At 69.2% G+C, this 50,222-nt stretch carries 44 protein-coding genes and 2 pseudogenes; 26 read left to right on the forward strand and 20 right to left on the reverse strand.

The genetic code is table 11. The features are described 5' to 3' along the window. Positions 1–394: 394 nt before the first annotated feature. Positions 395–1,333 (forward strand): MerR family transcriptional regulator, encoded by a 939-nt coding sequence (locus ACWDGI_RS20530; protein ID WP_450760911.1) that lies wholly within the window; start codon positions 395–397, stop codon positions 1,331–1,333. Between the two features lie 689 nt (positions 1,334–2,022). Beyond that, positions 2,023–2,571, forward strand: coding sequence for a GNAT family N-acetyltransferase (locus ACWDGI_RS20535; protein WP_450760913.1), 549 nt, complete (start codon positions 2,023–2,025; stop codon positions 2,569–2,571). Between the two features lie 120 nt (positions 2,572–2,691). Here ACWDGI_RS20535 and ACWDGI_RS20540 read toward each other — a convergent pair whose 3' ends face one another. Next, positions 2,692–6,405, reverse strand: coding sequence for a S8 family serine peptidase (locus tag ACWDGI_RS20540; RefSeq protein ID WP_450760915.1), 3,714 nt, complete (start codon positions 6,403–6,405; stop codon positions 2,692–2,694). A gap of 710 nt (positions 6,406–7,115) precedes the next feature. Between ACWDGI_RS20540 and ACWDGI_RS20545 the strand changes: the two are divergent. The 6 genes and pseudogenes from ACWDGI_RS20545 to ACWDGI_RS20570 all read left to right on the forward strand — a co-directional run. Next, a pseudogene (locus ACWDGI_RS20545) lies at positions 7,116–7,670 on the forward strand (DUF3291 domain-containing protein); the annotation flags it as partial. Positions 7,671–8,424: 754 nt separating this feature from the next. Then, entirely contained in the window at positions 8,425–8,880 is a 456-nt protein-coding gene (gene crcB / locus ACWDGI_RS20550; protein ID WP_450760917.1) for a fluoride efflux transporter CrcB, read from the forward strand. Positions 8,881–8,974: 94 nt separating this feature from the next. Further along, entirely contained in the window at positions 8,975–9,313 is a 339-nt protein-coding gene (locus tag ACWDGI_RS20555) for a DUF190 domain-containing protein (protein WP_450760919.1), read from the forward strand. Beyond that, positions 9,313–9,681: a fluoride efflux transporter CrcB gene (crcB, locus tag ACWDGI_RS20560; RefSeq protein WP_450760921.1), complete on the forward strand. Its 369-nt coding sequence runs from the start codon at positions 9,313–9,315 to the stop codon at positions 9,679–9,681. Before ACWDGI_RS20555 ends, crcB (ACWDGI_RS20560) begins: the two co-directional genes overlap by 1 nt. A 556-nt stretch (positions 9,682–10,237) precedes the next feature. Beyond that, positions 10,238–11,425, forward strand: coding sequence for a histidine kinase (locus ACWDGI_RS20565; protein ID WP_450760923.1), 1,188 nt, complete (start codon positions 10,238–10,240; stop codon positions 11,423–11,425). Beyond that, positions 11,413–12,066 (forward strand): response regulator, encoded by a 654-nt coding sequence (locus ACWDGI_RS20570; RefSeq protein ID WP_450760925.1) that lies wholly within the window; start codon positions 11,413–11,415, stop codon positions 12,064–12,066. The genes ACWDGI_RS20565 and ACWDGI_RS20570 overlap by 13 nt, the downstream gene beginning before the upstream one ends. A gap of 265 nt (positions 12,067–12,331) precedes the next feature. On the opposite strand, the gene ACWDGI_RS20575 is transcribed toward ACWDGI_RS20570, so the two are convergent. Continuing rightward, on the reverse strand, positions 12,332–12,808 hold the full coding sequence (locus ACWDGI_RS20575; protein ID WP_450760927.1) for a hypothetical protein: 477 nt from the start codon (positions 12,806–12,808) through the stop codon (positions 12,332–12,334). A gap of 35 nt (positions 12,809–12,843) precedes the next feature. Between ACWDGI_RS20575 and ACWDGI_RS20580 the strand changes: the two are divergent. The 3 genes and pseudogenes from ACWDGI_RS20580 to ACWDGI_RS20590 form a co-directional block, all read left to right on the forward strand. Continuing rightward, positions 12,844–13,500 (forward strand): annotated as a pseudogene (locus ACWDGI_RS20580) (transposase family protein); the annotation flags it as partial. A 213-nt stretch (positions 13,501–13,713) separates the two neighbouring features. Then, on the forward strand, positions 13,714–14,706 hold the full coding sequence (locus tag ACWDGI_RS20585) for a trypsin-like serine peptidase (RefSeq protein WP_450761367.1): 993 nt from the start codon (positions 13,714–13,716) through the stop codon (positions 14,704–14,706). Then, a complete protein-coding gene (locus tag ACWDGI_RS20590) occupies positions 14,696–19,492 on the forward strand; it encodes a TIR domain-containing protein (protein ID WP_450760929.1) in 4,797 nt (1,598 codons plus the stop codon). Before ACWDGI_RS20585 ends, ACWDGI_RS20590 begins: the two co-directional genes overlap by 11 nt. 243 nt (positions 19,493–19,735) lie before the next feature. Here the strand turns inward: ACWDGI_RS20590 and ACWDGI_RS20595 are convergent, their stop codons facing one another. The 4 genes from ACWDGI_RS20595 to ACWDGI_RS20610 form a co-directional block, all read right to left on the reverse strand. After that, positions 19,736–20,206: an SLATT domain-containing protein gene (locus tag ACWDGI_RS20595; RefSeq protein ID WP_450760931.1), complete on the reverse strand. Its 471-nt coding sequence runs from the start codon at positions 20,204–20,206 to the stop codon at positions 19,736–19,738. A 29-nt stretch (positions 20,207–20,235) separates the two neighbouring features. After that, positions 20,236–20,928, reverse strand: a complete 693-nt coding sequence (locus tag ACWDGI_RS20600) for a hypothetical protein (RefSeq protein ID WP_450760933.1) — start codon at positions 20,926–20,928, stop codon at positions 20,236–20,238. Then, entirely contained in the window at positions 20,925–21,365 is a 441-nt protein-coding gene (locus ACWDGI_RS20605) for a hypothetical protein (protein WP_450760934.1), read from the reverse strand. Before ACWDGI_RS20605 ends, ACWDGI_RS20600 begins: the two co-directional genes overlap by 4 nt. Before the next feature lie 104 nt (positions 21,366–21,469). Continuing rightward, positions 21,470–22,351 (reverse strand): helix-turn-helix transcriptional regulator, encoded by an 882-nt coding sequence (locus tag ACWDGI_RS20610; protein WP_450760936.1) that lies wholly within the window; start codon positions 22,349–22,351, stop codon positions 21,470–21,472. A gap of 166 nt (positions 22,352–22,517) precedes the next feature. Here ACWDGI_RS20610 and ACWDGI_RS20615 point away from each other — a divergent pair, with 166 nt between their 5' ends. Further along, positions 22,518–23,297 carry an SDR family NAD(P)-dependent oxidoreductase gene (locus ACWDGI_RS20615; RefSeq protein WP_450760938.1) on the forward strand — a complete coding sequence of 260 codons (780 nt, stop codon included), beginning with the start codon at positions 22,518–22,520 and terminating at the stop codon, positions 23,295–23,297. A 100-nt stretch (positions 23,298–23,397) separates the two neighbouring features. Continuing rightward, positions 23,398–24,243 (forward strand): SDR family oxidoreductase, encoded by an 846-nt coding sequence (locus ACWDGI_RS20620; protein ID WP_450760940.1) that lies wholly within the window; start codon positions 23,398–23,400, stop codon positions 24,241–24,243. 608 nt (positions 24,244–24,851) lie between these two features. Here ACWDGI_RS20620 and ACWDGI_RS20625 read toward each other — a convergent pair. Then, entirely contained in the window at positions 24,852–25,790 is a 939-nt protein-coding gene (locus ACWDGI_RS20625; RefSeq protein ID WP_450760942.1) for a LysR family transcriptional regulator, read from the reverse strand. A 119-nt stretch (positions 25,791–25,909) separates the two neighbouring features. On the opposite strand from ACWDGI_RS20625, the gene ACWDGI_RS20630 reads away from it, so the two are divergent. Together ACWDGI_RS20630 and ACWDGI_RS20635 are read left to right on the forward strand one after the other, a co-directional pair. Further along, a complete protein-coding gene (locus ACWDGI_RS20630) occupies positions 25,910–26,758 on the forward strand; it encodes an inositol monophosphatase family protein (RefSeq protein ID WP_450760943.1) in 849 nt (282 codons plus the stop codon). A 53-nt stretch (positions 26,759–26,811) separates the two neighbouring features. Next, a complete protein-coding gene (locus tag ACWDGI_RS20635; protein WP_450760945.1) occupies positions 26,812–27,429 on the forward strand; it encodes an NAD(P)-dependent oxidoreductase in 618 nt (205 codons plus the stop codon). A gap of 89 nt (positions 27,430–27,518) precedes the next feature. On the opposite strand, the gene ACWDGI_RS20640 is transcribed toward ACWDGI_RS20635, so the two are convergent. Then, positions 27,519–28,541: an LLM class flavin-dependent oxidoreductase gene (locus ACWDGI_RS20640; protein ID WP_450760947.1), complete on the reverse strand. Its 1,023-nt coding sequence runs from the start codon at positions 28,539–28,541 to the stop codon at positions 27,519–27,521. 283 nt (positions 28,542–28,824) lie between these two features. Next, the gene (locus ACWDGI_RS20645) at positions 28,825–29,613 is read right to left on the reverse strand and encodes an SDR family oxidoreductase (RefSeq protein ID WP_450760949.1); all 789 of its coding nucleotides are present in this window, start codon (positions 29,611–29,613) and stop codon (positions 28,825–28,827) included. A 232-nt stretch (positions 29,614–29,845) separates the two neighbouring features. Between ACWDGI_RS20645 and ACWDGI_RS20650 the strand changes: the two genes are divergently transcribed. Next, on the forward strand, positions 29,846–30,748 hold the full coding sequence (locus ACWDGI_RS20650) for a helix-turn-helix transcriptional regulator (protein ID WP_450760951.1): 903 nt from the start codon (positions 29,846–29,848) through the stop codon (positions 30,746–30,748). A gap of 210 nt (positions 30,749–30,958) precedes the next feature. Here ACWDGI_RS20650 and ACWDGI_RS20655 read toward each other — a convergent pair whose 3' ends face one another. Then, entirely contained in the window at positions 30,959–31,327 is a 369-nt protein-coding gene (locus tag ACWDGI_RS20655; protein ID WP_450760953.1) for a VOC family protein, read from the reverse strand. Between the two features lie 63 nt (positions 31,328–31,390). On the opposite strand from ACWDGI_RS20655, the gene ACWDGI_RS20660 reads away from it, so the two are divergent. From ACWDGI_RS20660 to ACWDGI_RS20670, 3 genes are all read left to right on the forward strand, one after another. Continuing rightward, on the forward strand, positions 31,391–31,849 hold the full coding sequence (locus ACWDGI_RS20660; protein WP_450760955.1) for a MarR family winged helix-turn-helix transcriptional regulator: 459 nt from the start codon (positions 31,391–31,393) through the stop codon (positions 31,847–31,849). A 526-nt stretch (positions 31,850–32,375) separates the two neighbouring features. After that, entirely contained in the window at positions 32,376–32,564 is a 189-nt protein-coding gene (locus ACWDGI_RS20665; protein ID WP_450760957.1) for a hypothetical protein, read from the forward strand. 315 nt (positions 32,565–32,879) lie between these two features. Then, on the forward strand, positions 32,880–33,116 hold the full coding sequence (locus ACWDGI_RS20670) for a hypothetical protein (RefSeq protein ID WP_450760959.1): 237 nt from the start codon (positions 32,880–32,882) through the stop codon (positions 33,114–33,116). On the opposite strand, the gene ACWDGI_RS20675 is transcribed toward ACWDGI_RS20670, so the two are convergent. Beyond that, entirely contained in the window at positions 33,103–33,360 is a 258-nt protein-coding gene (locus ACWDGI_RS20675) for a hypothetical protein (protein ID WP_450760961.1), read from the reverse strand. The genes ACWDGI_RS20670 and ACWDGI_RS20675 overlap by 14 nt on opposite strands. A gap of 311 nt (positions 33,361–33,671) precedes the next feature. Between ACWDGI_RS20675 and ACWDGI_RS20680 the strand changes: the two genes are divergently transcribed. Next, a complete protein-coding gene (locus tag ACWDGI_RS20680) occupies positions 33,672–34,670 on the forward strand; it encodes an L-threonylcarbamoyladenylate synthase (RefSeq protein ID WP_450760963.1) in 999 nt (332 codons plus the stop codon). A gap of 24 nt (positions 34,671–34,694) precedes the next feature. Here ACWDGI_RS20680 and ACWDGI_RS20685 read toward each other — a convergent pair whose 3' ends face one another. Then, entirely contained in the window at positions 34,695–34,940 is a 246-nt protein-coding gene (locus ACWDGI_RS20685) for a hypothetical protein (RefSeq protein WP_450760965.1), read from the reverse strand. A 461-nt stretch (positions 34,941–35,401) separates the two neighbouring features. On the opposite strand from ACWDGI_RS20685, the gene ACWDGI_RS20690 reads away from it, so the two are divergent. Further along, the gene (locus tag ACWDGI_RS20690) at positions 35,402–36,664 is read left to right on the forward strand and encodes a SpoIIE family protein phosphatase (protein WP_450760967.1); all 1,263 of its coding nucleotides are present in this window, start codon (positions 35,402–35,404) and stop codon (positions 36,662–36,664) included. 85 nt (positions 36,665–36,749) lie between these two features. Here the strand turns inward: ACWDGI_RS20690 and ACWDGI_RS20695 are convergent, their stop codons facing one another. Both ACWDGI_RS20695 and ACWDGI_RS20700 read right to left on the reverse strand, forming a co-directional pair. After that, a complete protein-coding gene (locus tag ACWDGI_RS20695; protein ID WP_450760969.1) occupies positions 36,750–36,932 on the reverse strand; it encodes a hypothetical protein in 183 nt (60 codons plus the stop codon). Positions 36,933–37,186: 254 nt separating this feature from the next. Next, positions 37,187–38,491, reverse strand: coding sequence for a cytochrome P450 family protein (locus ACWDGI_RS20700; protein WP_450760971.1), 1,305 nt, complete (start codon positions 38,489–38,491; stop codon positions 37,187–37,189). Positions 38,492–38,776: 285 nt separating this feature from the next. Here ACWDGI_RS20700 and ACWDGI_RS20705 point away from each other — a divergent pair, with 285 nt between their 5' ends. From ACWDGI_RS20705 to ACWDGI_RS20715, 3 genes are all read left to right on the forward strand, one after another. Continuing rightward, on the forward strand, positions 38,777–40,396 hold the full coding sequence (locus tag ACWDGI_RS20705; protein WP_450761369.1) for an FAD-dependent oxidoreductase: 1,620 nt from the start codon (positions 38,777–38,779) through the stop codon (positions 40,394–40,396). Between the two features lie 48 nt (positions 40,397–40,444). After that, positions 40,445–41,473 (forward strand): amidohydrolase family protein, encoded by a 1,029-nt coding sequence (locus tag ACWDGI_RS20710; protein ID WP_450760972.1) that lies wholly within the window; start codon positions 40,445–40,447, stop codon positions 41,471–41,473. Between the two features lie 328 nt (positions 41,474–41,801). After that, on the forward strand, positions 41,802–42,059 hold the full coding sequence (locus ACWDGI_RS20715; protein ID WP_450760973.1) for a hypothetical protein: 258 nt from the start codon (positions 41,802–41,804) through the stop codon (positions 42,057–42,059). Positions 42,060–42,162: 103 nt separating this feature from the next. On the opposite strand, the gene ACWDGI_RS20720 is transcribed toward ACWDGI_RS20715, so the two are convergent. Continuing rightward, positions 42,163–43,665 carry an MFS transporter gene (locus tag ACWDGI_RS20720; protein ID WP_450760975.1) on the reverse strand — a complete coding sequence of 501 codons (1,503 nt, stop codon included), beginning with the start codon at positions 43,663–43,665 and terminating at the stop codon, positions 42,163–42,165. A 559-nt stretch (positions 43,666–44,224) separates the two neighbouring features. Between ACWDGI_RS20720 and ACWDGI_RS20725 the strand changes: the two genes are divergently transcribed. After that, on the forward strand, positions 44,225–44,551 hold the full coding sequence (locus tag ACWDGI_RS20725) for a hypothetical protein (protein WP_450760977.1): 327 nt from the start codon (positions 44,225–44,227) through the stop codon (positions 44,549–44,551). Between the two features lie 371 nt (positions 44,552–44,922). Here ACWDGI_RS20725 and ACWDGI_RS20730 read toward each other — a convergent pair whose 3' ends face one another. The 3 genes from ACWDGI_RS20730 to ACWDGI_RS20740 form a co-directional block, all read right to left on the reverse strand. Further along, complete coding sequence (locus ACWDGI_RS20730) at positions 44,923–45,435, reverse strand: hypothetical protein (protein ID WP_450760979.1); 513 nt, start codon at positions 45,433–45,435, stop codon at positions 44,923–44,925. Between the two features lie 105 nt (positions 45,436–45,540). Further along, entirely contained in the window at positions 45,541–46,197 is a 657-nt protein-coding gene (locus ACWDGI_RS20735; protein ID WP_450760981.1) for a hypothetical protein, read from the reverse strand. Between the two features lie 166 nt (positions 46,198–46,363). After that, entirely contained in the window at positions 46,364–46,753 is a 390-nt protein-coding gene (locus ACWDGI_RS20740; protein ID WP_450760983.1) for a VOC family protein, read from the reverse strand. 195 nt (positions 46,754–46,948) lie between these two features. On the opposite strand from ACWDGI_RS20740, the gene ACWDGI_RS20745 reads away from it, so the two are divergent. Further along, on the forward strand, positions 46,949–47,824 hold the full coding sequence (locus tag ACWDGI_RS20745; RefSeq protein ID WP_450760985.1) for a LysR family transcriptional regulator: 876 nt from the start codon (positions 46,949–46,951) through the stop codon (positions 47,822–47,824). A 383-nt stretch (positions 47,825–48,207) separates the two neighbouring features. On the opposite strand, the gene ACWDGI_RS20750 is transcribed toward ACWDGI_RS20745, so the two are convergent. Both ACWDGI_RS20750 and ACWDGI_RS20755 read right to left on the reverse strand, forming a co-directional pair. Further along, entirely contained in the window at positions 48,208–49,938 is a 1,731-nt protein-coding gene (locus tag ACWDGI_RS20750) for a ricin-type beta-trefoil lectin domain protein (protein WP_450760987.1), read from the reverse strand. Positions 49,939–50,094: 156 nt separating this feature from the next. Next, on the reverse strand, positions 50,095–50,222 hold a 128-nt coding region (locus ACWDGI_RS20755), incomplete at its 5' end, for an RICIN domain-containing protein (RefSeq protein ID WP_450761371.1).

A 50,222-nucleotide genomic window follows, 5' to 3' on the forward strand; every position in this document is an offset into this window, starting at 1 on the left:
GACAATCCTGACGTAATAGATCGGTATGCAGATCGTGAGATCATCAGAAGCAGACCAGAGCCGGGTTTGCTTCCGACCATCTGCCATACCAGAATGTGGACAGAATTATTTCCCGGAACTTACCGAGGTCGTCGTTGGCAGCAGCCACTGCGTGGCCGACGGGTCCGCCGATACCGTCCCGAGCGCGGCAGTGGCCTGGATACGAGCGACCGCCACGGGCCCGATGACTGCGTGGTTGACCACGGCTTCGAATTCCAGGGGGACGGGATCACTCACCCGCAACGGAGCGAACAGAGGAATTGTCAAGACTTGTGGCTGAGGAGTGGTTGCGGGTTGTCTGCTCGCAGGCGGAGGGACTTGAGTCTCCAGTAGGGGGAGACTCAAAGGTGGGGGCATGGACGGCGACACGCTTTACTCGATCGGCGAGCTCGCTCGGCGGACCGGTCTCACGGTCAAGACCATTCGGTTCTACTCCGATCGCGGAATCGTGGCGCCGACGGACCGCAGCCCGGCCGGCTACCGCCTCTACAACATCGACGCCGTCGCACGCCTGGACCTCGTGCGGACCCTGCGCGAGTTGGGACTGGACCTTCCCACGATCCGCAAGGTCGTGGACCGCGAGCTCTCGCTTCCCGAGGTTGCCGCGGCGCACGCCGAAGCACTGGCAGTGCAGATCCGCGTCCTGCTCCTGCGGCGCGCGGTGCTGACGGCGGTGGCCGAGCGCGGGTCCACACCTGAGGAGACGGAACTCATGCACCGGCTGGCCCAGCTCTCCGAGGACGAACGCCGACGTCTGATCGGCGATTTCCTCGACGCCGTCTTCGGCGGTCTTGACGCCGCCCCCGCGTTCGCGGGGGTCATGCGCTCGATGACCCCCGAGCTGCCCGACAATCCGGAGGCGGAGCAGGTCCAGGCGTGGGTGGAGTTGGCCGAAATGTCCCTGGACCCGGATTTCCGCGCCGCCGTGCGGCGGATGGCCGAGGACCAGGCAGCCGAGCAGGCCCGAAGCGACACGATGAGCCCGCGCCGCGACATTGCCGCAGCCGTCCGTGACCAGGTCGGCCCGGCCCTGACCGCCGGCATCGACCCGGCCTCGCCCCAGGCCGATCCGATCGTCGTGGCGTTCACGGCGCACTACGCGCACCTCCTCGGCCGCCCCGACGACGTCGAGCTTCGCCGCCGGCTGGCGACTCGGCTGGAGAGCGTGAACGACCCCCGCAGGGAGCGATACCTGCAGCTGCTCGCAGTGGTCAACGGCTGGCCGGCCCCGGAGAGTCTGGCTCCAGTGTTCGACTGGTCCGTCCAGGCTCTGCGCGTCCGGACACAGCAATGACGGGACGGTCGCAAGGCAGCGTGGACCGCAAGCGGCTGGCGTCGGGTGAAAACGCCGCCGCACCTGATCGGTTCATGAATGCCCCCGTCGTACTTCAGGTGGCCGCGACATCGGCCTCTCCCGCTCTCGTTCTTCGCCCGTGGCGCATGGAGGACGTTGCCGAGTTGGCCGAGGCCTGGCATCCTGCCGGGCTGCGCAGAAGAGCCGGTACGACGTCGACAGCATCCTGCCCGCGGCGCCGCCCTCCTTCCCCCGCGATGGCCACCTGCACGGCGCACGAGTGCCTGAGATCCTCCCGGCTTCTACGGATCGGCTGAGGCTGCTCACCGCGCCGTTCACCCCGCGGCCGAGTACCACGAATGGTCCTACAAGACCGACTGGATCGGCCGCGACGCCATCGTCGAAGGCTGACAGAGCCGCGCACCCTGGCAGGACGGCGGCTGGGCATTCGACTGGGCCATCCTCACCGCTCCCATGCCGACTGGGCCATCCTCACCGCTCCGATGCCAAAGAGGGATGACTCCTCGGTCAACTCTGGCAGAGGCGTCCTGCGCGGCTTCCTACTGCACCAGATGGTCAATTCCAAGAGGGCGGTGCGAACGCCTGGGCCGGTTGATGCAGACGTGCCGAGGGCATCCGAGCGTGGATCGCCCGCCTTGAGCGGTTCTGCGATCGCATAGGGTTGCGCAATGTTCGAAGGAAGTTTGGTAAGGCTGCGTGCGCTGCGCTCCGAGGACGCGGAGCATCATCTTCGGTGGCGCAACGACCCGGAAGTGGTGCGCTTGGCCGCGGCCGGCGATCCGTGTTTCGGACCGGTCTCAGCAGAGGCGATCGGGCTCGGCTTCGACACCATGCTGCGCCTGGTCCCGAGAGAGTCGGCCGTGTTCACGGTCGAGGATCTCGCAGGCGGAAGGGTCATAGGCATGGCCGACTATCGGGACCTGGACCCGTACGCCGGAGTGGCCACGCTCGGAGTCACCATCGGCGAGCGAGAGTTCTGGGGTCGCGGCCATGGTAGTGACGCGTTGCGGCTGCTCGTGGACCACCTGTTCGGCGCGTACTTCCTGAGCCGGCTGGAGCTGGACACCTGGAGTGGCAACGAGCGCGCCATGCGCGCCTTCGCCAGGCTGGGCTTCCGTGAGGAAGGCCGCCGCCGGTCGGCGGTGCTGGTGGAGGGGAAGCGCTACGACCGCGTGCTCTTCGGAATGCTTCGCGAGGAGTGGGCAACCCCCGCGTGACGCCGTAGCAGATCTTCTCCTCATGGATACCCTGACAGCCGGGAACGCCGCGTGGGCGGGGCCGCCGGCTGCGGTCCCGCCCACGCGGTGCTGTCCCGGGTGACCTCCCAGGATGTGACGTCAGCGCAGGCCGAAGGCCCGGGTGATCGTCTGTGAGACGGTGTTGCCCGCGCTGTCCCGGGCGCCGACCCGGAGGGTGACGAAGTCCGCGGACCGCGGCGCGCGCAGGTTCGTCCGCCATCCGTCGTCGCGCCGGGTCAGGTCGGTCCGCTGCCAGGTCACACCGTCGTCGTACGACACCTCGACGGTCGGCTTCCCGATGGTGGCGGTGGTGCCCGGCAGGTGCGAGGCGGCCACCGTCAGGCCGGCGTGCCGGTCGGCACGGCCGGACTTGTCGGTGTCCACGCCGTAGTCGAGCTGGATGAGCGGCAGGGACACCGCCGCGTCGCCGCCGGTGACCGCGGAGGTGAAGTCCCACTCGGTCAGCGTGTGCGTCGAGTACGGGTCGGACCAGGTGCCGCGGTCGTTGTCGAGAACCAGCCGGTAGGGCAGGCGCTCGGCGCCGAGGCCGGGAACCTGAAGGTACTCGGCGTTGCCCCAGTCGAGCTGCTGATCGCCCTGGTAGAGCGACATCCAGTCCTTGACGTCGAAGTTCGCGCCGGCCTCGCCGACGTGGCCGGACCCCGAGTCACCCCAGCCGGGCGCGGTGATGTACATCGTGTCGAGGTAGCGCACCGGCTGGTAGTTGATCGGGCCCATGCGGGGCCGCTGGATCGGGCCGAACCAGGTGACCTTGCCGGTCTTGCGCGCCGGGTAGGTCAGCGGGTCGATCGAGTGCTGCCCGGTCTCGCCCTGGATGAAGGCGTCGTCGAGCCACGTGGTGTCGGCGGTGACCCAGTCGGTGCGGTCGCCCTGCGCGGGCGCGGTGAGCTGGTTGCCGACGGCCCAGCCGCGCCAGACGTCCGGACGGAACTCCATCGCCTTGCCCTGCCGGTAGTTACGGAAGGAGACGTTCACCCGGCCGAGGTCCTTGGACTCCTCACGCCAGGTCGGGTCCGCCGGAACGGCGCCCGTCCAGTGGTGCACGACGTCGTAGACGTAGTCGGTCGTGGGGTGCGAGGTGACCTTCAGGGAGACCGCGCCGTGCCGGAGTTGGCCGAGCAGGTCGGCGCCCTGGTCGGCGTTGAGCGTCGCCACCGTCACCGGGGCCGGGCTGTCCGGGCTCCAGGGGTTCTCGTCCCAGGGCTGCAGGCGGCCGACGCCGTCGTTGACGACCAGCAGCAGCCGGGCTCCGGCGGCCGCGGCGGCCTCCGCCTGGGCCTTGATCCCTTCCGTGCCGGCGCCGCGCACCACGACGGCCTTGCCGCGCACGTTCTGCCGCGCGAGCTCCTGGGCCGTGCCGTCACCGGCGAAGACCGCCGTCAGGTTCCGGGTACCGGCGGGCAGCGGCGTGGCCGCGCGCTTGACCAGCGGGTCGTTGAAGGTCGTCGACTTCGTGCTCACGGTCAGCGCCGGCTGCTCGAGCCGGAAGCGGGCGCCGGTCTCGAACTCGCCGTCGGTGACCTTCTTGCCGGTCGGCAGCGCCCAGATGCTGTCGTACGACGGGTCCGGCAGCATCGACGTCTCCACCAGGCTGTCGGTGAAGGACCGGTGGGCGTCCAGGCGCGGCGCGACGGCGGTGGTCTGCTGCGGCACGCGCGCCAGGATCCGGCGTGCCTTGCGGCCGTCCAGGGTGACGGTGCGGTCCTGGTCGAGCTTCACGTCGTTGAAGGCGAGCAGCACCATGCCGCGCGAGTGCGGGCCTTCGGCGCCCTGCACGTCACCGGTGAGCCAGCCGCTGTAGCTGCCGACGGGCAGCCGCGCCGTGCCGGTGCCGGACGCGTCGAGGTCCATCACCGTGAAGAGGTGCTCGGCACTCAGGACGACCCGGCCCTCCAGCGGCTTGCCGGAACGGTCCTTGGCGACCACGGTCAGATTCTGCCGCTGGCCCTCGCGGGCCGCGCCGATCAGGGTCCGGGCGCGAACCGCTCCGCTGCCGTCCGTACCGGTGATCATGGCGCTGACCGACTGGTCGCCGCCCAGCTTGTCCAGATCCGCCGTCAGGGTGACCGTGGCGGTGCTGTGGGCGGGCACGGTGACATGGTCGGCGGAGAGGCTGAACAACCCTGCCGGGACGGTGCCGTTGACCGCCAGGGCGAGGTTGGCCGGTGCGTCGCCGACGTTGGTGTACGTCACCGTCTGGACGTCGGTCTGCCCCGGCTTCGGCGGCCACGTGTGGAAGCCGGAGTAGGCGCTCGTGGTGGCGAAGACCGTGGTGTGCACGGCCGCCAGCGCGTCGAGCCGGCCGGCGCCCGCCTGGTACGGGGTGTACGCCGGGGTGGCCTTGGCGCTGCTGACCAGCGCCTCCTTGAGCTGGGTGCCCGTCCAGTCGGGGTGCTCCGAGGCGAGGAGGGCGGCGGCACCGGCGACGTGCGGTGTCGCCATCGACGTGCCGCTCATCGTGGTGTAGTAGCCGGAGCCGCGCTTGTAGTGCGAGCGCGCCGCGACGATGTCGACGCCGGGCGCGGTGATCTCCGGCTTCAGCCCGCCGTCGCCGTCGCGCGGGCCCTGGCTGGAGAAGTCGGCGAGCGTGTCGGTGGAGTCGACGGCGCCGACGGTCAGCGCGGAGTCCGCGGCACCGGGGCTGCTGATGGAGTGCGGGCCGCCGTTGCCCGCCGCGATCACGAACAACGCGCCTGTTTCGTGGCTGAGTTGATCGACGGCCTGGCTCATCGGGTCGGTCCTGTCACCGCCGCCGCCCAGGCTCATGCTGATGATCCTGGCCTTCTGGTCGCGGGCGGCCCACTCCATGCCCGCGATGATCCAGGATTCCTGGCCGCTGCCCTCGGAGTTGAGCACCTTGCCGACGGCCAGCCGGGCGCCGGAGGCGACACCCCGCTCCTTGCCGTCGGAGGCACTGCCCGTGCCGACGATGGTCGAGGCGACATGCGTGCCGTGGCCGTTGTAGTCGGCGATGTCGTCCTCGCCGGGGACGAAGCTGGCGCTGTCGGATATCTGCCCGACCAGGTCCGGGTGTTCGGTGTCCGCGCCGCTGTCGAGCATCGCGACCTTCACGCCCTGGCCGGTGTCGCCCTCCGCCCAGACCTTGTTCGCGCCGATCTGGGCGGTGGAGTCGGCCAGGTCGGCCCTCACCTGGCCGTCGAGCCACACGTGGGCGACGCCGCCCGCGAAGGACGGCTTCGCGGACCGGGCCGCCGCGCCGGAACCCCCGGTGAGCGAGGACCAGAACTCCGGTGCCTGCCGGTGGTTCTGCGCGAGGGCCGCGCCCTGGATGCTGTCCAGGCGGCGGACGTTGGTCGAGCCGGCCATCTTCGTCCGGGTGCGTGCCTTGGCGGCGGCATCGGTGTAGCGCACGATCAGCGGCAGCCGGGAGCTGTGCGCGTCGTCGTAACCCTCGGCGATCAGCCGCGTCACGTTGAAGAGCTGCTTGTCGAGCTTCCCGGCGCTCACGTACGGCAGGGCGGCGTCGGGGTAGACGTAGGTGGCGCCGTCCAGGACAGCGCGGTGGAAGCCGGTGGTGGCTCCGCTCGCGGCCTGGAAGGAGCGCACGACGGTGCCGTCGGCGGCGGTCCCGATGGTGACCTTGTCACCCGTGATCAGGGTGACGGTGTGCGTGCCGGCATCGCCGGGGGTGTGGTGTCCGGCGTCGTTGTGCGACGCCTCACCGGCGGAGTACGCGGACACTGCGGCAGTCGCCGGTAGGACGCCGATTGTCAGCGCGGCCGCCACGGCGAGGGCGATCGGCCCGGGCCGGGGGATGGGAACCTTGGGCAAGGAAGACTCCTGAGACGCGGCGGAGAGCGAAAGATCACTGGATCCTCCGGCCTCCCCCGACGTCGTTCAAGGGGTCACACATGTCGCTCTTGCGCCATGGCGCAGTTACGCCGCGAGGAGACGGTGCCGTCGGCCGAGCCGGCTTGCCGCGGACAGGGTGTCGGTCAGCTCGAACAACGCATCCGCCCGTCGGGACGGACAGTCGTGGCAGCCCCTTCGGCAGGCAGCCGGCAGGCCGACGCCTTGACCTCGACGGCCTGCAGCGGTGTGAACGAGGCGGTACGGCCGCGGCGTTGAGGGTCTCACCCGCAGCCAGTGCCGGGTCTTGTGGCCGTAGGGCATCCTCTTCAACCGCACGCGTTCGGCGGCACTCGGGGCTATCGGACCGGGGGTGCGGACGGGCATGGCGGGCGAATCGATCGGCCGGAGTGGATCACCGGTATCCCGCAGCCTGCCCCGCCCCGTCACCGCCCCAGCCCCCGTAACCACCGGTGCAGGAGGCCACTTGGACGGGGAAAACGCAACTTCGACATGGCCCGCGGAGGCGGCTACCTTCACCTGGTCTTCGGCGATCGCCCACGGTCGCACGGGAGTTCCTTCAGGCTGAGCCACCCGCGACCGGATGAGTCGGGCACGCCCCACGAATCCTGGCCTCATGCGTAAGCCACCGACCGCGACCGCATCAGGCACCCCTACCAGGGAGAAAACGCATGCCCCATCTTGCTCTGTACACATTCGGCGTCCTGAAGTCACCGCTCGCCGATCCCGCACCTCTCACGCGCGAGTTCTACGAGATTGGTGAGTCCGTCTACCGGGAGATCAGCCAGCGCCCCGGGTACCTCGCTCGTGCTGAAGCGGCAGACGGCGACCGGGGCATGCTCTTCGAGGCGGACTGGGGTGCATGGGGAGAGTTCGCCGTACCGGCCTGGTACGGCAAGGGCCATACGGTGGAAACCACCGCCCTGGCCGCGACCCTCTCGCTCTGGACCGATCTGCGCCCCGCCTTCGACGCCGTCTACATCGGTCTGCACCGTGCGGCGCTGAACAGGCGCTACGACTGGTTCGAGAGGTCAGGGCACCCGAGTTACGTGTGCTGGTGGGTCTCCGAAGGCGTGACACCCACCTGGCGGGACGGGGTCTCCAGGCTGGAGCACCTGCACGACCACGGCTCCGCGCCGCACGCCTTCACCTTCCACCACTCGTTCACCCCGGACGGAACTGCGATCAGGACCAAAGGCACCGGGCCGAAAAGGGAACAGGTTCAATTACGGGGCCGACCGCATCCCGGATCTTGTTCTCGCCGACCGCGGCGTACTGGATCGACCGCGCCGGGCGGTGAGCCCGCTCCCCCGCCGCCCGGGGAGCCTCACCGTCGATGTCGCGGTGGGCAGCGGCATGGCGGAGCTCGGCACGGCCTGGGAGCCGGCCCCGCGTCGGCGCGAGATGACCGCGCACCTGCGACGTCGGAGCCGGTCGCGGTCGCGCCCACCGCAATCAGCCGCGAGGACTGATATCGACGTCTCGTGGCTCACCACGGCTGTCCTGCGGGTTTTGACGCGGCAGCCCCTCGTCTTCGCCGGGGGGACGGCGTAGCCTGACAGTGATGGCGGTGGGGCTCGCCGAAACCGCGACCGTGTACCTGGGTCGACAACAGTCCCTACCTGGTACCTGCTCACGCAGGCACGCCCACAGGTAGGAGGACATCATGCCCCGCTCGTCCCGGACAGCGTCTCAGCCGACCTGCAGCCGCGGCCCTACGGTCACCCCACGTCGCATCCGACGGACAGCGCGAGACCGGCAGGTCCAGGCACGCGGTCCACCGTCGGACCGCACAGGCTCAACCCGGTGGGAAGGACGATGTCCCGCGGAGAACCCCGACCCCGGCCCCGCGACGACGCACCGCCGCCGCAAGAGGTTCTGCCGGTCGACCCCGACGTCGCGGACGGCGCCCGACCACAGGCACCTCCCCAGCAGCGATCAGCCGAGGCCAGACGCTCCCGCCAAACGGACATCCTGGCGGTGATCGCCGTGGGCGGCGGGCTGGGCAGCCTCGCCCGCTACGGCCTCGCCCTCGCCTGGCCCACCCCGGCCGGCGGGTTCCCCTGGGCCACCTTCATCACCAACATCTCCGGAAGTTTCGCCCTGGGACTGCTCATGGTCTGCGTCCTGGAGGTGTGGCCGCCCAGCCGCTACGTCCGGCCCTTCCTGGGCGTCGGCTTCCTCGGTGGTTACACCACCTTCTCCACCTACACCGTGGAGATACACCACCTGCTCTCACTGGGCGACTGGTCCAAAGCCGACGCCTACGCCCTGACGAGCCTCGTCGCCGGACTCGTCGCGGTCGGGCTCGGCATCGCGGCCGCCCGCCGGGCCGCCGGACTGCCAGTGCGCCGCGGCCCCAGCCGCCGCAGCCAAGTACCCGCCTCGCCGACCGCCGGACCGGCCACCCCGCCTCCCAAGCGGTCTCTCCCGTAAAGAGGCAGCGATGAACCCGCACCTTCGCCGGCACAACGGAGTGAACCCGCCCCCGCGGCCGCCGCGCCCGTCGTTGAACGGACCGGTCCTGCGGATGACCATCTACCTGGGTGAGTGGGACCAATACCACCGCAGGCCGGCCTTCACCGAGATCGTCCACCGCGCCCACCGGGCGGGGCTTGCGGGCGCCAGTGTGTTCCGCGGCTTCGAGGGCTTCGGCACCTCGTCGATCGTGCACACCACTCGCCTGCTCGATCTCGCCGAAGACCTCCCCCTGACCATCGTCATCATCGACGAGGAGGACCGCATCCGCGTCTTCATGCCCCAGGCCCGCGAGGTCGCGCCCGAGGCACTGATCACGCTGGAACCGGTCCAGGTCATCGCGGAGAACGGAAAGGGACTCAGCCCCGTCATCGAGGAGCAGCTCCATTGATGCCCGTCCTCCTGGTCTTCCTCGGTGGCATGCTCGGCGCGCCGCTGCGCTATCTCACCGACAAGGCCATCCAGGCCCGCCACGACAGCGTCTTCCCGCTCGGCACGTTCACCGTCAACATGGCCGGGTCGTTCATTCTCGGCGCCCTGGCGGCGGCCGTAGCCGCGCACGGCCTGCCCAGCAACGTCATGCTGCTGCTGGGCACCGGCGTGTGCGGTGCCCTGACCACCTTCAGCACCTTCAGTTTCGAGACCGTCCGGCTCCTCGAAGACGGTTCCCTCACCGAGGCCGGACTCAACGCCATCGGCAGCCTCCTGGTCGGCCTCGCCGCCGCAACCGCCGGCTACGCCCTGCTGATCTGGCTGTGACTGCCCCTGCCGAGCATCCGGCACCATGGCCACCCGAGGACATCGATCTCCATGTCGGCTCGGCAGAGTCAGTCGTGACGGGCCGACTCGACCGCGGAAACGAGCAGGACGGCGGCATCCGCGATCCCCCTCCTGCTCCACGACCACTGCCGACGGCGAGCGGCCTGCGACCCGCGCCGTCAGCCGACATCCTCGCGTCAGCCAAGTGGGCGGCAGCAGGAGTGCGCCGGTATGGCTCCGGCGTCGTCCACGAGAGTATGCGGTTGCTCCCGCCCCCGAACCGCTCGCGTCGTGGTCGCACCGTCCTCGCCGATCGGTGGAGACGCCGGTGTACCGATCCGACCCGGCCCGGCCCGGCCTCAACCAGCCCCGTACATGGACGGGACGGGAGCACGCGGCCCCAACTGCTACAACTGCCTCGCGGACCGCTACGGATTCGGTGTCGCGGCAGCCACCGTCCAGGACCTCCGTCCATAGGGCCGCCAGGAAGCGTGGTGGCACGATGATCCATCCCCAGAAACTTGCGTGAGTCAAGCAAAACGTCTAGCTTCCTCGCATGTGGAAAACGCTGCGGCGCGCCGCGCGGGCCACGGCCCATCTCTTCTTGGCCGCCGCCATGGCTTTCGGCATGTGGATCTTCATCACCGTCCTGCTGATCACTGCGATCGGCACGCTGGCGGTCGTCGGTGCCTGGCTGCTGCCCGAGACGCTGCTGCTGACCCGGCGGATCGCGGCGGCCAAACGCGGCCTGACCGCCGCCTGGACCGGGGTGCGGATCCCCGAGGCATACCAGCCCCTGACCGGGACGATGCGCCGGCGGATCATCAGGTCCGTACGGGATCCGGGCACGCGCACCGACGCGCGCTGGCTGGTCGCGTACTGGTTCTACGGCGCCCTGCTCGTCCTCGCCGTGCCCCTGTGGCCCGTCGGCCTGGTCGTCGACGGCGTGTGGTGCGGCCTGCTGCGCCGCGAGGCCGTCGTCCTGCCGCTCATCGTGCGGCTCGCGGATCTGGAGGCCGACTGGTCGACCGCGCTGCTCAAACCGTCCCCGCAGGCGCAACTGGCGGCCCGGGTCGAGCGGCTGGCCGAGACCCGCGCCGACGCGATCGCCGCGCACGAGGCCGAACTGCGCCGGATCGAGCGGGATCTGCACGACGGCGCGCAGGCGCACCTGGTGGCGCTGTCCATGCGCATCGGGCTCGCCAGGCGCGCCTACGGCGGGGATCCCGAGACAGGCCGCAGGCTGCTCGACGAGGCCCAGGAGCAGGCCGAGAAGGCGCTGACGGAGCTGCGGCAGGTGGTGCGCGGCATCCACCCACCTATCCTGAGCGACCGCGGCCTGGCCGGCGCGGTGCGGGCGCTGGCGGCGGGCTGGGGGTCCCCGCGTGCGAGCGAGACCGAGAGCAGGGAGGGGCTGGAGGTGGCGGTGGACGACGGCGGCTTCGGCGACGGGGCGCGGGCGCCCGCGGCGGTGGAGGCGGCCGCCTACTTCGCGGTGGCCGAGTCGCTGACCAACGTCGCCAGGTACAGCGGCGTGTCCCGTGCCGAGGTCCAGCTGGTCCGGGCCCGGCGTGGCCTGCGCGTGCGGATCCGGGACGAGGGCTGCGGCGGCGCCGACGAGAGCGCAGGCTCGGGGCTGCTGGGCATGCGGCGACGGGTCGCGGCGCTCGACGGAACCGTGGAAGTGTCCAGCCCGGCCGGCGGGCCGACCGTGATCGACGTGGAGTTGCCGTGCGTGTGGTGATCGCCGAGGACAACGCCCTCCTGCGAGAAGGCCTCGTCCTGCTGCTGACCTCGTCCGGACACGACGTGGTGGCCGTCGCCGGGAGTGGGCCCGAGATCATGCCCGCGCTCCTGGAGCACCGGCCGGACGTGGCCGTGCTCGACGTAAGGATGCCCCCGGGCTTTCGCGACGAGGGACTGCGGGCGGCCCTGGAGGCTCGTGAGCGGCTGCCCGGACTGCCGGTGCTGGTGCTCTCGCAGTACGTCGAGGAGTCGTACGCCGGCGAGTTGCTGGGCAGCGGAACCAACGGGATCGGATATCTCCTCAAGGACCGGGTCGGCCGGGTCGACGAGTTCCTCGACGCCCTGGAGCGGGTCGCCGCCGGCGGTACCGCGCTGGACCCCGAGGTCGTGACCGAACTCCTCACCCGCCGCAGGGACTCGCCCCTCGACTCACTCACCCCGCGCGAGCGCGAGGTGCTGGCGCTGATGGCCGAGGGCCACGACAACGCCACCATCGCGAAGACCCTCGTCGTCACCGAACGCGCGGTCCACAAACACATCGGCAACGTGTTCCTCAAGCTCGGCCTACCGCCGAACGACAGCGGCCACCGCCGAGTCCTGGCAGTCCTCGCGTATCTGGCCCACGCGCCACAGGCATGAGTGCTCTGCCTGTCCCCTGCCCCTGCTCCGACGCATGCGAAGGGGCCGTCCGGCCGGACGGCCCCTCCCCCATTCCGAGCGGGCCGCGGCGGGCTCCGCGGTGTGCTGCCGTTCCTCGGCGGCCAGTTTCCTTCGGTGTCGGCGCGTGTTCCGGCGGGCACCGCGCGACAGCATCCCGTTCGGCCAGAAACCGAGGACCGCCGGGACCAGGGTCAGGCAGATCTGCACGGAGACCGGCACCGGATCTTCAGGGCTCGGTGGTGGGCTATCCCATGACCGCTCGAGCCGTGTCGAGGAACGCCAGCCTGTTGTCCTCCAGGTAGTCCCGTACGCTCTCGCCGTCGGGCAGCCCTTCCCATACCGTCCGATTCAGGTCGAGGAAGTAAGCACGTGCCGCGTCATGCACGGGCAGGGGGAACTGGATACGGATGAGCCGTTCCGCGACCCACAGCCTGTTCATGACGTCCTGGGTCGTGAGGTACCAGGGATGTGTGTCGCCGAACTCGGAAGGCCGGCTGAACGCGGAGCGTTCGGCCTCGGCCGCCACCTCGATGAAGCGCTCCAGCAGGGCCAGCCGTTCCGCGCGCCGGGCCTCGGCCAGGGCGTTCTGCTGTCGTTGCTGTTCAGCGCGTTCCGCTGACAGTTGAGTCCTGTGCTGGACGAGGTAGGACAGCATGCCGCCGAGGACAACGCCGCCCAGCGATATGAGTGACACCAAGACCTGACCCGCCATGGTGGTCATCGTGCCATGTGGTCGATCTTTGGGACGATCACGCTGTGACTGGTGTGATCACGGCGTCCGCGCCGTCCTGGATAGCTCCGGCGCCCATGGACCCTGCTGCTGAAGGACCGAGTTCCGCTCGTCGCGGCCTACTGACGCAGGAACTTGACGATGCGCCAGCTGGCTCCGCTATTCGGCGTCTCCAAGTCCGCGGACGACCGCATGACCCACCACCTAGGGCCGTCGCTCGCGCTCCAGCCGCGCAAACGGTTCCGGGGCGAGGACTTGGAGTGAGTGGACAACGTCGACGTCTTCGTGAACCTCAATGATGGCTCCCGGTGGAGCGCGAGCATCATCACCCTCGCCCAGGTCGAGATCCTCATGAAGCGATGGGCTGCCAGTGGGGAGGCCCTCGCAGGCCGCTACTTCTGGTGCTCGGACGGGCTCATCGTCCGCGATGCCGGCATCAGCAACATGACCCAGGTCCTCGCCCAAGTCGTCATCGACGCAGACACCCGGCTCGTCGTCGCTGCCGGTCGGCCGCTGCTCGGCAACCGCAACGACTGCAAGTCATGGGAACTGTCAGGCAGAAGGACGCCGTCGGCCACACCACGGTGATTGCCGATGGCGGCTACCGCGGAACCGGTCTGGTGATCCCACATCGCCGCGAACGTGGTCAGGCCGAACTTCCGGTCTGGGATGCGGAACGCAATTGGCATGCGCGACGGCCTCTGCCACCTCTTCAACAAGGGCGTCCTGCCGAGCTCGTCGCAATCCGACGGTTGGCGAAGCTGGCGGGACCAGGTCAGCCAGGACGAGGCTGTAGCGCTGAGCGAAGTTCACAAACCGCCCCTTCGGCGCCAGGGGATTCCGTACGATCTCGGCAGGGATGGACTCAATCTCGTACCACCAGCAAGAGGCACCTCTTGGACTATCGTTATCTTTTCGCCGACGACGAGGTCAGGCAGGAGTTCCTGGACAGGTTCGACGAGATCGCTGCCGGCGCGGCCGGGTTGAGCGGGTCGGAGAGCATGGACGGCGGCCTGACCGTCGACGTCGCCGCCGATGCGGTGCGTCGTATGACCGAGGGTATCTGGGTGCCCGGTGGCTCCGGGGTCGAGGCGATCATCGAGCGATATCTACGGCCCGTACATCTCGTTCAGGACTCCACGGTCGTGCTCCCCCCTGACGGCTTCGTCACCAACCAGAAGGTCTCCGAGCGTGTCGAGCACTCCCGTCAAGCTCTGGAGAATGCGATCCCCAGCGTTGGCCGGGTCGATTTGTGCAACCATTGGCTTGAGTATGCAGGTACCGGCTGGATGGTGAGTTCTCAACTGGTTGTGACGAATCGCCATGTGGCGAGCGAGTTCGCCTACGCCCACGGCAAGGGCTTCGCTTTCGACATGTCGGCCCCGGGTAAGCCCGTAAAGGCCACTATGGACTGGTACCAGGAGTATCAGCGACCGTCCAAGTCACGCTTTCGCGTGACGGAAGTCGTGTGGATCGAGCCGCGCAGCGGCCCAGACGTAGGTCTCTTGCGGATTGCCGACATCGGCGAGGATGGCGAGGCCGAACCCGGTGTCGTCAGTCTCGACACCACCCCCGTGCAAGTAGGCCGGTGGATCGCCGTGATCGGTTACCCCGCGCTCGACAGCCGGGCCAATCCACTCGATCAACAGCGCATTTTTGACGGCGTGTACGACTGCAAGCGGCTGGCCGCAGGGCTGGTAACGGCGATCGACGGCGATGGCGTTGTGCATCATGACGCCACGACATTGGGCGGCAACTCAGGATCCGCGCTGATCGATCTGGACACCGGCAAGGCGGTGGCCCTGCACTCTCGTGGCCGTGAGCGCCTCAGCAATGAGGCCGTGCCAGCCAGTGCGGTCGCCCGTATCATCAGAGCCCATGGCCGCTGAGGACGCCCGGGCTTGGGACAAGTACACCGCCGAGACCCTCATCGAGGCGCTGAACGAGCCCGGCCTGCAGGCGATCACAAGGGCGTCGGCAGGCATGTTGGACATCGAGGACCTTCACCAGGCCCTCGCCGACCTCAAGCGACGAGTCGCACTGGTAGAAATCGATGGCCAGCCGCAGGGCACCGGTGTTCTGGTCCGGCCAGACGTGCTTCTGACCGCCGGCCATGTGATGGGCAATGCCCAAAAGCCACGTAGGCTGAGCGGCAACACGTGGGCGCGTTTCGATTTCCACAGAAACCCGCCAACGGGTCCGAACGGGGCGGGCACCCTGGTGCAGTTGACTGAGCTACTGGACCACAGCCCCACGAGCCAGGAGGAAAGCGAGCGCTCCCCACTGGCATGGGATGCTCCACCGGACCGCCTCGACTATGCGTTGCTCCGCACATCCACACCGGTGCCGCCCTGTAGCGACGATCCCGAGTCCCTCCCCCGCGGTCACTACACACTCGATTCGAGCCCCTACGACTTTCGCCGGGCGCCACTGCTCCTGCTCGCGCACCACCCTCTGGGCAAACACCTGCAGTTGGCAATTCCTCAGAAGGCGTTACTCAGCCCGCGTGGTACACGCTTCCGCTACGAAAACGCCAACACGCTGCTGGGTTCGTCCGGCGGTCCGGTCGTCGACGTGCGCGGCCGTCTCGTCGGTATGCACACCTACACGTCAGCTGTCCAGAACCAGGGTGTTCCGGTGACCGTGATCGCAAAAGCGGTGCGGCAAGGCCCGCACCCGTGGATCGCGGAGCCGACGACCACTGACAACAGTCAGGCGCAGCCCCCTGTGATCATGCTCAGCTGGGTGGCGGAGGACCGGACCTGGGCATCGCGGGTTTACGACGCCCTGGCCGCGGCAGGACACCGGGTGCTCATGGGACCCGCCACAGACCGCCCTGGGCCTCGCACCGTGCGGGAGCACGTGGAGGCAAACGGAAAAACGGTCGCCATCGTCAGCCCTGCCTACCTGGCCAGTACGGAGAAGACTGCCGAACGCGACTTCATCGTGTACGGCTTGGACATCGCGACCGCCCGCCACCGCCTGCTTCCCCTGCTCGTGGCTGGCGAAGCCAGCGGCAGCCTTGCTCTGCTGTCGCCGGTGGACTTGCGTGACACCGGCGATGCGGACCTCAAGGAAATCCTCGCGGCAGCGGTGTCCGGCTCCGGGCTGGCAGGAACCGCGACGCCGGCCTCCACCACCGAGACCGTCCTGACATTCAGCCCCGGCGACCCGTTGCCTCGCCTCCAGCGCTACAGCGAGCGCGCCCGCCGCTCGGCGGGAAACGTCTCCGGCACGAATTTCGTCGACGGTTTGGAGACCCAGTTCGAGGCAGGGCTCTACATCACCCGGGATCAGGAGCAGAAGATCCTTGCGAGCCTTGCCACCGACCGCGGCACCCCTGTCGTCGTCACCGGCGAAGCCGGCTGCGGCAAGACAAGCCTGCTCTGGGGCCTCGCGCGGCGGTATTGCGAGGCGCCGGCCTCAGAGGTTTTCTTCCTCAAGGCGACATGGCTGGCGGCCGACGAAGACGGCGCGACGCGGGTCGATCAGAAAATGCTGCTGGCCGCCATTGCTCAGGCGCATGAGAGCGGACGGAAGGTAACCGTCCTGATCGACACTGTGGACGTCCTCGTCAACAACACAGCTTCTTGGGAGTCCCTGGTCACCATCGTGGAGTCGGCGGTGAGCGCGGACGCGGCCGTCGTCGTGTCGTCGAGAGTGCAGGAGGCCAGCGAGCTGCCCTCGCGGTGGCAGCGACACAAGCTGTCCGACTACGCTCACACACCCGACCCGGATGCCACGTACCCAGGCCGATCCAGCGAGTTCGAACGTGCCGTGCTGGCTCATAGCAGGTTCTTCACCACCACTCCCCGGATCCGGGAAGACGTGATCACCAGGATGCTGGAGATCGCCGCGCGGGACATCTCCGTCGAAGCGCTGTGTCTGCGCCCGTTGACCTTGCGCATGCTCTTCGAGATCTACACTCCCGGCGACGTACCGGATATCGTCGACACCACCGGCTTGTACGAGGCCTACTGGGATCACCGGATTGTCAGCGACCGCCGGTACTGGGACGGCGGCGGGGAACGCCCCTCCCCCGGCCGCGATCTTGCTGACACCGCCATGGCCTTGGCGCTCGAGATGCTGCGGACCGGGAAACCTGAGGCGCACCTCGCCCGAGTGCGGTTGCCCTCAACTCTTCCGCCAGGCCGGTTTTCCCGGGATGTGAAACTCCTGGTGGCACGGGGCGTGGGCCAGTGTTCGGGCGGCGTGTTCCAATTCTTTCACCAAACATTCTTCGAGTACGCGGCCAGCCGTGCCTTGGTCCATGAACCCGGAGGTTCCGGACTGCGCGCGCTCGTCAGGTATGTGCGCGGCCAGGAGAGCGACGACTACTTTCTATTGGCGGTCCTCGAGCAGGCCTGGCTGTGTGCGGACCGCAGATCGGACTGCGCACTTGCCGCAGAGGAGACCGTCGGTGACCTGCTGCGGACCTTTGCGTCCACGCCTGCGCACGAACGCGCCACGCCCCGCTACGGTCTGCGCAGGGCGGTGCTCTCCGTGTGTGCTCAGAGTTCGCTGCTGACCGCAGGCATGCTGCCCGACCTGCTGCACCTGCTGCGGAGCGACGAACGGCTCCCGTTGCCCGCCCTGAACCAGTTCCTCACCCTCCTGCCCGCGCCTGCGCGGCCCTACGGGGAGAATGACATCGCTGTTCTCCAGGCCGCGTTGGAGCGCCGCGACCACGCCTGGATCACCGTGCTCGAGGTCTTGGGCCGGCTGCTGCCTCGCGACACCGAACAGGTCTTTATGACCATCGAAACGCTGCAGTTCATCCCCCGTGCCACCGCGGGTAAGGATTCTCTGGCGACACGCGGCGAACTGGCCGAATTCCTCGTCACGCTACTGCTCTGGGCCCCGGAACAGGCTTCCAATCTGCTGACCAAAGTCTCCGAAGCCGCGCTGAAACGCTCCGGATTCGACTACGTGGCCGGCCTGATGACCAGAATGGCGGCCTTGGCCGCCGACCACGAGGACCCTGAACGATGGGCTCGCTGCGCCGACCGGATGTTGGCGGAGAGCACCGTCACATCCGCTGTCCTCATCAGAGCGCACACCGCCGTTTTGATGCCGTATCTGCGCGGCCTGAACCAGACTGAACTGATCGACCTGCTCACCGCAGTCGTCTCGCGGCTTCTGTCCGCGTCCCAGGCCACAACCGTCGACCGATCGCGACTCGGCGCGCTGCTCATGGCATTGGCGCATGTGGATCAGTGTCCCGACACCGATCCTTCTGCCGTTGTGCGTCTGCTGGCTCAAGTCACTCGCCATGAATACGTGACCGACCTCTCGCAAGGTGGGCTGGTCCACCTGCTGAACTGCGACACGCCGGTCGGTGAAACCGTCCGCGAGCTGGCTGTGCACTGGCTTGTCGAGGGGATGCCCGTCAGCATGACGGAGAGCCTGGCGGACATTCGCTTCAAGGTCGTCAAGCAGGCACTGGAGCAACTCGATCTTCCCCTGCACCGGGTAGCCGACGTGGCGGGGCGGGCGGCACTCGCCTGGAGTAAGCACTCCGACAGTCCGACGCAGGTATGGCAGGACCGGAGGTGCCTTCGGGACCTTGTGGTGCGCGCCGCCGCCGCGGACATTCCGCAGGCCAGGGCTGTCATCTCGGCACCGCCCGCCGAGTTCGCGGTGATCGGCAAGGACGTGGCGGCCTGGCTCGGTCCCTTCCTCAAGCAGGTCCCCGCCGAACGCGAAGCGGGCCTGCTCGCGGACCTGCTGCTGCGCATCGGCAGACAACAGAAACTGGAAGAACTCCTCAAATACAAAGTGGGGCTCGATGCGGCCACGCGTGCCCGTCTGGTGCAGACGACGCTTGCCGCCGTTCGTCAGACGGTGCCGGAGGTCCGCCCGCGGACCATGAGTCAGGAGACACGGGGCCGGCTGCGCTCTCTGACGTCTCTCCTTGTCCTTCTCGAACAGGCGGGCACTTCTGTGCCCCTGGCTTGGGACGAGTTGGAAGGCTGGATCGAGCGCGTTCCCGACTCCACCACGGTCGGCTGGCTCGTCGAACTCGTCGGCGGCGGGCTGCAACGCCAGGTGTATCCGCCGGCCGAGGCGCTGCGTGTACTGCGTCGGCTGTGCGGCGCCGATGAGGCTGGGGCCATCGACTGCACCAGCGAGCAAGGGCGCCGGGCGCGGCACTGGTGCCTGTGGTGGTACAGCATTCACGGCACGGCAGCTGACATCGAGGAGACCTACCGGCTCGGCTTCGTAGCTCCGGTCGACGCGAGCGCCATCGCGAGAACCTCCGCCTATGTCATCGCCGAGGACCGAACGAACCCTCTCACCGGCGAGAATGCCGTCGACCTGCTACTGGGCGTGGGACACCGGCTGAAGGAAAGCGGTCTGGGCGATGCCCGCCGCAAGAACATTGCCAAAGCCTGGCAGGCGGCCATGCGGATCGTCGTGCCAGGCAACGATGCTTCCACCCACCTGCGCATCATCCGCCAACTGCCCGAAATGGAAGACTACTTCGCTGCTCAGATGCTGCAGTACGTGCCGCTGAGGCGCGCGACCGACCTGCGGTCCGCGGTCGAAGCCATCACCGACCAGCACAGGCTCGGCGACCGTCTCCAAAGCGCCGTCGACAGGATCCTGGACAGGTACAAGCGGGGAGCCTCGGACGGCGGCTGGCCCCAACTCCTCCAAGATGTCCGTCACTGACGCCCGGCAACGTCCCCAATAGAGTGCAGGTTCCACTGAGGTCCAAGAGCTGGACGGCAGGCGTTGCGCTCGTTGTCGCGGCGGCTCTTGCCCTCACCGCATCGGCAGCCACCCAGCCCGAAAGCCCATGCCATCACGCCAAGGCCCAAGGCATCGCCCGGGCGAAGGCGTACTCGACGCGGGCGCGGACCTTGCGGTGGTAAGCGCCAAGGCACTCACGCATGCTTGTCGCCGGGCTTTGGGTCACTGGGTCTGGCTGCGGCGGTTCTGTTCCCACTGGCCATTGGCATCGTTGAGGATCTGTTGGTATTCGGCGTAGTACCGGGATGCTCTGTCTGCCTCGGGTGCACGGTCCGCGAGCGTCGACTCGAACGTAATGCGTGACCGGAGTTCGTAGAGGCTGTTGAGCGTCCTCTGGTTGGTCACCCACCCGTCTCGTGCGCCGTACCAGCCGGTCCATGCGGCGGAGATCGTTGCCAGCGAGGAGGATGTCAAAGACAGAGCGTTCAGCCAGTCACGCCCGTACACCTGCGCCAGGCCGATAAGTAGCGTCGTCAGTGCGCCAAGCGTCGCGGTACTCACCGTCTGGATGAGGGACATGCGACGAAAGAATCGCTTCGCTGAGGAAAACGCCCTGATGTGCCGGGCGACCTGGCCTTCGACAAGTTCCAGAGCCGTGTCGGCTTCCGTCCGCGCTGACTGCTCGTCACTCATCTCCACCCCTCCTTCTCCACCCCCCGCCATCATGAGCGGCGGAGGGTTACGAGGTAAGTGCCCACAGTTCCGGTCAGATCGATGTCGCGGCGAATGGAGACGTCGCGCTGATCGATGGCGCGGATCCACTCGAGCACCAAGGCCCGGCTCGGCGGGCTGTCATAACGTCCTGCAATGCTGGTTTCGGTCATGGCGTCGAGGAAACGGGCGATGGTGAATTGCCGGTCGAGCGGGCCACGCAACATGAGGAGGCCTAGCCAGGGAAGGCAGACGGGGTCCGCCAGGAACGACATCAGAAAACAGTTGAGCATGAGTCGGTAGGCGGCGGCGTCCACCCGGGCATCCAGGTACTCGCCATCGGAGCCGAAGTACAGTCGCGGAACACTCAGGGACAGGCCGGGACCATCGACCACGTCTGCGTACCGCGTAGGCGTGCGGAAACCGAAGGGGTACTCACCGGAGCCGCCGGAAGACCAGTACGTCTGCTCCTCCTCCAGGTCTCTCCCCGTGGGAGTCTCCAGGTCCCCCAGGTCTCTCCCGGTAGTGGTCTCCAGGCGGAAGGCGTTCTTGGCGGCGAAGCGAACCTGGCCGGCGACGTCGTCGGGCGTAACCGCTCTCCTGCTCTGTACACCGTCAGCGATGTCCGCCAGGGCCGGAAGGTTCTCGAAGGCCCAGGCAAAATAGCCTGTGCGTTCATCCCGTACGGCACTGGAAGCCCTCACGGATACACCACCTCCGTGGGCAGCCCGAAGGGTTGCACCCGGTGCACCTCGACCACTGCGAAGTCCGCGCCCAGCGCCTGTGGAACACCGAACTCGAAGAGGTAGTCGACCGCGTCTCCGAACATACGATGCCGCTCACGGACGGCAGCGATGTCGAGGCCCGGCCCTTCCCCCTCGACGGTCAGCACGTATCCCGGCGTGTCCCCGAACAGGGCGAAGCTCTGCGCAACCGACCACCTGCGGCTGCACGAGACGAAGGGGTTGGTATGCCTGGTGCTCTGGAGATGCAGGAGCTCCGACTCCAGAGCGTCGCGTGCCCTCGCATCGCCTTTGTCCGCCTTCGACAACATCCGCATCAGACGGTCGACTTGCTGCTCGGCGAAGGTTGCCGCATCACGGTCATACCCCGACCGTAGCGACGGTGCAGTGACCGACATGTCCCTCCACCAGTCTTTCTGACCTCGGTACAGCCGCACAACGCCTGTTATACCCGGCCTCGATACGCGGCGTCCCGAAGATTCGGTGTCGGGAACATTCTCGCTCAGGCTTTCCGGCTGATCCCGTCGCTCAGCTGCCCGCCGGACGAGTGGGTCCAGCTGGCGAGAATGCCGAGGGCGTCTGCGGAGGGTGAGGCGGGTTCGGGGGTAAGGATGGTGAGGTTCTGGTCGGGGTCGCCCTCGACGGCCAACACGACGTAGTCGAGGGTCAGGTCACCGACCAGCGGGTGGTGGAGGCGCTTGGTGCCGGTGGTGTGGGCGAGGACGTCATGGTCGGCCCACATCCGGCGGAACACGTCGCTCCGCACGGACAACTCCCCTACCAGCTCGGTTAGTTGAGGGTCGTCGGGGTGACGTCCTGCGTACAGCTGCAGGGTGGCCACGCAGTCTCCGGCTGCCGTTTCCCAGTAGTCGGCGTACAGGGCGTGGGCGGTCTCGTCGAGGAAGACGTAGCGGGCGAAGTTGCGCTCGCGGTGGGGGCGGTCCTGGAAGTCGGTGAAGAGGGCGTGGCCGAGCCGGTTGGCGGCCAGGACGTCCATACGGCGTCCCAGGACGATCGCGGGAGTACCGAGTGAGTCCAGCGCCCGGTACAGGACGGGGCGCACCCGTTGCGGGCTGAGCGGTCGCCTGCGGCGTCCCCGGGTCTCGGTGGGACGGGCGAGATCGAAGAGGTGGGCGCGTTCGGTGTCGTCCAGTTGCAGGGCGCGGGCCACGGCCTCCAGGACGGTGTGGGAGACGCCCTGGACGCGGCCTCGCTCCAGACGGACGTAGTAGTCGACGCTGACCCCGGCGAGCTGGGCGACTTCCTCGCGCCGCAGCCCCGGGACCCGGCGGGCGCCCGGCTGCGGGGCGAGGCCGGCCTGTTCGGGGGTGACCCGGGCCCTGCGGGTGCGCAGGAACTCGCGGATCCCGGTGCTGCGGTCCATGAATCCACCGTACGGCCGCTTCCGGGCCGCCGGCTGCCCGGAAAGGGGTACTGCGGGACCCCCGGTGGAGGGGTGCCTTTTTCGGCGGCCCAGGCGGGCTCGGCGGGTGGTTGCCTGGTTTACGGGCCCACCGCACCACGAACCCCGGCCAGCGAACAGGACACCCATGACTCCCCCGACCGCATCGAATCTGACCGGTACCGTCGCTCTCGTCACCGGCGCGAGCAGCGGTATCGGCGCCGCCACCGCCCGCCGGCTGGCCGAGCACGGCGCCGCCGTAACGCTCGTGGCCCGCCGCAAGAACCGTCTCGACGACCTCGTCGCCGAGATCGAGAAGGCGGGCGGCACGGCCCTGGCGGTGGAAGCGGACATCACCGACCGCGCCCAGGCCGAAGCCTCCGTACGGCAGTCCGTCGAGCAATTCGGACGACTGGACACCCTCATCAACAACGCCGGCCTGATGCTCCTGGGCCCGGTCGTCGGCGCGGACGCCGAGGAGTGGGAGCGGATGATCGCGGTCAACGTACAGGGCCTGCTCTACACCACCCGCGCGGCCCTCCCGCATCTGCTCAAGGCCGCCGACGAGGGACCGCGCGGGGTCGCCGACATCGTCAACATCAGCTCGATCGCCGGCCGCGTGGCGTGGAACGGATACGGCGTCTACAACCTCACCAAGTTCGGCGTGAACGGCTTCACCGAATCCCTGCGCCAGGAGGTCACCCAGCGGCACGTCCGCGTAGGTGTCCTCGAACCGGGCGGTGTGGACACCGAGCTCGGCTCGCACAACGACCACAAACCCGGGGTCCGCGAAGCGATCGGCACCTTCTACGAGCAGACCGAGGTCCTCGCTCCCGACGACATCGCCGACGGCGTCGCCTACATGGTCACCCGGCCCCGCCACGCCTCCATCGGCGAACTGTGGATCATGCCCACCGATCAAGCCTGAACAGTCTCCCCTCACTCACGGCTCGCCCGGCCGCCGGGACGCCACGCAGCAGCACCGCACAACACCGGGTGCCCGATCACGGCACCTGAAAGGAAGCCCCATGAGCAAGGTCATTCTCGTCACCGGCGCCGGACGCGGCCTGGGTACGGACATCGTCCGCGCGGCCCTCGCCGACGGCCATCAGGTCGTCGCCACCGGCCGCCGCCCCGATCAGGTCGAGAAGACCCTCGGCGGACCCCGGGACAACCTGCTGGTCACCAGGCTGGACGTCACCAGCCCGGAGGACGCCGAGGCCGCCGCGCAGGCCGCCGTCGACCGCTTCGGCCGCATCGACGTCCTGGTCAACAACGCCGGGAACTTCTTCGCCGGCTACTTCGAGGAGATCACGCCCGCGCAGATGCGCCTGCAGATCGAGACCAACCTCTTCGGACCCATGAACGTCACCCGCGCCGTGCTGCCCGTCCTGCGCAAGCAGCGCGCCGGCCATATCGTCACGCTCTCCTCCTCCGCCGGTCTGATCGGTCAGGAGTTCTGCGTCGCGTACGCGGCCTCCAAGTTCGGTGTTGAAGGGTGGATGGAGTCGCTGCGCTACGACGTCGAGCCGTACAACATCCACACCACGGTCGTGGAACCCGGCTTCTTCCGCACCGAACTCCTCGTCGACGGCTCCACCATCTGGCCCGAGCCGACCATCGACGACTACGCCGAGCGCACCACGGCCACCGTCGCGGCCTGGAAGAGCATGAACGGCCGGCAGTCCGGCGACCCAGCCAAGCTCGCCCGCGCCCTGTTGGCCATCGCCGACCAGGAGAAGCCGCCGCTGCGGTTCGTCGCCGGTGCCGACGCCATCCGAGGCGTCGAAGCCAAAGCCAGGGAGCTCCTGGCACAGGCCCAGGCATCCCGCGTACTGGGCGACGATCTGGCATACGACGACGCCAACGCCTGAGTGCCAGCCACTGGCAGAGCCACGCATCGGGCGTGCCCGGCCCGCCCGATGACCGCTCAAAGCGAACGCCCCCCGATGCGCGAAGTGGGGCTACTCGGGACCATGCCCTGTGGCAGCGCGCCCTGAGCCCTGCCATCGATATCTGGGCGGATGTGGTCGAGCGCCTGCGCACCGCTCCTCTCCAGTTGCCGTCGGGGTGCGCTCGGCGCTTTCTGGAAGGGCGGGTGGATCGGCCCGCCCTTCCAGGAGGAGCGCACCATGGCGCAACCGGTAAGTCGGCCAACGGTCAGCGCTGAGCAGTTCGGCCGCGTGTGTGACGAGATCAGGAGCACGGCGGCGCCCGAGACGGACGCTCAGTCCATCCGGGACTGCGCGCTGCGCATCCTGCAGACCCTGGGCCTGGCGCTCTCCACGGATGACCCGAGCAGGCTCCTCGCCGGACTCATGGCCCCTATGGTGGCCCCACACCCAGAGAGCCCTCGGTACACGCGAGAGACCATCCTGGACATGCCTGACGAACTGCCAGGAGAAGATGAGGGCCCGGTCCGGTAGACCGCGCCGTCACGCCTGACTCGCACATGTGTCGCTCGGGCCCGGGGACAGATGGTTCAGGTGGCGTTCACCGATGGGATCGGATCGGTGTCCGGGGCGGGTGCGGTGAGGACGGTTCGCAGGGCGGTCCGGACTTCGGTGCGGAGCCAGGTGTGGGCGGGATCGGTGTCGTAACGGTGGTGCCAGGCGACGATGACCGGTACGGGGGGAAGGTCGAGGGGCAGCGCTCGAGCGCATAGTCGCAGGCTGGTCCAGACCGGTCGGCACACCTGTTCGGCGACCGCGGTGACCATGGTGGTGCGGGCGGCGAGTTCGAGTGCTGCCGCGGTGGTGGGCAGCGCGGCGCGGACGCGTCGGTGCAGGCCGAGGTCGGCGAGGGCGTCGTCGATGGGGCCGGTGAGTCGTCCGCGGCGGGAGACGGTGACGTGTTCGGCTTCGGCGAAGCGCCGGGGTGTGAGCGGGCCGGTGGCCAGCGGGTGGTCCGCGCGCATCACGGTCACCATCCGGTCGGTGCCGATGTGCCAGGCGGCGATCTCGGGCCGTTGGGGCGCCGTGGCCCCGACCTCCAGATCGGTCTGTCCGCGTGCGAGGTCGGTGACGTCGGCGGAGGGTTCGGACAGGAATGTGAGCGAGACGTTCGGCGCGGTGTCGGCGACGGCGGCGATCAGGAGCGGCGCCAGTGCCGAGACGAGCGCGTCGTGGCACCGCAGGGTGAAGCCGCGTTCGAGTGTGTCGAGGTCGAGTGTGGTCACCGGGGTGAGCACCGCGGTGGCGCGCCTGACCAGGTCCCGGGTCTCTTCACGCAGGGCGAGTGCGTGCGGGGTCGGGGTCATGGTGCGTCCGGTGCGCACGAGGATGTCGTCGCCGGTGGCCTTGCGGATGCGGGCCAGCGTGCGGCTCATGGCCGGCGGCGACAGGTGCAGCCGTTCGGCGGCGGCCGCGACGCTGTTCTCCTCCAGCAGGGCGTCCAGGGCTACCAGCAGGTTCAGATCCACATGCACCACGGTAACGGATGACCTTACAAGAGTGCACTGGCAATCATGTGGAGGCGCTCGTAGCGTTGGCGGCGTCCGGGACCGACGAGTCCCGAATCCCCCTCTGAAAGGGCTGCATCATGACCGTTCCCACCGCCGCCGACAACGCCTCCGCGACTCCGGTCGCCTCGTCCCCCTCGGCCGAGGACCGCGCGCTGCTCGCCGCCGTGGTCGAGATCGCGGCCGAGGCGGGCCGTGCCCTGGAGGCGAGATACTCGACCACGGCCCGCCCCGCCGGACGTGACGACATGTTCAAGGCCGGCACGGCCGACGGACAGGTCTCGCTCGGCATCCTGCGCCCGGCCCTGACCGCGCTGCGCCCCGGGGCGCGCTGGCTGACCGACGAGTACGAGACCACCGAACTGCCGCCGGGCGAATGGTGGGTGGTCGACGAGGTCGAAGGGAACGTCAACCACGTGCACGGGCTGCCCGAGTGGGCGGTCACCGTGGCGCTGGTGCGCGACGGACAGACGGTGCTGGCCGTGGTGCGCCAGCCCGTCGGCGACCTGACCTACACCGCGCTGCGTGGCGCGGGTGCCCAACTCAACGGCACCGCGCTGAAGGTCTCGGCGAAGACCGGCCTGGATGCCGCGATCGTGGTGACCGGGCAGGCCGAAGCCGACCAGGAGGGCACCTACCGCCGCATCGGGCAGTCGATCACGGCGATGCTCGACAACGCTCTGCTGGTGCGCGCCGCCGTGCCCTCCACCTTCCCGATGCTGCTGGTGGCCGCCGGGCACAACGACGTGTTCTGGCAGTACGAGCCGGTCCTGCCCGGCGTGGCGGCCGGCGCACTGATGATCACCGAAGCCGGCGGTGTCGTCACCCGGATCGACGGCACGCCGTGGAGCCCGGGCGCCGACACCGTCGTAGCCACCGCTCCGGCGCTGCACGCCGCGGCCGTCCAGGTCCTGACGACGGTCGCCTGACCGGGCGCGCGGCCACCGGACACCACCGAGAACCCGAACGTGAGGAACCCGTCATGAATGTGACCATCCTGGCTGCCTCCGGCGCCGTCGGGCTCGCGCTGACCCGCCAGGCGCTGGAGCGCGGGTATACCGTCACCGCCGTCGCTCGCACCCCGGCGCGGATCGCCGTGCCCGACTCGCCGCGGCTGACCCGTGTGGCCGCCGACGTGCGCGATCCGGCCGGCATCGCGGAGGCGCTGGACGGCAGCGAGATCGTGCTCTCGGGCCTGGGCGTGGCCAAGGGGGACAAGCCCGGCGTGCTCACGGCCGGTTCCCGCGCGGTGCTGGCGGCGCACCCGGCCCGGATCGTCTGGCTCGGCGCCTACGGCACGGGTCCGTCCGCGCAGGCCGCCGGCTTCGCCACCCGCACCCTGCTCAAGGCGATGGGCGCGGAACTGGCCGACAAGGTCGGCGCCGACGCCGCCGTGCTGGAGGGCGGAGGCACCGTCTTCCACTCCGGTCCGTTCGCGAACGGACCGGTGAGCACGAGTCGCCGTACGGTCGGACTGGACGAGACCCCCAAGCGGTTCTTCCCGGCCCGCATCAGCCGGGAGACGGTCGCCGCCGCCATGCTCGACGAGGCCCAGACCCCGCGCTTTCCCGGACGGATCGCCGTCCCCCTCGGGGACTGATCCCCGCCCCGACGACGGACGCCGGTCCGAGCCGCCATTACGGCGCGGGCCGGCGTCCGCACACCCCCGAGACACCGCTCCAGAACAGGTCAGCGCCAGCCGAGTTCGGGCGCGACGTGGGTGAGGATGCTCTCCAGCACGTGGACGTTGTAGTCGACCCCGAGCAGGTTCGGGACGGTCAGCAGCAGGGTGTCGGCGGCCTGGATCGCCTCGTCGTCCTGCAACAGTTTCACCAGCTTGTCGGGCTCCGCGGCGTAGGAGCGCCCGAAGACCGACCAGGTCGTGTCGTCGAGCATGCCAACGTGGTCCTCGGAGTCGCGGTCGCGGCCGAAGTAGGCCCGGTCGAGGTCGTCGGTCAGAGCGAAGATGCTGCGGGCGACCGACACCCGCGGCTGCCTGCGATGTCCTGCCTTCCCATAGGCCTCCCGGTACGCGTCGATCTGCTTACGCTGCTGCACGTGCAGCGGCTCGCCCGTCTCGTCTTCCTTCAGCGTCGAACTCTGCAGGTTCATGCCCAGCTCGGCGGCCCAGACAGCGGTCGCGTTCGACGCGGAACCCCACCAGATCCGGTCCCGCAGCCCTTCGGAGTGCGGTTCGATCCGCAGCAGCCCGGGTGGGTTGGAGAACATCGGCCGCGGGTTGGGCCGGGCAAAGCCCTCGCCGCCGAGGACCTTGAGGAACGCTTCGGTATGGCGGCGGGCCATGTCGGCGTCCGTCTCGCCCGGCGTGGGGCTGTGGCCGAACAGGCGCCAGCCGTCGATCACCTGTTCCGGTGAGCCGCGGCTGATGCCCAGTTGCAGCCGGCCGGCCGAGATCAGGTCGGCGGCGCCCGCGTCCTCGGCCATGTACAGCGGGTTCTCGTAACGCATGTCGATCACGCCGGTGCCGATCTCGATCGTCGAGGTCCGCGCGCCGATCGCTGCGAGCAGGGGGAACGGACTGGCCGCCTGCCGGGCGAAATGGTGCACGCGGAAGTACGCGCCGTCCACGCCGAGCTCCTCGGCGGCGACCGCCAGGTCGATCGACTGGAGCAGGACGTCCGCGGCCGACCGCGCCTGGGAATGTTCGCTGGGTGACCAGTGCCCGAAGGAGAGAAATCCGATTTTCTTCACAGTGTGTCCAGGGTTGGAAGCCGTGTCTGATACCCGGGGTCGGGAGAACCCTCAGGCACTTGCCGTCGGCCATGGCTGATGGCCGGCCGGGACGCCTTGGAGGTCCGCGGTGGTGTCCGAGACCTTCCCTAACTCGATCGTGCCGTTGAGGATGGCGGCATCAGTTCCTCGATGTCGGGGTGGGCCGGAGAGGGACTACCGAGCAGGCGGATGTTGTGGCGAAAGGCTGCCCACGCGGATCGGTGCCTCCTCGGTGGCCGTGCCGGGCGGGCTCGTGGGGGTGTCAGCTGGCCTGGGCCGTCGGCATGATGAAGACCTGCGGAAGGTTGACCCGCAGCGGCCGGGAGGCGATGAAGCCGACTATCTGCGCGATGTCGTCGGACTGGAGCCAGTCGACGGTCTCCTTCGATCCCTCCAGCCACGCGTTGGCGCCGGCGTCCGTGACGTGGTCCTGCAGCTCCGTGCCCACGATCCCGGGCTCGATCGCGGAGACCCGCACCTTCTTCGCACCCAGCTCGGCCCGGAGGTGCTTGGAGAGGTGCGAGACGAACGCCTTGGTGCCGGCGTAGACGGCGAAGGTCGGGTACAGGTTGTGCGCGGCGCTCGACGAAGTGTTGATCAGATCGGCGACACCACGCTCGCCGGCGGCCCGTACCAGCTGCGGGGTGAAGGCGCCGATGACGTTCATCAGACCGGAGATGTTCAGGTCGATCTGGCGCTGCCACTGGTCCATGCGCAGTTCTTCGACGGGCGCGGGCAACATGACTCCGGCGTTGTTGAGAAGCAGGTCCGCGGCGCCCAGCTCCGCCTGCACACGGTCGGCCGCGGCCTGCACCGCGACGGCGTCGGTCACGTCGACGGCGATCGCCACAGCGGTGCCGCCGTTCTTGCCGATGCGGGCAACCAGGTCGTCCAGCCGGTCCGCGCGCCGCGCCAGCACGGCGACCTTCGCGCCCAGCGACGCCAGGTGCTCGGCCGACGCCTCGCCGATGCCGCTGGACGCGCCGGTGATCACGGCCACCCGACCGTCCAAGGGCGTGGCGGATTTCGTGGCAGAGGTCTCGGTGGTCATGAGATGACACCTTCCGGAAGATCAGTGAATGCGTGAGCGGGAATGTTGGAGCGGGAACGTGGGAGCGGGCCGGCCGGGAGCGGCCCAGTGACGTGCGCCGTCTTGGCCCGATGCATCCAGAAGACCACCCTGAGACCGGCCCGCACCGCCCGGAGATGGCCCTGGGCAGACAGGTACCGGCAGGGCCACCCAGCGCAGAGCGCCCAGCATGCGCGCACGTCAGACTGGGTGTATGGACCGCAGCAGCGAGATCGCCGACTTCCTGCGCACCCGTCGCGCGCGGATCAGCCCCGAGTCGGCCGGGCTGCCCGCCGACGGGCGCTCCCGACGCGTCCCCGGTCTTCGCCGAGAGGAAGCCGCCCGCCTCGCAGGCGTGAGCACCGAGTACTACACCCGGCTGGAACAGGGCAGGGCCACAAACCCCTCCCCCGAGGTCGTGGACGCCCTGGCCCGTGCCCTGCGCCTGGACGCCGCCGAGCACCAGCACCTCACCGACCTCTTCGCCCGCCAGGGCGGACGCCGGGCGCCGGTGGCCCCGCAGCGGGTCCGCCAGGGCCTGCACCTGATGCTGCAGACCCTGGACCACGTGCCCGCCTACATCCTCGGCCGGCGCACGGATGTCCTGGCCTCCAACCACCTGGCCCGCGCCATCCTCACCGACTTCGAAGCACTGCCCGTCCCCCGCCGCAACCTCGCCCGTTACTACCTCCTCGACCCCCAGGCCCGCGAGCGCACCGTCGACTGGGAGCGGATCGCCTGCGAGACCGTGGCCATGCTGCGCCTGGAAGCAGGCCATTGCCCCCAAGACCGCCGGCTCGCCGACCTGATCGGCGAACTGACCCTCAACTCCCCTGAGTTCAGCACGTGGTGGAACGACCACCGCGTACTGCGCCGTACCCACGGGGCCATGCACTACTGGCACCCGCTCGTCGGCGACCTGCACTTCTCCTACGAGTCACTGCTGCTCCCCGGCGACGAGAACCAGACACTGTGCGTGTACATACCCGACCCGGGCTCCCCCACCGCCGAGTCTCTGGGCATCCTCAACAGCTGGAACGCACCACCCACTCCCGACACCGCCCTGCACCCCCGCCCGGCCGGCCCCAGCGAAGCGGCAGCCCCTCCGGGAGCCTGAGCAGATCGGACTGCCGCAGGCACGGCACCAGTCGTCAGGAGCGACCACTCGACGGAACAACACGGCGTGTCGGGATGCAGCTGCCGGCCGACCACTTCCAAGCCGAGGTCATCCAGCGGCAGAACGTCGTCAGGTCAGCAGGGCAGAAGGTGGCGTCACGCACGAGCCTGGGGCGCAACCGCTGAGGATCGGCCGGTGACGTTCGGCCGATCAGACGCGGTCGTGGAGCGTGACCTGGTAGCCGTCGGGGTCGGCGAAGGTGAAGGTCCGACCGAAGGGGCCGTCGATCGGGGCGGAGACGATGGTGTGACCGTCGGCGGCGAGCGCGTCGTGGATGGCCTGGACGTCGGTGGCGTGGAGCCAGATCGCGGCACCGATGCCGGGCTGAGCGACGGATGCGAGGTCGGTGCCGGGGATGACGTCGCGGAGTGCGAACGCGATCGGCTTCGTCTCGAAGACGACGGCGTGCGGAGGTCCGGCCGGCGAGCGGACAAGGCCCAGGTACTGCTCGTAGAACGCCTGCGAGGCGTCGCGGTCGCGCACTTGGAGCGAGATGAAGTCGGGGCCGGTGGCGGGCATGATGACACTCCTTGCTTTCATGTCAGTTTTCTGACATGCAGGAACCTATGTCAGAATGCTGACATGAGTCAAGAAGGTGTCGGCGTCGACCTGAAGACGTCACTGGGCTACCTGCTCAAAGAAACCTCGAGCGCCCTCCGCACGGCCATGGAGGAAGTGCTGCGGCCACTCGGGATGAGCGTGACGCACTACTCCTGCCTCGAACTGCTGGCGCAACGACCGGGCTTGTCGAACTCCGAGCTCGCACGGGGCGCATTCGTGACACGGCAGACGATGAACGTGCTGCTCCAGGCCCTGGAACGAGACGGCTACGTGACCAGGCCCGCGGAGGCACCCGTCGGGAAGGCGCTTCCCACGCGGCTCACGCCCAGCGGCCGACGAAGCCTCGAGAAGGCGAGCGCAGCCGTCAGGTCCGTCGAGGCCAGAATGCTGGCCGGCCTGAACGAGACCGAGCAGTCAGACGCGTTCCGGATCCTGCAGAGCATGATCCATTCCCTGCGCGGTGGCAACGAGGGTGCATAGCTTGTTCCGAGTGCGGCCAAGCCTGAAATCCGGGTCGGCAACCTCGAAAAGCAACAGACCCCGACAAGAAGAGTTTATGAGCCAATTGGCGCAGGATCGGCGGACCTCACGCCGGGGGCTGTGACGACAGCGAAGGGTCGGGAAGCCGACCGCTCGAAAGACGCCGGGCGGTCGGAATGCGGGTGGGGTATCGAATACGACGAGGACTTCGCGGTGGGCGGTGTTGAGGGACCCCACTGAAGCTTGCCTGCAGTGATGTGAAAATGGAGCTGCTCCCTGACCCGGATGCGCAGCGAGTCATTGCTGCGCCTGGGGACAAAGTTCGTTGGCAGTGGTCCGTGACGGCCAGTAGGCCAGGTGAGCACGAACTGACGCTAGCCCTAGGGCCTGCCCGACGGGTCGCGTCACCGACCCCGCACCCGACAGCAATGCAACTCGAACCGGCCCAACATGCCATGTCGCCCATATGGATGAACAATAAGCTGAGAAGTGTCCCAACCGAGGCAATCCGTGAAAGGCGAACCAAATGCGCATTCGACGAATCCTCGCCGCCGTCATCGCCACGGCAGCCCTCGCCGGACTCGGCCTCACAGGCGCCGCCACCGCCTCCGCCGCCAGCCTCACCCCGGGTGAGTGCCAGCAGGGCGGCGGAACGGTCAATTGGGCGAACAACACCTGCAAGGGCGGTATGTACGACGGGCAGATGGTCGACTAACCCCCACTGGGCGCCCCGCAGCCACCCTCTGCGGGGCGCTCCCGCGCGAGAGTAGCCGGGAGAGTCGCAGAGGCCGTGCCGACCCGTGGGGCACGCTGGGTCCGAGTCGACCCGGAAGCACGTGGCGCGTGGGAACTTGACTGAGGCGTGCCCGCGCTGGCCGAGCCACCGCACAGGTGTTGTCCGTGGAGCGTCCGCGCGGCGGTTGGGGTCTTCGCCATAACGCAGCTGTTCGATGTTCGCGAAGGCCTGGAGCAGGCACGCGTGGACCGCGAGGGCGCGTGGCGGTTCGTCCGCGACTTCACATACACGTGAGTGGAACCGCTCACCGACGGCGACGACTTCACCGAGAAGGACCTCGCAGCAACGGAGGAACATCTCGGCATTGGCCTGCCGGCCGCCCTCGGCGCGATGCACCGATTGCTCGGGCGGCGCCAGGATCTGACGAGCAATCACGATCGGCTGCTGCAGCCGGACCAGCTCTACATCGATGCGCGCGGCGAGTGCCCGGCTACCGAATTCGCTTGGGTGATGGCGGTCACTCGTCCATGATCAGCTCGGTCTCGGCACGGCAGTCGTTGTCCAGTTCGGGGTGATAGTGGATTTGCAAGAGCCTGCGCCTGACGGGCCGGATGATCTGACCGAGCTCGGCTGCGGCGAGGTTGCCGAGGTCGCACTTGATCAGTTTTCGGATCGCCGTCGGCGCGAACACGTGGTTCTCAGGTCCGACGGCGCGCTGGAACAGCAGCGGCATCGGCGGGTTCCAGACCTTCTCGCGGACGTCGTATGAGGCCACCTGCGGCATCGTCCCGTCGGGGCCGCGCAAACGGCTGGTGATGGCGCTGAGGACTTCGGCGAGTTCCGGGCCGACGTGCCCGGCTCCAGGGCCCGTCAGCTGACCAGCACGTTCGAAACCTCCGTGCCTGGCCTGTACGACATCGGTGCACTGGCCGCCCCGATGTTCGACCCGATGATGCGCTTCGTCGCCGGAACGGAGTACGCCGCCGCTCGCGTCGCCCGCGATGCCGTCCGATGGGCCGTCGCTCCATGAGCGTGGACCGGTCTCCTGGAAATGAGGGGAGGCGGAACAGTGGGAGGATTGCCGGCGTGACGGCAAGAAACAGTGACATCGAGAAGGCGGCCGGTGTGCTGCGCGCCGGCGGCCTCGTGGCCCTCCCGACCGAGACTGTCTACGGTCTGGGCGCCAACGCCGAGGATCCCGCCGCTGTCGCGCGCATCTTCCAGGTCAAGGGGCGTCCGCCCTCCCACCCGCTGATCGTCCACATCGGCGGCGCGGAGCAGCTGGACGACTGGGTCGAGGACGTGCCCGCGACGGCGCGCCTGTTGGCCGCACGTTTCTGGCCGGGTCCGCTCACGCTGGTGTTGCGGCGCGGTCGCCGGGTGCCCCTCGAAGCGACGGGTGGTTTGGAGACGGTGGCTGTGCGTGTGCCCGACCACCCCGTGGCGCTCGCGCTGCTGTCGGCCTTCGGTGGTGGCGTCACGGCCCCGTCCGCCAATCGCTTCGGTTCGGTCAGCCCCACCACGGCGGACCACGTCCGTGCGGAGCTCGGCGACGCCGTCGACTTCGTCCTGGACGGCGGCTCCTGCGAAGTCGGCGTCGAGTCCACCATCGTCGACGCCACGGCCGAGATCCCGAGCATCCTGCGGCCCGGCGGGGTGACGCGCGAGGACCTCCAGGCGGTGCTGGGGTTCCCCCTCGCGGTCCCCACGACCAGTCGCGTCCGGGTGCCGGGCCAGCATCCGTCCCACTACGCGCCGCGTGCACAGGTCGTCCTCGTCGAGCCCGACAAGGTCGTCGCCGAGGCGGAGCTCGCGCAGAAGCTGGGGCACCGGGTGGGCGTCTTCCTTCCTCCCTCCTTTGCCGGCGCTCCGGTGAGGGTGCACGCCGTGGTGGCGGTGCCCGGTTCGTTGGCCGCCTACGCGCGCGGGCTCTACGGGTTCCTGCGCGAGCTCGACCAGCAAGGATGCGACCTCATCATCGCGTCCCTGCCGGCGGAGGAGGAGCTGGGACTGGCGATCGCCAACCGGCTCCGCCGCGCCGCGGGGCCCCGGCCCTCCGCGGTCCCCGGCCTCCAGCAGCACTGAACGCCGGGCGGCCAGCAGCGGGTTTCACCGTGTGGGGGCAGCAGCCCTGCTCAGGCCATGGGAAGCGACCGGTTGCGCACTGCCGTCGGCCAGGCGGTAGGACAGACCCACCGGGGCAAGTCGGCCGGCGGACGCTCGCTCGGCCGGCACGCGGGAGCGTTCCAGCAGAAGCTCGACGGTGTGCCTTCTGTGCTCGGCCAGGATCTCCTCGGGCCGCTCGCGCCCGGCGCCGCGGGCCGCCAGCACACTCGGGGTCAGACGCCCGACCACGTCACGGACGATACCGGCGGGCACCTGGCCGCCGTCGGCAGCGGCGCGGGACGGATGGCGGCCTGCGCACCCTCCCGGCCGGCACGCCCGGACGCCGGGCGGTGTCGTTCTCGGTGGGCCTCCTCGGTGCGCTGCGCAGCCGCTCGGCCCACCACGGCCCGCCCGCACCGCCTGGCCCCGCGTCAAGCCTCTTCCCGTGACATGGTCACTCGCCGACCGCGAGGATCCGCAGAGCAGGGGGCGCCTACGCCACGGGAGTGGATCTGCCGGGGCGGCGGGTGGCCTCCCACGCGGCGCCGGGACCACCGGGCCGGGACATCACGCAGTGAGAGAGGTCAAGGCCGGGGGACACGCCGGATGGGGTAAGCAGCCGCCACCCGAGCTGCCCATGCGGAGCTCGGCGGGCGCGTCGGCAGGGCAGTTCGTAGATTGAAGAGGAAGCCACTCGCAGGGACATACATGTGACGGCACCGGAGATCGACTACACGGCGGTGTTCGCCGTCCTTCCGAGCCCGTGCCTGATGCTGGGCACGGACCTGGTGATCGCCGCTGCCAACCCGGCCTTCTGCGAGGTGACCGGACGGGCCCAGGCCGAGCTGGTCGGGCACTACCTCTTCGATGTCTTCCCGGACAACCCCGCCGACCCGGAGGCGGACGGGATGGAGACGCTGAAAGCCTCGCTGCACCGTGTCCTGTCCTCCGGCCAGACCGATCACATGGCGCTGCAGAGGTACGACATCCCTGTCGTCGGCAACCCGGAGGTGTTCAAGGAGCAGTGGTGGACCGCGATCAACGTGCCCGTCCTCGGCCCGGACGGCAAGGTCGCCTGGATCCTCCACCGGTCCGAGGACATGACCGACGTCGTCCGCGCCCGCCGCGCGGCGCAGCTGCCGTCGGTCAGGCCTGGCCGGGAAGCGGCCATGGAAGCCGAGCTGTACGCCCGGGCGCGGCAGCTGCAGGTGCTGAACGAGGAACTGCGCCAGGCGCACGCCCGTGAACGGCGCATCGCCGTCGCCCTGCAGGAAACCATGCTCCACACTCCTGACCTGGCCCGGCACCCAGACGTCGCCGTGCGCTACCTGCCTGCGACCGGGGCGCTGAACGTGTGCGGCGACTGGTACGACGCGGTCGACCTGCCCGCAGGCCGCTTCGCCGTCGCGGTCGGCGACGTGGTCGGCCACGGGCTGATGGCCGCCACCGTCATGGGCAGGCTCCGCAGTGCGCTGAGCGCCGCCATCCGCACCGTCCACGGCCCCGCCCAAGCGCTGGAGGTCCTGGGGGTGTACGCCCGCTCGGTCGAGGGAGCACTGGCCGCCACCGCCGTCCAGGTCCTCGTCGACTGCCACAGCCATCTGCTCATCTACAGCAGCGCCGGTCACCTCCCGCCCGTCCTGCTGCACCCTGACGGCACGTGCGAGTTGCTCGACCAGGCCACCGACCCACCGCTGGGTGCCCGCCCCGAACACGTCCCCCGCCCCCAGGCCACCACCACCTACGCCCCGGGCGACACCCTCATCCTCTACACCGACGGCCTGATCGAACGCCGCGGTGAGGACATCGACACCGGCCTGACCCGCCTGACCGACACGCTCGCCACCTGCACCGGGTTCGGCGCGGAACGCCTCGCCGACGCCCTCCTGGCCGGCCTGGACCTCACCAGCGGCGCAGGCGACGACATCGCCATGGTCGTCGTCCGCCTGGGCGCAATCACCGAACCGCCCTGACCGGGACGGTGCCGGCAGTCGCGACGGCGCCTGCGAGCCCAAACCGACCGAGGGGCGGACGGGGTCGTCGTCCTCGGTCAGGCGATCATGCCTCCGCGATGATCCGGGCCTTCAGCCGGTCGTATTCGGCCACCGCGCCCGGCTCGTGATCGAAGTAGTCCTCCCAGAAACCCGGTCGCTGCCACTCCCGGGGCGCCAGGGTCAGCCGACCGTCCTCCAGTCCGGTGAGCCAACAGGTCGGCACCCGATCGGACACGATCTCGAACATGTCGGCGTCCCACAGTCCGGGCGAGTCGATCTCGTCCCTCCGCGCGCTGCGGTCAGGAAGCCGAAACAGGGTCCGCAAGGACTGCTACGACCTGGTGAAGTGCGGGTCATCCAGAAGCACCACACGCGCCGGCGGACCGTGCGCGCAGGAGCGCCGTGCTCGTGGTCGGGCATGCGGTCGCGCCGCGACCCCGGTGTCGCGCGCGGCCGTACCGGTAGCGCGCTGCGCCGGGGTCGCGGGCTACGCCCGTGATGTCACGCGATGTCGACCATTCCGGACGCCCAGTCGTCCAGGAGCCTGGAGGGGTCCAGGACGACGGGCAGTTCGGTCAGGCCCCGGAAGGCGGGGAAGGGCACGGTGAGCCACTTGGCCTCGTCCGCCGGCAGGGCCAGGGAGAGTTGCGGGAAGCGGCGGAAGAGCGAGGCCAGGGCGATCTGCATCTCCATCCTCGCCAACGGTGCGCCGAGGCAGAAGTGCGGCCCCGTACCGAAGGCCAGGTGTTTGCTCTGTACGCCCGGCCGGGTGATGTCGAAGGTGTCGGGGTCCTCGAACGCGGCGGCGTCCCGGTTGGCCGAGGTGACCGCGATCTGTACCAGCGAACCCTTGGGAATGAGCGTCCCCGCGATGGTGATGTCCTCGAGGGCGTGGCGGAAGGTCGCGTTCTCGACCGACCCCTCGAAGCGGATGATCTCCTCGATCGCGTTCGGGAGGAGGTCGGGCGAGTCGATCACCTGCCTGAGCTGCTCCGGATGGGTGAGCAGGGTGTAGACGGCGTTGCCGATGAGGTAGGCGGTCGTCTTGTGGCCCGCGAACAGCAGCACCCACAGCGTGGACAGCAACTCACCGTCCGTCAGCGACTCCTGCTCGTCCTGCGTCTGGATGAGGACGCTGAGCAAGTCGTCCTCGGGGGCCTTGCGTTTACGGGCGATCAGGACCTCGAAGTACTCCCGGAGCGTGTTCTCCGCCTCGGCCAGGCGATCCTTGTCCTTCTTGCTGAAGCCGGTCCGCGCGACGACACTGCACCACTGCTGGACCTCCTGCCGCTCCTCCTCGGGGACGCCGATGAGCTCGCAGATCACCTGCAGGGGCAGCGGGAAGGCGAAGGCCGACAGCAGATCGACGGGCTGCAGAGTGGAGCAGTTGTCGAGCAGCGTGTCGGTGAGCTCCTGGATCCGTGGGCGCAGCGCCTCGATACGGCGGGGCACGAAGGCACGGCTGATGATCCGGCGCAGCCGCGTGTGCTTCGGCGGGTCGGCGAACAGCATGTTGTCGTCCAGGGCGATGGAGGAGTCGCCGAAGATGGACCGGTAGGCGTCGATGGCCGCGTACATGTCCTTGCTGATCCTGGGGTCGGCAAGGGCGGCCTTCGCGTCCTCGAACCGGGTGATCAGGTACGAGTGCACACCATGGGGCGGGGTGATGCGGCAGACCGGCGCGTTCTCCCGCAGGTGCCGGTAGAGGGGGTGCGGGTTGGCCCGGTACTCCGGGCAACCACGGGATGCCGCGTCCACCGCCCGGGCTGTCTCGTCCGCGATCTCCTGCTCCTGCATCTGAGTCATCGACGGCCCTTCTTCTCTTCCCACGGTGGCACAGGTCGGCTGCAAGCGTGGAATGCATTGACGCCACTCGCAAAGGGAAAACGCGATTCACCCTGACGCGGACCCACATCGTCCGCACGGTACGGAAACGGAAAAGCAGAGTGTGCCGTCCGGGGGAAGGCTCGATTGCCGACCCCGGGTGCCTGTGACAGGTTCGAATCCAGGGCCGCCATGAATGCGAATCGCTGCCCGAACTGCCGCTGGGTCACTGGAGGAGGACGGGCCGTGGACACGCACGACAAAGAAATGGTGCCGGTATTGATCGTGGGCGGTTCGCTTGTCGGACTGTCCGCGTCGGTGTTTCTGGGAAGACTGGGCGTCACCCATATGGTCGCCGAGCGCCGCGCCGCCACATCCGAACATCCCCGGGGCCGGGGGAACAACATGCGGACGATGGAGGTGTTCCGTACCGCCGGGCTGGAACCGGACATCAGAAAGGCCGCGGCCGTCCTGTCCGGCAATCACGGCATCATGCAGACGGACAAGCTCTCGGGCGGTGAGAGCAGATGGCTCTCGGCCCGTCTCACCGGCCCGGCCCCCGAGACGAACGTGTGCTCCACCCGGCGGTGCGCGTGCAGCCAGAACGACCTGGAGCCGGTCCTGCTGGCACACGCCCGTGCACTGGGCGGGGATGTGCGCTTCGGTACGGAGCTGATCTCCTTCACCGAGGACCGGGACGGCGTGACGTGCGAACTGCGCGAGCGGGAGAGCGGCCGGACGTACTCGATGCGCACCGCCTACCTCCTGGCGGCCGACGGGCCGCGCAGCCCCGTGCGCGAGCGGCTGGGCATCGGGCAGAGCGGCGGGGGCGACCTGTTCCACAACGTCAGCGTCACCTTCCGCAGCAAGCTCCTCCGTCAGGTGGTCGGGGACAAGCGGTTCCTCGTGTGCTACCTGAACGGAACCGAGGGCGAAGGGGTCCTCCTGCCCGTCGACAACGAGGAGAAGTGGGTCTTCCACGTCCCGTGGTTCCCCGAGCGCGGCCAGACGCTCGAGTCCTTCACCGACACGCGCATCGCCGACCACATCAGGGCCGCCGCGGGCGTCCGGGACCTGGACGTCGAGGTCACGGGACGCGCCCCGTGGCACGCGGCGGACCGGGTCGCCGACCGCTATCGGCAGGGACGCGTCTTCCTCATCGGTGACTCGGCCCACGAGATGCCCCCCACCGGCGCCTTCGGATCCAACACGGGCATCCAGGACGCGCACAACCTCGCCTGGAAGATCTCGGCCGTGCTGGGCGGATGGGCCGGAGCGGGCCTGCTGGACACCTATGAGAACGAACGGCGCCCGGTCGCCCTGGCCACGAGTGCCCGGGCCATCGAGCAGGCCGCACGCGAGCAGCACCCCGGTTACAGCGCCGCGCAGGGTGCGGGCCAGAGCACGGACCTGATGACCGTGTCCCTCGGTTACCGCTATGTCTCCACGGCCGTGTGCGGCGCCGACACCGACGCGCCGACCATCCCGCAGGAGCTTCGCCTGCAGGCGGACCCCGGCACCCGGGCCCCGCACATGACCGTCGTGCACAACGGGGACACCAAGTCGACCATCGACCTGTACGAGCGGTCCTTCGTCCTCCTCTGCGGCCTTGCGGACGGGCCGTGGCCGTCGGCCGCCCACGCCGCGGCGGCCAAGCTCGGCGTCCCCCTGGTGTCCTACCGCGCCGGAGCCGGCCCGGACTTCGACGTCGACACCTCGCCCGCCCTGGCCGCCGGTGCCGAGGACTGGGCCGCCACGCACGGCGTCACCCCGCAGGGCGCGGTGCTCGTGCGCCCCGACGGAATGGTCGCCTGGCGCTCCGGCGACCTCCCCGCGAACCCCGAGGACGAGCTGACGCACGTTCTGCAGGGCCTCCTCAGCCGCTGATCCCGCTCTCCGACGCCCCCGAACCGTTCCAGCACAGGGAGCCCTTCCATGCCTCAAGCCGCCGAGACCACCGCCGCGCAGGCTCCGGGCGACATAGGCCTGCGCACCGCGCTGAGCGCCGACGACACCCGGCACGAACGAGTAGATGTCCACCACCACTACACCGCCCCCGAATGGGTGCAGTGGGCCGAGAAGAACGGAATCGCGGACCGTGACGGGCTGCCGCCGTGGACCCGGTGGGACGAGACCGCCGCCCTGGACCTGATGGATCTGACCGGCACGCGCACCAGCATCCTCACCGTCGCCATGCTGGGACGCTTCCAGGACGCGGCGACACGCAAGGAGAGCACGCGTGTCGCCCTCGAGGCCGCGGGCGACCTGACCGCCCGGCACTCCGACCGCTTCGCCTTCTTCACACCCGTCTTCCTCGACGACGCCGAACTCTCCCGCTGGTCCGTCACCCATGGGATGGACCAGCTCGGCGCGGTGGGCGTCAGCGCGCGCACCAGCACGGGTAGCACCTATCTGGGCGACCCCGGGCTGGACCCGATCATGGCGGAACTCGACGAACGCGCCGCTGTGATCAGCACGCACCCCATGCAGGTGAACACCTCCGGCGCCCCCGAGGGCGTACCGCCGTTCGTGTGCGACTTCCTCATGGACACGACCCGCGCCGCACTGAGCCTGATCATGAACGGCACTCTGGACCGTTTCCCGCGGCTCACGTTCATCCTCCCGCACGGCGGCGGGTACCTCCCCTACATCGCGAGCCGGATCGAGGTCTTCGGGCGCCAGCTCGTCCCCGCCGTCGATCCCGGCCGCGTCCGCGACTACCTGCACCGCTTCTACTACGACACGGCCGCGCCCATGTCGCCGTCGGCCACCCCCACTCTGCTGGCCGTGGCGGGCTCCTCCCGCATCCTCTACGGAAGCGACTGGCCGCCGACCCCCACCCGGGTGGTCGCCGATGTGACAACTCCCGCCCTGGACAGGGATCCCGCCCTCGGCGACCAGGAGCGCGCTCACATCAACCGCGGGAACGCGCTGCGTCTGCTGCCCGCCCTCGCACCGGCCTGAGCACGCCCGGTGGGCCGTCCTCCCACCGCGTGTGTGAGTGCCACGGAGAATCGCTGTCAGGCTCCCTCCGCGTTCGGATGGACGTCGGCCGTGCGGCTCGTCTCACCGAGCCGCACGGCCGACGCGCGAACGGCCGGCAGGTTGCCCGAGCCAGCGCCCACACCGAGGAAGACGGCGACGAAAGCGTCGTATCGGAAATCCCTCCGGCAGGGCGTGCGGGTTCACACCACCGGCAGCGTGCCGGCGGTCTCGGAGTAGCAGCGGTGGCAGCCCGATCCGGCCATACCTAGGCTCGCTAGCGGAAACGAGTTCGCGGGAAGGACACAGAATGCCTCAGGTAGACGAGGAAGACATCCGAGTCAGCGCAATCGATACGGCGGATCAGCCCCGAACGCTCCGGAGTTCTCTGCGTTCCGCGGTCAAGGAAACCATGCTGCTGCCGGTGTTCCTGGTCCTCACCACCATGATGATGGCACTGTGGCTCATGGGTATGCCCTTCATGCAGGCCTTGACCATTTCGACCGCGGTGAAGATTTCGATGGTCCTGTTCGAAGCGCGTCGGCGGCCTCGCACGTCGAAGGTCTGACGCCCGGCGCCCTCTCCGTTCCGTCGTCCTGCGACCAGGACGCCTCTTCGGGATCAGGGCGCCTGCCCCTCGGGGGGCGCACTTCTCCGGTCCCCGCCCGGTGTCAGGCCGCGGGCCCCACCTTCTCGCCGGCCCCGCTCTCCCCGAGGCCCGGCGGCATCGCCGCCGCGAGGTCGTCGCGTCCGGGATGCGCCCGGCGCTCCCGCAGGTCGGCCATCGCCAGGACCAGGGCGACGAGGATGATCGCCGTGGCGGTGAGCAGCCCGAGCTGAAGGGCTGTCGTGGAGTGGCCATGGTCGGCGACATGGGCGAAGTAGACAGAGCCGACCACCGCGATACCGGTGGCCGAGCCGATGCGCTGGCCGGTCTGCAGCACGCCACCCGCCGCACCGGCACGTCGCACCGGCACGAGCGTGAGCGTGAGGGTCGTGTTGGGTGAGACCGTGAGTCCGGACCCGATTCCGCCAATGACCAGCGGCAGCGCCATGGCCCAGCCCACACCGTCCCCGGGGACCAGCTGAACGGCGACGACGACACCGAGCAGCCCGAGAGCCACTCCGCTCAGGCCGATGACAACCAGGGCGCGGCCGTAGCGCATCACCAGTCGGCCCCCTACGGCCGCGCCGACCGCCGAGGCGGCCGCGAACGGCAGAATCGTCACACCCGCGGCGAGCGCGCTGTATCCCGCGGCGTTCTGCAGGAACAGCGACAGGACGAAGAAGATGGTGGTCAGTCCGGCGAAGAACATGAGGCTGATGAGAGCGCCGAGCGTGAAGGAGCGCAGGGAGAAAAGCCCGAGGTCGACCAACGGTGCCTTCCCCAGGCGCCCCTGGGTCTTCTCCCACACCCAGAAGGCCCCGAGCAGCAGTGCGGCCACCGGAATCAGCAGCCATTTGGCCCGGCCCGGCCACTGCTGCTCCTGCACGAGGGGCAGCAGAAGGGCGAGTACGCCCGCGCCGAGCAGCAGTACGCCGAACGGGTCGAACTTCTCCCGTCTGTCGTTCGGCACCGGGAGTCGGGGCAGCAGCCGGTTCCCCGCGACGAGGGCCGCCACCCCGATCGGCACGTTGACGAAGAACACCCAGCGCCACCCGTCGGCCGTGCCGAACGCGTGGATCAGCAGTCCGCCCGCCAGTGGGCCCACCGCGGTGGACACGGCGACGACGCTGCCGTGGAAGCCGAACGCCCGGGCCCGCTCGGCGCCCTGGAACATCTGCTGGATCAGCCCCGAGGTCTGCGGTGCGACCACACCGGCGGCCGCCCCCTGGATCAGCCGGCACACCACCAGCCAGGTGGGGCCGGTGGCGAGGCCGCACGCCACCGATGCGGCCGTGAACACGGCGAGGCCGAACAACAGCGCCTGGCGGCGGCCCCGCACGTCACCCAGTCGTCCCGCCGGTGCCAGCGCGAGCCCGAAGGCGAGTGCGTACCCGGACACCACCCAGGACTGGGTGGCTGCGGAGGCACCGAGCCCGCGCTCCATGGAAGGCAGCGCCACGTTCACGATCGAGACGTCGAGCAGCGAGATGAATCCCGCGGTCAGACAGACCGCGAGCGCTTTCCACCGCCGGTCGTCGAGACCGGGCCGAGCCGTTTCTGTGGTCATGTGATCACGCTATGCAGCCGAGACCGGTCGCACCAGCCGGGGAAAGGGCGCAGGGACAGCCCGGCGGGGGTCGTGACCTTTGACTCGGCGCGGAGCCGGAAGGTGAACAGGGGTGTGCGGGTGCAGTCCTCCGGGGCGACCTTGCCGCCGGGGGTGCTCCAGCCACCGGGGCGCTCAGGGCCGCGCACGGCAAGCCCCCGGAGTCAGTCAACGCGGCCAGAGAGCTCGTCAGCGCCCCGGCCACACCGACGGCGGGGGCTACCACCCCCGACCGGTACCGCGGAGCGGCACGCCATCTCCCCCATCACTGAGTGATCGCGCTGGGGGAACCGGCGGCTTGAGTGAGTGTCAGGTCCATCATGCCTGCTCGGACGTGGTTTGCGGTAGGACGGAGCGCACGTCCGTTCAGGCTTGTCCGGGGTGGTGGCCTGCCCGCAGACTCGTCGTCATCCACTCTCCGACGTCCGTGTCGGCATCCGTTCTCGGGTGTCGACGCGTTCGTCGTGCTGTCTCGTCGCGGGGCGGGTGCAGGTGGGGGTGGGGGAACGGAGGGGAATCGATGGATCAGGACATGGTCATGCGGGCGAGGGTGCTGCTGCTCAGTGCCAACCGGCGGGTGGTGCGCGGCACCGAGGGGTTGCGGATCTACCGCCTGCTGACGCAGGTCGAGCCGGAGGTGTACGGATCGAAGCTGGCGTACGTTCTGGTGGAGGCCAGCGCGTCGTCGCAGGTTCGGGAACTGCCCGAACAGCGGCTGGCACTGTTGGACGAGGCGGTGGCGGTGGCCTCCGCCCTGGGCGCCGCGAATCCCTACCGGGCCATGGTGCTGGCGAAGGCGCTTGCCGCCAGGCGGGAACTCGAGGGGCGGCAGACACAGGGGATGTGAGACAGGTGCCGATGCGCCGCAGGCACCTCTGGGGCTCCATCAAGGGCTCGACCGCCTGCGACCGGGCAGACAGGGCCCACGCGGTACGGGAGGCGCACGATGACTGGTCGTCCCTTTCGACCGTGACTTCGAATCCGTCGGTGACGACGTCCGCCAGGACCTCGATGTAGATGCCGCAACCGGGCCCACGGCGGCCGGAGGCAAGTGGTGGGGACGTTCCCAGCACTGGCCTCCGGCCACAGGCCCTCAGATCAGACCAGTGCCGCCGAAACATCGCGACGGGCGCCGATCGGAGCCGTTCGCAGCCCGGTCCGGTGTGGCGGGCAGCGCGGGCCCGGGCGGTTTTCGGAGGGGATGGGTCCTTCAGCCTGTCACCAGTCGGCGGTGGCCGTCGGATCCACCTCGCAGTGATCGATGTCGTTCAAGGACCCTCCCGCGCCGGCGGCGGCCACCCGGAGGGTCTTTGTGCCCTTCGCGGGGACTGCCACCTGGTGGGTGGTGTCGATGAGGGTGAAGCCGCTCCTGTCCTTGAAGCTGGTCTTCGCGGTGAAAACAACTTCGCGTGCGTTCGGGTTGCTGACCTCGACGACGGCGAAGGGGTCGGTCACGCTTGCACAGCGCACGAGGACCGCGGTGCCGTTCTTCAGCGGCCGGGCGGACGCGGAGGGAGACGCCGTAGGGGTGGAACGGCGGGTGGGTTGCGAACGGTACGTACCGCCGGACGGCTTGTCGCTGTGCGCATCGGCGCCGCTCGACGCCGATGCCGGCGTGGAACTGTCGTGGTCCTGACGGGAACTGCTGCAACCGCCGCCGTCACTGCCGTGATGATTGCGGCTTTTGTGGCTCTGGCCCGACGAGAACCCGGTCAGGGCCAGGACGACCATGGCCGACACCGCTGCGAATCTGAGTCTGCGCCCCCGTGTGAACATGCCGTCACTCTAACCATGGGCGTGACACCCGCCCCCGCCAGGGCAGACCGGCCCGCTCGGTCAGCGGCACGACGCCTTGTGCCGGAGGGCTCCGCCGAACAGCTCCACGTGTTCCGTGGCCGTCGTGGCACGACCGCGGACGACGGTGACGGTGACCCGTCCGGCCGTCGGTTCCGAGAGGTCGAAGGCGTAGAGCGCACGCCGACCGTCCAGGACGGGTGGCAGTCGGCGGACCGCGAGAGGTCTGCCGTTGCACGTCACCGACCGGACGGTCTCACGGTCCGCGCCGAACACATGGACCTCAGCGAACGTGTACGTACTGAGCAGGGGAACGAGCGCGGGACGGACGGAGAAGGGAGTGTCGCGGCGGTCGGAGACGCACAACGTCGTGGTGAACCCGCCGGTCGTGGCGGCCGAACCCGAGCAGAAGCGCCCGTCGGCGGACTCCCAGACGAACGTGGCAGCGCTCCGGCCGACGGCGGCGGTGAACATCCCGTGCGGTCCCGGAAGGTCCTTGACGGCCAGTTGTGCCGTGAGGTTGGCTCTGGACGCGTCGACCACCTGGCCCGGCCGAGGCGTAGCGGCCCGCGGCGACGCCGTGCGCGTCGTGGAGGCCCCCGGTGACGGCTTCACCCTGGACGGGCCGCCCCCAGCCGTACAGGCCACCGCCGAGAGCAGTGCCGCACCGGCCACGACACGTACGAGAAGCCTGTTCATGTTCCCCCCGCCGGCCCATGTCAGTGCCCGGAGGGTAGCGCCCGCGGCCAGTGCCTGTCAGCGGTCCGCGGCCGCAAGGGCACGATGCCTCGCACGGAGGGGACTTCGGGGGGGCCGCCAGGACCGTCATCCCCAGGAGGTGTCCGGTGGGGCGTGGTGGGGGTTCTCAGGCGTCCGGCGGATACCAGCGCAGTTCCACGGTGTTGCCGTCCGGGTCCCGCACGTAGAGAGACTCGGCGGTGCCCTGGGCTCCGAAGCGCTTGGCGGGGCCGTCGAGCACCGTGAAGACGCCGGAATCGACGACCTGTTGCCAGTCGAGCGGCTCGACCACCAGGCAGATGTGATCGACGTTGGAGCCCTTTGGCCCCTCGGCGGGCGCCTTGATGAGGTCGATGATGGTGGTGGGGCTCACCCGCACGGAGGGGAAGGGGACCTTGCCCTCCCGCCACTCCTCCACCCGCACCGGCTGCAGCCCCAGAGGGCCGAGGTAGAAGGCGAGCGAGCGCTCGATGTCGGAGACGTTGAGGACGAGGTGGTCGAAGGCGATCACGCGCATGGGTATCTCCGTGGGGTGGCGGCGTGCGAGACGCCGGCGGCGGTATGACGGGGCCGGCAGCTGCGGGCCACGCCGGGTACGGGCTGTGGCTGCTTGCTGGCAGCGCGGCCTGTCCCTCTTTGAGCATCGCCGGACAGGCATCCATTGGTCCAACGCATGCTTGTCATGTGATCAATCGAGGTTCACGATTGATCAATGGATCTCCAGCAGATGCGTTATGTCCTCGCAGTGGCGGAGACCGCCAACTTCACCCGCGCCGCCGAGCAATGCCATATCGTCCAGTCCGCGCTCAGTCACCAGGTAGCCCGGCTGGAGAAGGAACTGGGCGCCCGACTGTTCGAACGAACCAGCCGCCGGGTGCGGCTGACCCCCGCCGGAGAGGCGTTCCTGCCCGCCGCCCGCCAGGCTCTGGAAGCGGCCGAACGGGCCCGGGCGGAGGTGGCGGCGGCCACCGGCGAGATACGCGGCAAACTGACCGTCGGGTCGATCCCCACCGTGGCGGCCGTCGATCTCCCGTCGGTGATCCGGGACTACCGCCGGCGCTATCCTCAGGTACGGTTCAGTCTCCGAGCGGGCTCCAGCGAGGCGCTCGTCGAGCAGGTGCGCGAAGGCGCACTGGATGCGGCGTTCCTCGGTGTACCGCCCGGATTCCGGCCGCAAGGCGTCCGTGACAGGGAACTTGGCCACGGGCAGCATGTCGCGGTGGTCGCCCCGGGCCACCCGCTGGCCACGCACCATGAGGTGGACCTGCGCCGCCTCGCCGACGAGGTGTTCGTGGACTTCGCCGACGGCAGCGCCGCCCGCGCCCAGTCGGACCAGGCGTTCGCGGCGGTCGGCCTGCGGCGCGAGGTCGCGTTCGAGGTGTCCGGCGTCGAGCTCATGGTGCGGATGGTCCGCCATGGATTGGGCATCGCCCTGCTACCCGCGAGCTTCACTGCCGAACTGCACGGACTGCGGTGTGTGCCGATCACGGACGGGCCGATACGGGTGGAGCGCCTCGTCTGGAGCCGGTTCACCCCGTCACCCGCAGCCTCCGCCTTCCTCGCCCTGCCAGGCGTCTGCACGCCTTGAGATCGTGAACCGTCCGAACGACCCGCTGGCAAGACCGTCACTCGACGTCGTCGGCTGGGCCCGCAGGTCACAGACCCTGCAACGAGCTGCCACGCCCCACTCCAACCACGCCACCCCACAGCGACGCGGCCTGTGGTTCGGGCATGTCTGGACCGCATGGTCAACACGCTTCCCTCGTCGGCGACATGGGGCTGCCCCAGGACAGGGCAGCGAACCGCCCACAGGACGGGTGGCTTTCGGTGGGCCGAGGGCCCTCACCGGCTGAGGTGAAGCCCCTCGACACACCTGGCCTCAGTTCATGCGGAGACCGGAGCCATTCGTGTGCGGGACACCGGCGATCCGCTCACCCGCCGACGATCGCGGCGGCAGCAGGGGCAAACCGCTCACGCCAGGGCGAACTTCTGGGCCCCGGAGCCGTTGCAGTCCCAGATCTGCAGCCGGGTGCCGTTCGCCGTGGCGCCCGAGGGTGAGTCGATGCACCGGCCGCTGGTCGGGTTGTACATCGAGCCGTCGGCGTTGGCGACCCAGTTCTGGTAGCCCCCGCCGTTGCATGTGGCCAGTTGAAGCTTTGTGCCGGCCGCGCTGACACCGCCCGCGATGTCCAGGCACTTGCCCAGCGTGCGGAGGGTCTGGCCGCTCCAGGTCCACTTCTGGTCGAGCGAGGTCGCCTGCTGGCAGTCCCACAGCTGGACCGCGGTGCCGTCGCCGCCGGTGTCGTCACCGGCCACGTCCACGCACTTGCCGCCCGGACCGTAGATCGGGGTACCGATGGCGAACTTCTGGGCACCGGAGCCGTTGCAGTCCCAGATCTGCAGCCGGGTGCCGTTCGCGGTGCCGCCCGACGGCGAGTCGATGCACCGGCCGCTTGCCGGGTTGCGCAGTGAGCCGTCGGTCTGCCGCACCCACGCCTGGTAGCCGCCGCTGTTGCAGGTGGCGAGCTGCAACTGCGTACCGGCGGCACTGTTGCCACCACTGATGTCCAGGCACTTGCCGAGGGTCTGCAGGGTCTGGCCGCTCCAGGTCCAGTGCTGGTCCTTCGCCGCCGACTGGCAGTCCCACAACTGGACCGCGGTGCCGTCGCCGCCGGTGTCGTCACCGGCCACGTCCACGCACTTGCCACCCGGACCGGTGATCGTCTGGCCGGTCACCGAACCGCCGCCACCGCCCCCGGAGCCGGGACCCTTGTTGTACACGGCAACCGAGTCGATGACCAGCTTGCCGCCGGAGACCGTGGCCGCGTTCGGGCCGCCGCCGAAAGCGTCGGGGAACCCGCCCCCGATCGCCAGGTCGTAGATGATGAAGAAGGGGTGGTCGATCGCGTCGGACCAGGTCGTCGCGTCCACCTGGTTGGCGTTGACGGTGAAGAAGTTGTTCCCGTCGAGGTAGAACCGGATCTGCTCCGGCGACACCGAGCGGTCGATCTCCACCGCGTAGTCGTGGAAGCCGGTCTGGCAGCCCGCACAGGCGCGCTCTCCCGAACCGATACCGGTCGACTCGTTGCACGGGCCGCCCGGGTTCACGCCGCAGTGGATCGTGCTGAAGTCGGAGCTGCGGCCGTTGATGTCCTCCATGATGTCGATCTCGCCGGACTTCGGCCACACCACGCCGTCGCGCAGTGGGGCGCCGAGCATCCAGAACGCCGGCCAGTAGCCCGCGCCGTTGGCGGTGGTGACGTTGGGCTGTTGCAGGACGGACTCGATGCGTACGACTCCGCCGGCCGGTGCGCCGAAGGACGCGGACTGGGTCTCCACGCGCCCCGAGGTCCATCCGCTGCGTGCGTCGGAACCGGAGTGCAGGGCCTGGAGCACCAGATGGCCCTGGCCGTCGTAGGAGACGTTCGAGGTGCTGTTGGTCATGGTCTCGATCTCACCGGTGCCGAAACTGCTGCCCGGGCCGGTGTCGTACTTCCACAGGCCCTGGTCGATGCCGGTGCCGGACGCACCGTTGAAGTCGTCGCTCCAGGTGAGCGAGAAGCCCGGCGGCGTCGGGGGCACGGCTGCATGCGCGTTGAGCGTCGTGGTGACGGTGGCCGCCACCGCGAGGGCGACGACGGGAACCAGACTCAGGGTTCTTCTCCATCTGCGACGCAGCGGCCTTGCGAAATTCAGTCGCATGTACCTGACCTCCGAGTGAAGAGAATGACGACGGCGAACCGGGTGACTACTCGGCCGGGTTCCGCGCGGGCAGGAAGGATCCGACGAACGCGAGAACGCCGGTGACAGCGCGACGGGGCCGTGGTGCCGTGGGTCTCCGGTGGGCTTTCCGTGGCCTTACACGAACTGCCAGAGGTGGTCGGCGGTCCCGTTGTCGTCGAACTGGACCACGTGCGCGCTGTCGGCGGTCGACATCAAGTCGACGCCGAGGACCTTGCCGGAGTTCTTGTTGTGGATGCGGTACA

It is taken from the genome of Streptomyces sp. NPDC001220, assembly GCF_053597895.1.

Bases quoted from the DNA above. Each gene is read 5' to 3' on its own strand.
- ACWDGI_RS20530 (WP_450760911.1), top strand. From the start codon at position 395: ATGGACGGCGACACGCTTTACTCGATCGGCGAGCTCGCTCGGCGGACC.
- ACWDGI_RS20535 (WP_450760913.1), top strand. From the start codon at position 2,023: ATGTTCGAAGGAAGTTTGGTAAGGCTGCGTGCGCTGCGCTCCGAGGAC.
- ACWDGI_RS20555 (WP_450760919.1), top strand. From the start codon at position 8,975: ATGACCATCTACCTGGGTGAGTGGGACCAATACCACCGCAGGCCGGCC.
- crcB (WP_450760921.1), top strand. From the start codon at position 9,313: ATGCCCGTCCTCCTGGTCTTCCTCGGTGGCATGCTCGGCGCGCCGCTG.
- ACWDGI_RS20565 (WP_450760923.1), top strand. From the start codon at position 10,238: ATGTGGAAAACGCTGCGGCGCGCCGCGCGGGCCACGGCCCATCTCTTC.
- ACWDGI_RS20575 (WP_450760927.1), bottom strand. From the start codon at position 12,808: ATGACCACCATGGCGGGTCAGGTCTTGGTGTCACTCATATCGCTGGGC.
- ACWDGI_RS20590 (WP_450760929.1), top strand. From the start codon at position 14,696: ATGGCCGCTGAGGACGCCCGGGCTTGGGACAAGTACACCGCCGAGACC.
- ACWDGI_RS20595 (WP_450760931.1), bottom strand. From the start codon at position 20,206: ATGAGTGACGAGCAGTCAGCGCGGACGGAAGCCGACACGGCTCTGGAA.
- ACWDGI_RS20605 (WP_450760934.1), bottom strand. From the start codon at position 21,365: ATGTCGGTCACTGCACCGTCGCTACGGTCGGGGTATGACCGTGATGCG.
- ACWDGI_RS20610 (WP_450760936.1), bottom strand. From the start codon at position 22,351: ATGGACCGCAGCACCGGGATCCGCGAGTTCCTGCGCACCCGCAGGGCC.
- ACWDGI_RS20615 (WP_450760938.1), top strand. From the start codon at position 22,518: ATGACTCCCCCGACCGCATCGAATCTGACCGGTACCGTCGCTCTCGTC.
- ACWDGI_RS20620 (WP_450760940.1), top strand. From the start codon at position 23,398: ATGAGCAAGGTCATTCTCGTCACCGGCGCCGGACGCGGCCTGGGTACG.
- ACWDGI_RS20630 (WP_450760943.1), top strand. From the start codon at position 25,910: ATGACCGTTCCCACCGCCGCCGACAACGCCTCCGCGACTCCGGTCGCC.
- ACWDGI_RS20635 (WP_450760945.1), top strand. From the start codon at position 26,812: ATGAATGTGACCATCCTGGCTGCCTCCGGCGCCGTCGGGCTCGCGCTG.
- ACWDGI_RS20645 (WP_450760949.1), bottom strand. From the start codon at position 29,613: ATGACCACCGAGACCTCTGCCACGAAATCCGCCACGCCCTTGGACGGT.
- ACWDGI_RS20650 (WP_450760951.1), top strand. From the start codon at position 29,846: ATGGACCGCAGCAGCGAGATCGCCGACTTCCTGCGCACCCGTCGCGCG.
- ACWDGI_RS20655 (WP_450760953.1), bottom strand. From the start codon at position 31,327: ATGCCCGCCACCGGCCCCGACTTCATCTCGCTCCAAGTGCGCGACCGC.
- ACWDGI_RS20660 (WP_450760955.1), top strand. From the start codon at position 31,391: ATGAGTCAAGAAGGTGTCGGCGTCGACCTGAAGACGTCACTGGGCTAC.
- ACWDGI_RS20665 (WP_450760957.1), top strand. From the start codon at position 32,376: ATGCGCATTCGACGAATCCTCGCCGCCGTCATCGCCACGGCAGCCCTC.
- ACWDGI_RS20695 (WP_450760969.1), bottom strand. From the start codon at position 36,932: ATGTTCGAGATCGTGTCCGATCGGGTGCCGACCTGTTGGCTCACCGGA.
- ACWDGI_RS20700 (WP_450760971.1), bottom strand. From the start codon at position 38,491: ATGACTCAGATGCAGGAGCAGGAGATCGCGGACGAGACAGCCCGGGCG.
- ACWDGI_RS20705 (WP_450761369.1), top strand. From the start codon at position 38,777: ATGGTGCCGGTATTGATCGTGGGCGGTTCGCTTGTCGGACTGTCCGCG.
- ACWDGI_RS20710 (WP_450760972.1), top strand. From the start codon at position 40,445: ATGCCTCAAGCCGCCGAGACCACCGCCGCGCAGGCTCCGGGCGACATA.
- ACWDGI_RS20715 (WP_450760973.1), top strand. From the start codon at position 41,802: ATGCCTCAGGTAGACGAGGAAGACATCCGAGTCAGCGCAATCGATACG.
- ACWDGI_RS20720 (WP_450760975.1), bottom strand. From the start codon at position 43,665: ATGACCACAGAAACGGCTCGGCCCGGTCTCGACGACCGGCGGTGGAAA.
- ACWDGI_RS20725 (WP_450760977.1), top strand. From the start codon at position 44,225: ATGGATCAGGACATGGTCATGCGGGCGAGGGTGCTGCTGCTCAGTGCC.
- ACWDGI_RS20730 (WP_450760979.1), bottom strand. From the start codon at position 45,435: ATGGTCGTCCTGGCCCTGACCGGGTTCTCGTCGGGCCAGAGCCACAAA.
- ACWDGI_RS20735 (WP_450760981.1), bottom strand. From the start codon at position 46,197: ATGAACAGGCTTCTCGTACGTGTCGTGGCCGGTGCGGCACTGCTCTCG.
- ACWDGI_RS20740 (WP_450760983.1), bottom strand. From the start codon at position 46,753: ATGCGCGTGATCGCCTTCGACCACCTCGTCCTCAACGTCTCCGACATC.
- ACWDGI_RS20745 (WP_450760985.1), top strand. From the start codon at position 46,949: ATGGATCTCCAGCAGATGCGTTATGTCCTCGCAGTGGCGGAGACCGCC.
- ACWDGI_RS20750 (WP_450760987.1), bottom strand. From the start codon at position 49,938: ATGCGACTGAATTTCGCAAGGCCGCTGCGTCGCAGATGGAGAAGAACC.